At 62.9% G+C, this 54,315-nt stretch carries 59 protein-coding genes and 1 tRNA gene (2 of these 60 cut by a window edge); 34 read left to right on the top strand and 26 right to left on the bottom strand.

The features are described from left to right. The 9 genes from CEY08_RS18845 to dapC form a co-directional block, all read right to left on the bottom strand. Window positions 1-146, bottom strand: partial view of a cytochrome-c peroxidase gene (locus tag CEY08_RS18845; RefSeq protein WP_076814347.1) — the 5' portion only. 1,036 nt of this gene lie to the left of the window's left edge; 146 of the gene's 1,182 nt are visible here — the first part of the coding sequence; it begins with the start codon at window positions 144-146; its stop codon lies beyond the left edge, outside the window. Continuing rightward, window positions 119-2,749, bottom strand: a complete 2,631-nt coding sequence (locus CEY08_RS18840; RefSeq protein WP_076814344.1) for a TonB-dependent receptor — start codon at window positions 2,747-2,749, stop codon at window positions 119-121. Before CEY08_RS18840 ends, CEY08_RS18845 begins: the two co-directional genes overlap by 28 nt. A gap of 126 nt (window positions 2,750-2,875) precedes the next feature. Continuing rightward, window positions 2,876-3,799 carry a FecR family protein gene (locus tag CEY08_RS18835; protein WP_076814342.1) on the bottom strand — a complete coding sequence of 308 codons (924 nt, stop codon included), beginning with the start codon at window positions 3,797-3,799 and terminating at the stop codon, window positions 2,876-2,878. Between the two features lie 2 nt (window positions 3,800-3,801). Further along, window positions 3,802-4,290, bottom strand: coding sequence for an RNA polymerase sigma factor (locus CEY08_RS18830; protein ID WP_042794149.1), 489 nt, complete (start codon window positions 4,288-4,290; stop codon window positions 3,802-3,804). Window positions 4,291-4,410: 120 nt separating this feature from the next. Next, window positions 4,411-6,345 (bottom strand): ABC-F family ATP-binding cassette domain-containing protein, encoded by a 1,935-nt coding sequence (locus CEY08_RS18825; RefSeq protein ID WP_088607751.1) that lies wholly within the window; start codon window positions 6,343-6,345, stop codon window positions 4,411-4,413. Next, window positions 6,342-7,238 carry a 50S ribosomal protein L3 N(5)-glutamine methyltransferase gene (prmB, locus tag CEY08_RS18820; RefSeq protein WP_076814340.1) on the bottom strand — a complete coding sequence of 299 codons (897 nt, stop codon included), beginning with the start codon at window positions 7,236-7,238 and terminating at the stop codon, window positions 6,342-6,344. The genes CEY08_RS18825 and prmB overlap by 4 nt, the downstream gene beginning before the upstream one ends. 13 nt (window positions 7,239-7,251) lie before the next feature. Further along, window positions 7,252-8,394 (bottom strand): succinyl-diaminopimelate desuccinylase, encoded by a 1,143-nt coding sequence (gene dapE / locus CEY08_RS18815; protein WP_042794147.1) that lies wholly within the window; start codon window positions 8,392-8,394, stop codon window positions 7,252-7,254. Beyond that, on the bottom strand, window positions 8,394-9,215 hold the full coding sequence (gene dapD / locus CEY08_RS18810) for a 2,3,4,5-tetrahydropyridine-2,6-dicarboxylate N-succinyltransferase (RefSeq protein ID WP_042794146.1): 822 nt from the start codon (window positions 9,213-9,215) through the stop codon (window positions 8,394-8,396). Before dapD ends, dapE begins: the two co-directional genes overlap by 1 nt. 24 nt (window positions 9,216-9,239) lie before the next feature. Continuing rightward, window positions 9,240-10,436, bottom strand: a complete 1,197-nt coding sequence (gene dapC / locus CEY08_RS18805; protein ID WP_063959911.1) for a succinyldiaminopimelate transaminase — start codon at window positions 10,434-10,436, stop codon at window positions 9,240-9,242. 47 nt (window positions 10,437-10,483) lie between these two features. Here dapC and CEY08_RS18800 point away from each other — a divergent pair. The 3 genes from CEY08_RS18800 (at window position 10,484) to CEY08_RS18790 (ending at window position 12,294) form a co-directional block, all read left to right on the top strand. Continuing rightward, window positions 10,484-10,570: transfer RNA gene (locus tag CEY08_RS18800), tRNA-Leu, on the top strand. 140 nt (window positions 10,571-10,710) lie between these two features. Further along, complete coding sequence (locus tag CEY08_RS18795; RefSeq protein WP_076814338.1) at window positions 10,711-11,694, top strand: tyrosine-type recombinase/integrase; 984 nt, start codon at window positions 10,711-10,713, stop codon at window positions 11,692-11,694. Window positions 11,695-11,724: 30 nt separating this feature from the next. Beyond that, entirely contained in the window at window positions 11,725-12,294 is a 570-nt protein-coding gene (locus CEY08_RS18790) for a hypothetical protein (RefSeq protein WP_126389584.1), read from the top strand. Here the strand turns inward: CEY08_RS18790 and CEY08_RS18785 are convergent. The 5 genes from CEY08_RS18785 to CEY08_RS18760 form a co-directional block, all read right to left on the bottom strand. Next, window positions 12,254-12,484: a MerR family transcriptional regulator gene (locus tag CEY08_RS18785; protein ID WP_076814334.1), complete on the bottom strand. Its 231-nt coding sequence runs from the start codon at window positions 12,482-12,484 to the stop codon at window positions 12,254-12,256. The two genes, CEY08_RS18790 and CEY08_RS18785, sit on opposite strands and share 41 nt — an antisense overlap. A gap of 130 nt (window positions 12,485-12,614) precedes the next feature. Beyond that, complete coding sequence (locus CEY08_RS18780; RefSeq protein WP_088607749.1) at window positions 12,615-14,609, bottom strand: ParB/RepB/Spo0J family partition protein; 1,995 nt, start codon at window positions 14,607-14,609, stop codon at window positions 12,615-12,617. An 8-nt stretch (window positions 14,610-14,617) separates the two neighbouring features. After that, window positions 14,618-14,836, bottom strand: a complete 219-nt coding sequence (locus CEY08_RS18775; RefSeq protein WP_076814327.1) for a hypothetical protein — start codon at window positions 14,834-14,836, stop codon at window positions 14,618-14,620. After that, window positions 14,833-15,351, bottom strand: coding sequence for a hypothetical protein (locus tag CEY08_RS18770; protein ID WP_076814325.1), 519 nt, complete (start codon window positions 15,349-15,351; stop codon window positions 14,833-14,835). Before CEY08_RS18770 ends, CEY08_RS18775 begins: the two co-directional genes overlap by 4 nt. 238 nt (window positions 15,352-15,589) lie before the next feature. Then, window positions 15,590-15,892 (bottom strand): hypothetical protein, encoded by a 303-nt coding sequence (locus CEY08_RS18760; RefSeq protein ID WP_126389587.1) that lies wholly within the window; start codon window positions 15,890-15,892, stop codon window positions 15,590-15,592. Between the two features lie 448 nt (window positions 15,893-16,340). On the opposite strand from CEY08_RS18760, the gene CEY08_RS30380 reads away from it, so the two are divergent. From CEY08_RS30380 to CEY08_RS18730, 6 genes are all read left to right on the top strand, one after another. Beyond that, the gene (locus tag CEY08_RS30380) at window positions 16,341-16,817 is read left to right on the top strand and encodes a hypothetical protein (RefSeq protein WP_076814318.1); all 477 of its coding nucleotides are present in this window, start codon (window positions 16,341-16,343) and stop codon (window positions 16,815-16,817) included. Then, window positions 16,814-17,197, top strand: a complete 384-nt coding sequence (locus tag CEY08_RS18750) for a hypothetical protein (protein ID WP_076814316.1) — start codon at window positions 16,814-16,816, stop codon at window positions 17,195-17,197. Before CEY08_RS30380 ends, CEY08_RS18750 begins: the two co-directional genes overlap by 4 nt. A gap of 118 nt (window positions 17,198-17,315) precedes the next feature. Then, entirely contained in the window at window positions 17,316-17,738 is a 423-nt protein-coding gene (locus CEY08_RS30375; RefSeq protein WP_076814313.1) for an HNH endonuclease, read from the top strand. A 73-nt stretch (window positions 17,739-17,811) separates the two neighbouring features. Further along, entirely contained in the window at window positions 17,812-18,537 is a 726-nt protein-coding gene (locus CEY08_RS18740) for a hypothetical protein (protein WP_076814311.1), read from the top strand. An 800-nt stretch (window positions 18,538-19,337) separates the two neighbouring features. After that, window positions 19,338-19,823 (top strand): hypothetical protein, encoded by a 486-nt coding sequence (locus CEY08_RS30190; protein WP_076814307.1) that lies wholly within the window; start codon window positions 19,338-19,340, stop codon window positions 19,821-19,823. A 50-nt stretch (window positions 19,824-19,873) separates the two neighbouring features. Further along, complete coding sequence (locus CEY08_RS18730) at window positions 19,874-21,124, top strand: terminase large subunit domain-containing protein (RefSeq protein ID WP_232033839.1); 1,251 nt, start codon at window positions 19,874-19,876, stop codon at window positions 21,122-21,124. Here CEY08_RS18730 and CEY08_RS18725 read toward each other — a convergent pair. After that, complete coding sequence (locus tag CEY08_RS18725; RefSeq protein ID WP_076814305.1) at window positions 21,068-22,624, bottom strand: AAA family ATPase; 1,557 nt, start codon at window positions 22,622-22,624, stop codon at window positions 21,068-21,070. The two genes, CEY08_RS18730 and CEY08_RS18725, sit on opposite strands and share 57 nt — an antisense overlap. A 600-nt stretch (window positions 22,625-23,224) precedes the next feature. Here CEY08_RS18725 and CEY08_RS18720 point away from each other — a divergent pair. The 8 genes from CEY08_RS18720 (at window position 23,225) to CEY08_RS18685 (ending at window position 28,145) form a co-directional block, all read left to right on the top strand. Next, window positions 23,225-23,452 carry a cupin domain-containing protein gene (locus CEY08_RS18720; RefSeq protein WP_223306494.1) on the top strand — a complete coding sequence of 76 codons (228 nt, stop codon included), beginning with the start codon at window positions 23,225-23,227 and terminating at the stop codon, window positions 23,450-23,452. Between the two features lie 42 nt (window positions 23,453-23,494). Continuing rightward, window positions 23,495-23,824, top strand: coding sequence for a hypothetical protein (locus tag CEY08_RS18715; RefSeq protein WP_042794110.1), 330 nt, complete (start codon window positions 23,495-23,497; stop codon window positions 23,822-23,824). A 111-nt stretch (window positions 23,825-23,935) separates the two neighbouring features. Then, window positions 23,936-24,328, top strand: coding sequence for a VOC family protein (locus tag CEY08_RS18710; RefSeq protein WP_076814303.1), 393 nt, complete (start codon window positions 23,936-23,938; stop codon window positions 24,326-24,328). Between the two features lie 232 nt (window positions 24,329-24,560). Continuing rightward, a complete protein-coding gene (aqpZ, locus tag CEY08_RS18705; protein ID WP_042794107.1) occupies window positions 24,561-25,274 on the top strand; it encodes an aquaporin Z in 714 nt (237 codons plus the stop codon). 215 nt (window positions 25,275-25,489) lie between these two features. Further along, a complete protein-coding gene (locus tag CEY08_RS18700) occupies window positions 25,490-26,179 on the top strand; it encodes an MgtC/SapB family protein (RefSeq protein ID WP_042794105.1) in 690 nt (229 codons plus the stop codon). A gap of 77 nt (window positions 26,180-26,256) precedes the next feature. Next, on the top strand, window positions 26,257-26,820 hold the full coding sequence (locus tag CEY08_RS18695) for a cytochrome b (protein WP_084738566.1): 564 nt from the start codon (window positions 26,257-26,259) through the stop codon (window positions 26,818-26,820). 92 nt (window positions 26,821-26,912) lie between these two features. Next, window positions 26,913-27,770, top strand: coding sequence for a 3-deoxy-8-phosphooctulonate synthase (gene kdsA, locus CEY08_RS18690; protein ID WP_042794104.1), 858 nt, complete (start codon window positions 26,913-26,915; stop codon window positions 27,768-27,770). Between the two features lie 66 nt (window positions 27,771-27,836). Continuing rightward, window positions 27,837-28,145: a hypothetical protein gene (locus CEY08_RS18685; RefSeq protein WP_042794103.1), complete on the top strand. Its 309-nt coding sequence runs from the start codon at window positions 27,837-27,839 to the stop codon at window positions 28,143-28,145. Window positions 28,146-28,169: 24 nt separating this feature from the next. Here the strand turns inward: CEY08_RS18685 and CEY08_RS18680 are convergent, their stop codons facing one another. Continuing rightward, window positions 28,170-28,655 carry a GNAT family N-acetyltransferase gene (locus CEY08_RS18680; protein ID WP_042794102.1) on the bottom strand — a complete coding sequence of 162 codons (486 nt, stop codon included), beginning with the start codon at window positions 28,653-28,655 and terminating at the stop codon, window positions 28,170-28,172. Window positions 28,656-28,825: 170 nt separating this feature from the next. Between CEY08_RS18680 and CEY08_RS18675 the strand changes: the two genes are divergently transcribed. Continuing rightward, entirely contained in the window at window positions 28,826-30,472 is a 1,647-nt protein-coding gene (locus tag CEY08_RS18675; RefSeq protein WP_076814301.1) for a PqiB family protein, read from the top strand. Between the two features lie 19 nt (window positions 30,473-30,491). On the opposite strand, the gene CEY08_RS18670 is transcribed toward CEY08_RS18675, so the two are convergent. The 3 genes from CEY08_RS18670 to CEY08_RS18660 form a co-directional block, all read right to left on the bottom strand. After that, complete coding sequence (locus CEY08_RS18670; RefSeq protein ID WP_076817772.1) at window positions 30,492-30,800, bottom strand: hypothetical protein; 309 nt, start codon at window positions 30,798-30,800, stop codon at window positions 30,492-30,494. Between the two features lie 94 nt (window positions 30,801-30,894). Continuing rightward, window positions 30,895-32,337 carry an MFS transporter gene (locus tag CEY08_RS18665; RefSeq protein ID WP_084738565.1) on the bottom strand — a complete coding sequence of 481 codons (1,443 nt, stop codon included), beginning with the start codon at window positions 32,335-32,337 and terminating at the stop codon, window positions 30,895-30,897. Between the two features lie 118 nt (window positions 32,338-32,455). After that, the gene (locus CEY08_RS18660; protein WP_076814297.1) at window positions 32,456-33,040 is read right to left on the bottom strand and encodes a TetR/AcrR family transcriptional regulator; all 585 of its coding nucleotides are present in this window, start codon (window positions 33,038-33,040) and stop codon (window positions 32,456-32,458) included. Window positions 33,041-33,133: 93 nt separating this feature from the next. Between CEY08_RS18660 and CEY08_RS18655 the strand changes: the two genes are divergently transcribed. Both CEY08_RS18655 and CEY08_RS18650 read left to right on the top strand, forming a co-directional pair. Continuing rightward, window positions 33,134-34,324 (top strand): MFS transporter, encoded by a 1,191-nt coding sequence (locus CEY08_RS18655; protein WP_076814294.1) that lies wholly within the window; start codon window positions 33,134-33,136, stop codon window positions 34,322-34,324. An 88-nt stretch (window positions 34,325-34,412) separates the two neighbouring features. Beyond that, complete coding sequence (locus CEY08_RS18650) at window positions 34,413-34,811, top strand: RidA family protein (protein WP_042794098.1); 399 nt, start codon at window positions 34,413-34,415, stop codon at window positions 34,809-34,811. Window positions 34,812-34,817: 6 nt separating this feature from the next. Here CEY08_RS18650 and CEY08_RS18645 read toward each other — a convergent pair whose 3' ends face one another. Beyond that, window positions 34,818-35,723: a LysR family transcriptional regulator gene (locus CEY08_RS18645; protein WP_076814291.1), complete on the bottom strand. Its 906-nt coding sequence runs from the start codon at window positions 35,721-35,723 to the stop codon at window positions 34,818-34,820. A 98-nt stretch (window positions 35,724-35,821) separates the two neighbouring features. On the opposite strand from CEY08_RS18645, the gene CEY08_RS18640 reads away from it, so the two are divergent. From CEY08_RS18640 to CEY08_RS18630, 3 genes are all read left to right on the top strand, one after another. Continuing rightward, window positions 35,822-36,979, top strand: coding sequence for a DSD1 family PLP-dependent enzyme (locus CEY08_RS18640; protein WP_076814289.1), 1,158 nt, complete (start codon window positions 35,822-35,824; stop codon window positions 36,977-36,979). Between the two features lie 24 nt (window positions 36,980-37,003). Continuing rightward, entirely contained in the window at window positions 37,004-37,390 is a 387-nt protein-coding gene (locus tag CEY08_RS18635; protein ID WP_076814287.1) for a RidA family protein, read from the top strand. 99 nt (window positions 37,391-37,489) lie between these two features. Beyond that, window positions 37,490-37,762 (top strand): hypothetical protein, encoded by a 273-nt coding sequence (locus CEY08_RS18630; RefSeq protein ID WP_076814284.1) that lies wholly within the window; start codon window positions 37,490-37,492, stop codon window positions 37,760-37,762. Between the two features lie 20 nt (window positions 37,763-37,782). Here CEY08_RS18630 and CEY08_RS18625 read toward each other — a convergent pair whose 3' ends face one another. After that, window positions 37,783-38,082 (bottom strand): DUF2513 domain-containing protein, encoded by a 300-nt coding sequence (locus CEY08_RS18625; RefSeq protein ID WP_042797148.1) that lies wholly within the window; start codon window positions 38,080-38,082, stop codon window positions 37,783-37,785. A 125-nt stretch (window positions 38,083-38,207) separates the two neighbouring features. Between CEY08_RS18625 and CEY08_RS18620 the strand changes: the two genes are divergently transcribed. From CEY08_RS18620 to CEY08_RS18600, 5 genes are all read left to right on the top strand, one after another. After that, on the top strand, window positions 38,208-38,606 hold the full coding sequence (locus CEY08_RS18620) for a hypothetical protein (protein ID WP_076814282.1): 399 nt from the start codon (window positions 38,208-38,210) through the stop codon (window positions 38,604-38,606). A gap of 93 nt (window positions 38,607-38,699) precedes the next feature. After that, window positions 38,700-39,020, top strand: coding sequence for a hypothetical protein (locus CEY08_RS18615; RefSeq protein ID WP_042794092.1), 321 nt, complete (start codon window positions 38,700-38,702; stop codon window positions 39,018-39,020). Between the two features lie 375 nt (window positions 39,021-39,395). Then, a complete protein-coding gene (locus tag CEY08_RS18610) occupies window positions 39,396-39,599 on the top strand; it encodes a cold-shock protein (RefSeq protein WP_006220190.1) in 204 nt (67 codons plus the stop codon). 231 nt (window positions 39,600-39,830) lie between these two features. Further along, the gene (locus CEY08_RS18605; RefSeq protein WP_076814280.1) at window positions 39,831-40,394 is read left to right on the top strand and encodes a DUF924 family protein; all 564 of its coding nucleotides are present in this window, start codon (window positions 39,831-39,833) and stop codon (window positions 40,392-40,394) included. A gap of 329 nt (window positions 40,395-40,723) precedes the next feature. After that, window positions 40,724-40,930, top strand: a complete 207-nt coding sequence (locus CEY08_RS18600) for a cold-shock protein (RefSeq protein ID WP_042794090.1) — start codon at window positions 40,724-40,726, stop codon at window positions 40,928-40,930. Between the two features lie 119 nt (window positions 40,931-41,049). On the opposite strand, the gene CEY08_RS18595 is transcribed toward CEY08_RS18600, so the two are convergent. Further along, complete coding sequence (locus CEY08_RS18595; RefSeq protein WP_076814278.1) at window positions 41,050-41,598, bottom strand: TIGR00645 family protein; 549 nt, start codon at window positions 41,596-41,598, stop codon at window positions 41,050-41,052. A 262-nt stretch (window positions 41,599-41,860) separates the two neighbouring features. Between CEY08_RS18595 and loiP the strand changes: the two genes are divergently transcribed. The 5 genes from loiP to lon all read left to right on the top strand — a co-directional run bounded on the left by loiP (window position 41,861) and on the right by lon (window position 48,863). Continuing rightward, the gene (gene loiP, locus CEY08_RS18590; RefSeq protein WP_042794089.1) at window positions 41,861-42,616 is read left to right on the top strand and encodes a metalloprotease LoiP; all 756 of its coding nucleotides are present in this window, start codon (window positions 41,861-41,863) and stop codon (window positions 42,614-42,616) included. A gap of 169 nt (window positions 42,617-42,785) precedes the next feature. Further along, window positions 42,786-44,096 carry a trigger factor gene (gene tig, locus CEY08_RS18585; RefSeq protein WP_076814274.1) on the top strand — a complete coding sequence of 437 codons (1,311 nt, stop codon included), beginning with the start codon at window positions 42,786-42,788 and terminating at the stop codon, window positions 44,094-44,096. Window positions 44,097-44,100: 4 nt separating this feature from the next. Beyond that, entirely contained in the window at window positions 44,101-44,754 is a 654-nt protein-coding gene (gene clpP, locus CEY08_RS18580; protein WP_042794086.1) for an ATP-dependent Clp endopeptidase proteolytic subunit ClpP, read from the top strand. Window positions 44,755-44,855: 101 nt separating this feature from the next. Next, complete coding sequence (clpX, locus tag CEY08_RS18575) at window positions 44,856-46,154, top strand: ATP-dependent Clp protease ATP-binding subunit ClpX (protein WP_042794085.1); 1,299 nt, start codon at window positions 44,856-44,858, stop codon at window positions 46,152-46,154. 258 nt (window positions 46,155-46,412) lie between these two features. Beyond that, window positions 46,413-48,863, top strand: a complete 2,451-nt coding sequence (lon, locus tag CEY08_RS18570; protein ID WP_042794084.1) for an endopeptidase La — start codon at window positions 46,413-46,415, stop codon at window positions 48,861-48,863. Window positions 48,864-48,994: 131 nt separating this feature from the next. Here lon and lexA read toward each other — a convergent pair whose 3' ends face one another. The 4 genes from lexA to CEY08_RS18550 form a co-directional block, all read right to left on the bottom strand. Further along, the gene (gene lexA / locus CEY08_RS18565) at window positions 48,995-49,645 is read right to left on the bottom strand and encodes a transcriptional repressor LexA (protein WP_042794083.1); all 651 of its coding nucleotides are present in this window, start codon (window positions 49,643-49,645) and stop codon (window positions 48,995-48,997) included. A gap of 222 nt (window positions 49,646-49,867) precedes the next feature. Then, window positions 49,868-50,833 carry a Bug family tripartite tricarboxylate transporter substrate binding protein gene (locus tag CEY08_RS18560; RefSeq protein WP_076814272.1) on the bottom strand — a complete coding sequence of 322 codons (966 nt, stop codon included), beginning with the start codon at window positions 50,831-50,833 and terminating at the stop codon, window positions 49,868-49,870. Continuing rightward, window positions 50,830-52,359: a class I adenylate-forming enzyme family protein gene (locus tag CEY08_RS18555; protein WP_170211497.1), complete on the bottom strand. Its 1,530-nt coding sequence runs from the start codon at window positions 52,357-52,359 to the stop codon at window positions 50,830-50,832. Before CEY08_RS18555 ends, CEY08_RS18560 begins: the two co-directional genes overlap by 4 nt. Window position 52,360: 1 nt before the next feature. Beyond that, complete coding sequence (locus tag CEY08_RS18550; protein WP_076814270.1) at window positions 52,361-53,608, bottom strand: thiolase family protein; 1,248 nt, start codon at window positions 53,606-53,608, stop codon at window positions 52,361-52,363. Between the two features lie 138 nt (window positions 53,609-53,746). Here CEY08_RS18550 and CEY08_RS18545 point away from each other — a divergent pair, with 138 nt between their 5' ends. Beyond that, a protein-coding gene (locus tag CEY08_RS18545) for an IclR family transcriptional regulator (protein WP_076814268.1) crosses the window boundary here: on the top strand, window positions 53,747-54,315 show its 5' portion. The gene runs 178 nt beyond the window's last position; 569 of the gene's 747 nt are visible here — the first part of the coding sequence; the start codon lies at window positions 53,747-53,749; its stop codon lies off the right edge, out of view.

Below are 54,315 nucleotides of genomic sequence, written 5' to 3'. Positions count from 1 at the left end.
TGCCGCCGCAGGCACGCGGCATCCCAACCGGCCGAGTTCTTGCAGACCGGCAGGCCCGTGATGGGTTCCGGATCCGCACGGGGTGCGGAACTCGCCAGCGTCAGCGCGGCGCCCAGGATCAGAATCGATAACCGACTTGCAGCCATAGCTCGCGTCCCGTTTGGTAAGTGCTGCGGTTGGTCCTGAGATTTGGGTTGCTGGCCGTCAGGGCAGGCCGGCGGTCCAGCACATTCAGCACCTCGACCGTGAACTCCAGGCTGCGCGCGAACGCCGGGTTCCAGGCGAGCTTGGTGTCCCAGGTCCAGTAGGACGGAATCTCGCCGGACTCGAAGCGGTCCAGGTAATCCGGGCGCGGTCCCAATCCCACGTAGATGGTGGCATCGCGCTTGCTGCGCCAGTTCACCATGTTGCTCCAGGTCAGGCCGGCGCGCGGCCATGCGCCAACCAGGCTCAGCGTGGCGACTTGCGGCTGGTAGAAGGAGGAGGGGGGCAAGTCGATGGCGCGCATGCGCGAGCCGTTGTAGATCACGTATTCGTCGGGATCGCGGGCATCGCCGGTATAGCCTTCGACCAGGTCCGCGTTGGTTTTGCGCTTCTGCCAGCTCCAGCTCGCCTGCATGTTCCAGCGCGTTTCACCCAGGCGCCAGGGCTCCAGCGTGCGGACCGAGAGGCTGACACCGTCGGTCGTGGACAAGCCGGCATTGGTATAGCGGTAGCCGTCCTTTTCGTTGCCGGTCTTGGTCCACTGATCGCGGCCGTTGCGGCGCACATAGCTCAGCACGCCTTCCATGCCCGCCATGCGCTGGCGCAGCGATACCGCCCACTCGTCGTCATACGGCATGCGCAGGCCCTTGTACTGGACGTAATATTCCTTGCTGCCATCCGCCACGGGATTTCCGTTCCTGTCCAGAACCTGCCGCCGCAAGCGGCTTCTTTCTTCTTCGAGCGCTGTCTCCAGCACGCCGGAACCGTAGTAGCGCGACCAGCCTGCACTGAGCAACGTGTCGCCCGAACCGGTCACATCCCAGTCCAGCCGCGTGCGTGGCGACACATTGCCGCTCTGCAGGAACGTCTCGCGGTCATAGCGCAGGCCGGCGTCCAGGGCCAGCCGTTCCCATTCGATGCGATCCGACAAGTACAGGCTCGCCATGTTGTAGTTCACGTCCACGGTTCCGGGCAGGTAGCGGACCTTGCTGAAATCCCGGTAGCTGCCGTCGCGGTTGTAGGCGCGTTGATACGAGTGGCTTTCCTGGAAGCGTTCGAAGTTCGCCTGTACCCGGTTCAGTTCGATGCCCGCATAGGGGATGTGCGTGAATACGCCCGTGCGCATCGGATCCAGGTCGATCCGGCCTTTCAGTGTCCAGGTGTCCTGGCGCGTTTGTTCCTTGCCGAAGCCGCCGGCGGTGTACAGCGGCAGCCCATAGGGGCGAAACGTCACCAGCTCGTCGCCGACGGACTCCCGGTTGCTGAGCGAACGATCCCAGCCCGCCTGCAGCGCCAGCCGTCCTCCCTGGAAATAGTGGTCCACATTCGCGCCTATGCCGCGCGCGGCATGGTTGTTGTCCCAACGCGTATGCCGGAACAGGTCGCTGGCCAGCGTTTCGCTGCGGTCGCTGTACTTCAGGGTCAGGTCGGCGGTGGTGTCGACGCTGGCGCGCACGCTGAACTTGCCCAGGAAATTGTCGATCCGGTCGCTGTAGGTGTCCTGTCCCGGGGCTGGCTGCCCCTTTGCGTCCACACCCATGTTCCAGCGCGTGATGTCCGATTCGCGCCGCGACATGGCCAGTACGGCTCCCGATTTTTCATTGAAGGCGAGGTCGCCCACGGCGGAATAGAAGCGCTTTTTCCATTCCGGCGAGTAGCCCGGCTTGCCCTGGGCCCAACTGTTCTGCTCGCCTTCGGCCACCTCCTGCCGCGTCATCTTGGATGTGTTCCAGCGATAGTCGAGGTTGAGCCGATTCTCGCCGGAGAACCGGCGCAATCTTGCATCCACGACGCCACCCGTGAAGCGGCCGTACTCCACTGGCACGAAGCTGTCGTGCACGCGCACTTCATCCAGCAGACTGGTGTCGACGAAGTACGACTGAGGGTTGCTGGGTACGTTGCCGACCTGCAGGTTCAGGTTCTTGCTGGCCGGGTCCACGCGATTGGTCGCGTCCATGCCGTCCAGCTGGAACAGGTTCTGATAGGGGCTGGAACCGTGGAACGAAATGTCTTCCACGTTCAGCGAGCCGCGGTTTTGCGAGCCGGCGGCGCCCGGATTGGTGCGCACGGCCGGATGCGTTGCCACCAGTGTGCTGAGGTCGCGATTGGAGCTGGGGGTTTCGGCGATGTCCTCGCGGGTGTAGATGCGTTCGCCGATCTGCTCTCCGTAGACACGCACGGCGTCCAGGCGCAAGGCGGAAAACTGAGTGGTCTTGTCCACGTACACGATGTAGCGGCCGGGGCCGTCTGCCCGTAACGACAGCCCGGAGCCCGCCAGCAGATGATTCAGGGCGAGCAGCGGCGAATACTCCCCCTGCAGCGGGGGCGAGACCTTGCCTGCCACTGCCGCAGGCGGGAACGATATCTCCAGGCTGGCTTGCCGGCCCAGTGCGAGCAGCGCGTCCCCCAGCGGCTGCGCCGGCAGGTTATAGGCGGTGGGGGCGGCAGGCTGGGCAGCAGCCGGAGAAATCGTGATCAAGGAGGCGATGAGCAGCGCCGTAGCGCCAGCCCGGCGAGCGCGCCGGTCAATAGGGTGAAGCGACATAAATGCGTCCAAGCGGGTGTTGATGTCAGCCGTAGGACGTGTCCAGGCGCGGTTTACCTCAGTGGATTGCTCATGAATAATTTATATCGATTCTCATTTACCGATTGCTAATTGGCTCAATCGGTTTCAGCGCACGATCAGCAGGCCGGGCAGGTCGGTGATGTCCACCTTCGACTGCGCCAACAGCAACGCCAGGGCGCGCTTGGGATCGCCGATGCTGGCGGTGCCCGACACGCGCAAGCTGCGCGCGGCTTCGCCCACCACCAGGATGTGCTTGCCGCCATACCGGGAAAGCCTGGCGGCGGCTTCGGGCAAGGCGATATCGTTGAAGGCCAGCAATCCCTGGCTCCAGTCAGGCCCGCGTTCCTGCGGGGCCGCGGCGAGCCGGGTGATGCCCGCCGCCGACACGGTGGCGCCGTCGCCGGCGTCCAGCACCAGGCTCTGCCTGTCCTGGCAGCGCTTGCACTGGACCGCGACGCGATGTTCGTACACGACGACGCGCGTGCCGCCGGCATCGTGCGCAACGGCATAGCGGGTGCCGAGAGCGGCGGCGGAGGCCTCCGGCGTGACCACCACGAAGTCCGGGCCTCCCGGGGCACGTGGGGCGGCGGAAAACAGGGCTTGTCCCGCCAGGAGCGTTACTTCGCGCTTGCCCTTGGTGAAGTCGATGGCGATGGCGGAATCGGCATCCAGCGTGGCGCTGGACCCGTCAGGCAGCATCACGCGCCGCACTTCGGCGCCGGTGGAGTAATCGGCCCCGAGGTGGGTTGTGCGCAGCAGGTGCCAGGCTGGCCAGGCGGCCAGAATGGCGAGGGCCGCCACGCCGCGTTTGCGCGCACGCCGAGGCGCAAGCTTGCCGCGCTCTATTTCGCCCATCCGTCGCCATAGGCGCGACAGGCGCTCATAGGCGGCGGCGTGGCTGGCGTCGGCGCGGTACCAGGCTTCGAACTCCGCCTGTGCCTGCGCGTCCATGCCTTGGCCGCTGTGGCGTACCACCCAGCGCGATGCTTCCTCTTGAGTACTCCGGGACCGGGGGGCGGCAGGCGCCATGATCAGGAGGCCAGCGCCTGGTCGCAGGCCAGCAGGATGCGCATCATGTGCTTTTCCACCGCACTGACGGAAATCGCCAAGCGTTGGGCGATGGCGCGATAGCTCAAGCCTTCATGCCGGTGCAACACAAAGACATCCAGGCTGCGGCGCGGCTGCGCCAGCAGGGCCTTCTCCAGCCGCCGCAGCATCTGGCGCGCGGCGGCCACGTCGAGGGTGTCGGGTTCATGCAGGGCGGGCCGGGAGGCCGCGAAGTCGGCGGTGGCCGCCAGTTCGCGGCTGCGGCGCCTGTGCCAGTCCGTGGCGATGTTGGCGGCCACGCGGAATACGTAGGCGCGGTCGTTGTCAGGGCGCGTCCTGTCCTTGAATTCCGCCAGCTTGATCCAGGTGTCCTGCGCGCAGTCCTGCGCAACGTCGCGCGAGCCGGTGCGCAAAGAGAGAAAACCCAATACCTCTCGGTAATGGCGGAGGAATACATCCGTGAGCGAAGACATGTCGCCGGCGCCGGGCGCCAGATAGAGTCAAATTCGCGGCAGAGTATAAATGATAACGATTTCTATTTCTAGACGAATCGGGATCGGAGCGGCGGCGGGCGAGGTGCCCGCCGCGGGGAATCAGGCTTCAGATTGCTCGATTTCCTCGAGCGAACCCTGGATTTCCAACCACTGCTCTTCGAGTTCGCCCATGCGTTTGCCGTGCTCGCCGTGTTCCGCCATGACCTTCTGGCGTTCGGCGCGGCGCGCATCCGAATACAGCTCGGGGTCGGCGATAACGGCGTCCAGCGCGTGCAGCTTGGCGCGCAGCTTGTCCATTTCGGCCTCGACCTTGGCGAGCTTGGATTCCAGCGGTTTGCGCAAGGCGGAAAGGCGCTGGCGCTGCTCGGCTTCGGCCCGGCGCTGGGCTTTGCGGTCGACGACCGGTTCGTTGCCTTCGGCGTTTTCGCGTGCCGCCTCGGCCCGTTCGCCAGCGTTGCGGGCGGCAAGCCAGTCCCGGTAGTCTTCCAGATCGCCGTCGAACTCGCGCACGGCGCCGTCGGCCACGATCCAGAAGCTGTCCACGGTGGTGCGCAGCAGGTGGCGGTCGTGGGATACGAGCAGCATGCTGCCGCCGAAATCCGCCAGCGCGGCGGCCAGGGCTTCGCGCGTTTCCACGTCCAGGTGGTTGCTGGGTTCGTCCAGCAGCAGCAGATTGGGCTTTTGCCAGACGATCAGGGACAGGGCCAGGCGAGCCTTTTCACCGCCGGACATGGGGCCGACCTTGCTGGTCACCGTGTCGCCGGAAAAACCGAAGCCGCCCAGGTAATTCCGCAACTCCTGCTCGCGGGTTTCCGGGGCCAGTCGCGCCAAGTGAGCGATGGGCGTGCTGTCCACGTCCAGCATGTCCAATTGATGCTGATGGAAATAGCCGATCGCCAGCCCGCGCGATGCGCGGCGCGTACCGGCCTGCACCGGCAGTTCTTCGGCCAGGGTCTTGATCAGCGTGCTCTTGCCGGCGCCATTGGCGCCCAGCACGCCCACGCGGCTGCCGGCCCGCACCATCAGCGTGACGTCACGCAGGATGGGCACGGCGTTGCCGTCCGCGTCGGTGTAGCCAGCCGACAGGTGTTCCAGGGTCAGCAGCGGATCCGGCACCTGCTCGGGCGAGGGTATGCGGATGTCGATGCCCGCTTCGGCGTGCAAGGGCGCCAGCACCTGCATGCGCGCCAGCGCCTTGACGCGACTCTGTGCCTGCTTGGCCTTGGAGGCCTTGGCCTTGAAGCGGTCGATAAAGCCTTGCAGACGCGCTGCCTCGCGGGTCTGGCGTTCGTACGCGATATTGCTCTGGCGCAGGCGTTCGGCGCGCTGCGTCAGGAAGTCGCCATACCCGCCGCGATAGCGGATCAGTTTGGCATGATCGAAATGCAGAATGGATTTGGCGACCGCGTCCAGGAACTCGGTGTCGTGGGAGATCAGCATGACGGTGCCCGGATAGGCAGACAGCCATTTCTCCAGCCAGAGCATGGCGTCGAGATCCAGGTGGTTGGTGGGTTCATCCAGCAGCAGCAATTCGGACGGCGCCATCAGCGCACGGGCCAAGGCCAGGCGCATGCGCCAGCCACCGGAAAAGCTCGCGACCGGTTGCATCCATTCGGCCGGCTTGAAGCCCAGGCCAGCCAGCAATTGCTCGGCGCGCGAGGCCGCGCTCCAGGCGCCGGCTTCCACCAGGGCCGCTTCCACTTCCGCGATCTGGGTGCCTTGCTCGTCCGTCAATTCGGCGCGGCGCGCCTGCAACTCGCGCAGATGGGTGTCGCCGTCGATGACGAACTCGCGCGCCGGGCGCTCGTCCGCTTCGATTTCCTGTTTCACGCTGGCGATGCGCCAGCCGGCGGGCAGGGCCAGGTTGCCAGCGTCCAGGTCCAGTGCGCCGGTCAGCAGCGCGAACAGCGAGGACTTGCCCGCACCGTTCTTGCCCACGATGCCGACGCGTTCCCCGGGATGCACAACGAATTCGGCGCCGTCCAGCAGCACCTTGGTGCCACGGCGCAGGGTCAATCCAGTGGCGCGTATCACAGGCTCAGTTGCTCGCGGGTAAGCAGCAAAAGCTGGTCGGAGGCTTGTTCCGTGTCCAGCCAGACGGGCGACAACTGCGGGAACGCTGCTTCGAAGAAGTCGCGCTCGTGGCCGATCTCCAGCACCAGCACGCCTTCAGGCCTGAGGAAGCGCGGCGCCGCTTCCAGGATGCGGCGCACCAGGTCCATGCCATCGTCGCCGCCGGCCAGGGCCAACTGCGGTTCGTGGCGGTATTCCTGGGGCAGGGCGTCCATGGAGCCGCTATTTACGTAGGGCGGATTGCAGATGATCACGTCATACTGGCACGGCGGCACGCTGTCGAACAGATTGCTTTCGTGCAGGTCCAGACGGTCTGCCAGACCATAGTCGTCGACGTTGCGGCGCGCCACTTCCAGCGCGTCCGGCGACACATCCACGGCATCCACGTGGGCATAGGGGAAAGCCAGCGCGGACAGGATGGCCAGGCAGCCGGATCCCGTGCACATGTCCAGCACGTTCTCGACAGCCAGCGCATCCTGAACCCAGGGCGCCAGGCCCTCGTCCAGCAATTCCGCGATGGGCGAGCGCGGCACGATGACGCGCTGGTCCACGTAGAAGCGATGGCCGCGCAGCCATGCCTCGTTGGTGAGGTAGGCGGCGGGCAGGTGCTCCGTCACGCGGCGGTCGATCAGTTCAAGCACGCGATTGCGTTCTTCGCTGAGCACGCGGGCGTCCAGAAAGGGCTCAAGCGTGTCCAGGGGCAGATGCAAGGCGTGCAGGGTCAGATAGACTGCCTCGTCCCAGGCGTTGTCGCTGCCGTGTCCGAGCGCGACCTGGGCGCCGTTCAGGCGCGATACGCCGTAACGGATCAGGTCGCGCAGGGTCAGCAGTTCTTGGCGAGCGGATTGATACATAGGGGAGTTCTTTCTAGGCGAGCAGGAGGTTTTCCAGCGTCCGCCGATAAATATTCTTCAACGGATCCAGCGAGGCCACTTCGATGCGTTCGTTGACCTTGTGGATCGTGGCATTGCAGGGACCGAACTCAATGACCTGCGGACATATCTTGGCGATGAAACGGCCGTCGGACGTGCCTCCCGTTGTGGAGAGCTCGGCCGTCACGCCGGTTTCGTCGCGGATGGCCGAGACCAGCGCGTCCGTCAGCGAACCCCGCGGCGTCAGGAAGGGCTCGCCACCCAGTTCCCAATCCAGCGTGTATTCCAGGCCATGGCGGTCCAGGACTTCGTGCACCCGCGCCTGCAGGCCTTCCGGCGTGCTGGCGGTCGAGAAGCGGAAGTTGAACAATGCCACCGCCTCGCCGGGCACCACGTTGGTGGCGCCCGTGCCCGAGTTCAAGTTCGACACCTGGAACGTGGTGGGCGGGAAGTACTCGTTGCCCTGGTCCCATTCGATACCGACGATCTCGGCCAGCGCGGGCGCCAACTGGTGCACGGGATTGCGCGCCAGATGAGGGTAGGCCACGTGGCCCTGGATGCCCTTGACCGTGAGCTTGCCCGACAGCGAGCCGCGGCGACCATTCTTGCAGGTGTCGCCCAGCACGTCGCCGGAGGTAGGCTCGCCGACGATGCAATAGTCCATCTGTTCGCCGCGCGCCTTCAGCGCGTCGCAGACGATGGCCGTGCCGTCGATGGAAGGGCCTTCCTCATCGGAAGTGATCAGCAGGGCGATCGAGCCGCCATGCTGGGGGTGAGCCGCCACGAATTCCTCGGCCGCCACCACGAAGGCGGCGATCGAGCTCTTCATGTCGGCCGCTCCGCGGCCGTACAGGTAGCCATCGCGTTCGGTCGGAACGAAAGGATCGCTCTCCCACTTTTCGCGCGGCCCCGGAGGCACCACGTCAGTGTGACCCGCGAACACGGTCACCGGTGCCGCGCTGCCGCGCCGCGCCCACAGGTTGGTGACCCCGCCCTGCGCGATGGTCTCGCAGGTGAAGCCGATGCGTTCCAGGCGCGCTGCCAGAGTCGCCTGGCAGTCTTCATCGGCCGGCGTGACCGATGGCCGGGCAATCAGGTCCTTGACCAGAGCCAATACGGCGGACGAGGTCGTGCTCATTACGCCCTCAGCAGATCATTGATGCTGGTCTTGGCGCGGGTCTGCGCGTCGACGCGCTTGACGATGACCGCGCAGGCCAGGCTGTGCGAACCGTCGGCCGAAGGCAGCGAGCCCGGAACCACGACCGAACCCGACGGCACGCGGCCATAGGTGATCTTGCCGGTGGCGCGGTCGTAGATCTTGGTGCTTTGCGACAGGAACACGCCCATGGCCAGCACCGAGTTCTCTTCGACGATCACGCCCTCCACGACTTCCGAGCGGGCGCCGATGAAGCAGTTGTCTTCGATGATGGTCGGATTGGCTTGCAGGGGCTCGAGCACGCCGCCGATGCCTACGCCGCCCGACAGGTGGACGTTCTTGCCGATCTGGGCGCACGATCCCACGGTGGCCCAGGTGTCGACCATGGTGCCTTCGTCGACGTAGGCGCCGATGTTCACGTAGGAGGGCATCAGCACCACGTTGCGGGCGATGTATGCGCCGCGGCGGGCCACGGCCGGCGGCACCACGCGGTAGCCGCCTTGCTTGAAGGCGTTGTCGCCGTATTCCGAGAACTTGAGCGGCACCTTGTCGTAGAACTGCAGCGGAGCCTGGCCCATGATGGCGTTGTCGTTCAGGCGGAAGGACAGCAGCACGGCCTTCTTGATCCACTGGTGCACGACCCAGTCGTCGTTGATTTTCTCGGCCACGCGCAAGCGGCCCAGATCCAGGCCGTCGATGGTGTGCTCGACCGCTTCGCGCACTTCGGCGCTGGCGTCGGTGGGCGACAGGTTGGCCCGGTCGTCCCAGGCTTGTTCGATGGTGGTCTGCAGGTCGAGAGTCATAGCGGCTCAGCTTTTAAAGGTTGATCAAACGGAAGTATGCACAAAATGGGCGATGCGTTCGGCTGCCTGCACGCAGTCAGCCAAGGGCGCCACCAAAGCAATGCGGATGCGGCCCTCGCCGGGGTTCACGCCATGCGCCTCGCGCGCGAGGAAACTGCCCGGCAGCACGGTAACACCAGTGCGGCCAAAAAGGTCGCGCGCGAATGCCGTGTCCGATCCCGGCGTCGCCGCCCACAGGTAGAACGAGGCTTGCGGGCGGGAGACGTCCAGGACCTTCTGCAGGATGGGCACCACGGCGTCGAATTTTTCGCGGTACAGGCGCCGGTTGTCCTTCACGTGCGCCTCGTCCGTCCAGGCGGCAATGCTGGCCGCGGATACGATCGGGCTCATGGCGCTGCCATGATACGTGCGATACAGCAGGAATCGGCCGATCAGCGCCGCGTCGCCGGCCACGAAGCCCGAGCGCAGGCCAGGCACGTTGGAACGCTTGGACAGGCTGGAGAACGCCACCAGGTTGCGGTAGGAGTCGCGGCCCAGGCGGCGGGCCGCCTGCAGGCCGCCCAGCGGCGGGTTGCCTTCGTCCAGATAGATTTCGGAGTAGCACTCGTCCGAGACGATCACGAAGCCGTGGCGGTCGGAGAGTTCGAACAGCGTTTTCCATTCGTCCAGCGACATGACGTTGCCGGCCGGATTGCCCGGCGAACAAACAAACACCATGCGCGTCTTCTTCCAGATTTCGTCAGGCACCTGGTTCCAGTCGCTGGCGAAATTGCGCACGGGGTCGGCGTTGACGAAGTACGGCATGGCGCCGGCCAGCAGGGCCGCGCCTTCGTAGATCTGATAGAACGGATTGGGGCAGATCACTACCGAGCCGGCGGACGGATCGATAACGGTCTGGGTGAACGCGAACAGCGCCTCGCGCGAGCCCAGCGCCGGCAACACTTGTGTTTCCGGATCGGGAGCAGGGATGCTGTAGCGGCGCGCCAGCCATTCCGAGATCGCCCGGCGCAACGCCGGATCGCCTTTGGTGGACGGATAGACGGACAGCCCCGCAAGACTGTCGCGGATGGCCTGCTCGACGCGCGCGGGCGCGGCGTGTTTGGGCTCGCCGATAGACAGATTGATGGGCGTCAGGCCGTCCGGCTGCTGGCTGGCAGAGGCCAGTAAAGCCCGCAGTTTTTCGAACGGGTAGGGGTGTAGAGCATCGAGGCGCGGATTCATGACGCAAGATTTTAACAAGCAAGCTACAATAGCGGGCTTGGCCTATAGCGAAGGTGGCGAAATTGGTAGACGCACCAGGTTTAGGTCCTGACGCCGTAACAGGTGTAGGGGTTCGAGTCCCCTCCTTCGCACCAAGACTATTCAAACCGTTGATCGGCTATGATCAATTTCTTTCAAATCAACGGTTTAGCAGGGTGGGTGGGTGATCGGTTGACTGCCAAAAAGCAAGAATTCGCAGTCTCCGGCCCCATCTGAGCCCCGCTCTCGGCCCCACATGGCAAGCATCCAGAAGACCGCAAAAGGGTATCGGGCACAAATAAAATTGCTTGGCGTCCGTGACAGCCAAGTATTCCCCACGCGGCGCGAGGCCGTCGAGTGGGCGGCAAAACGCGAATCCCATGTCCGGGATCACGCTACAAAGCCGGCCGGCGACCTGCATACGCTGCGTCAAGCGTTGCGAAAATACAGCGATGAAGTGTCCCCGCAACGGAAAGGTGAGCGGTGGGAGCAGGTGCGCCTGGCTGCCTTTGAAAGCTACGTGCTGCCGCTGGACCTGCCAATGTCCAAGGTGACCGCCCAGCATGTCGGGGCCTTTCGGGATGACCGCGCCAAGAAGATCGGCCCGTCGTCCGTGCTGCGCGAGCTGAGCCTGTTGGCGTCGGTGTTCGAAGCGGCGCGGTTGGAATGGGAGTGGGTGGACCTGAACCCCGTCCGTGGGATCCGTAAGCCCGCCAAGGGCAAGCACCGCGACCGAACAATCAGCATGTCCGAGGTGCGCAAGATGCTGCGCGAGATGGGCTACCAGCGCTCCGGGCGCATCGGAAGCACGGCAGAGGCGGTGGCCAATTGCATGCTGCTGGCGCTGCGCACGGGCATGCGCGCTGGGGAGCTGTGCGGGCTGACGTGGGCGAACGTGCACGACCTGCATGCGCATCTGCCCAACACGAAGAGCGACCGGCCGCGCGACGTGCCGTTGTCGACGCGTGCGCGGGCCATCCTGAAACGCATGAAAGGTTGGGACGAAAACCTCGTCTTCGGCATTCGGTCGGCATCGCTGGACGCGCTGTTCCGGAAGTACCGCGAGCGCGCCGGGTTGTCCGGCTTCACGTTTCACGACAGCCGACACACCGCGGCGACGATGATCGCCAAGAAGATCGACGTGCTGGACCTGTGCAAGATGTTCGGCTGGACCGATCCGAAGATGGCCATGGTTTATTACAACCCGCATGGATCAAGCATCGCCGCCCGATTGGGGTAGACTCGTCGTCTCCATTTGTCGAGCATGCTTATGAATTCCGAATTGGATCTTAGAAAGCTTGATGTGCAATACAACGTATTCCTGCGCGCGGCTGAGACCGATGATGAACTCGGAACCGTACTGCGGTTGCATCTGCTCGCGGAGGCGTATCTCGAGGTCGCGCGCGATTTACTGTTGGCTTCGGATGTGAAGCTGTTCGTGCCCAATCTGCGCAACTTTGCAGATAAGCTGGGTTACGCCTCAGTGGCAGGTTTGCCCGTGCCGTTGGCGGCCGTGATGAAGCACGTCAATACGATGCGCAATAAGCTGGCGCACCGGGACGAGCGAGGCATCGATGCTGGCGATATTGGACAGCTCGCCCGCTTCGTTAACGCGCTGCGTCCTCTTTCCTCTGCTCCGGAGCTATGGAAAGAGGTCGAGCGCGGCTTTCTGGAACTACCTAACAAGTACCCTGGAATGCGCTGGACCTTTGGTGGCGGAAACCTTCGAGCGGACTTTCTGATCTGTTTCGCAAGGTTCTGGTCCATTGCTCTCAATTGGCTTTTCACGCAGGATGCGGCTAACAAGGCGAAAGGTACCGCCGGATCTCCGCACCCGTGATCCGTCCATCCACGCAGTGGATTTTGCCCTGGTCAATCCGTTTTTTCAGAGTGTTGTAGCTGATGCCGAGGCGGGCGCAGGCGTCCTGTAGGTGATAGCAGACCATGTCCTCGATGGCATGGTTGGCGCCCAGGCGCGCCGCTTCGACCAGCAGGCGCTGCAGCTCGTGCTGCTCGATGGTGAGGGCCATTACAGCTCCTTGATGATCTTGTGTGGGCACCGCGTGCAGGCGTGGTGGAGGTACATACCTCGGTCGTCGACTACGATGCGCAGACGATGGCCGAACAGACGGCCGAGCAGGCCTTTGCATTTGTCAGCCATTACTGCTCCTTGTTGTCGGTGGTGTCCTGGGGTGGTTCCTCGGTCGCGGAGCTAATGGGTGTCGCTGCTTTGTTCTCCGCCCGGCTGCGGGCTGGTTTGGGGCTCACCGGCACCTTGCCTTCCTGGGCGTCTTGCGCCGCGTCGCTCGCCGCAGGCGGTGCTGTGGTGGCCTTGCTTGTGCGCTTAGTCGGCTTCTTGGGAAGTTTGGCTGCTTGCTGACTCACGGCGGCGGCAGTGGCGGCGCTGGTGTCCGCCTGTCCGTCGATCTGCTGTGTGGAGGTGTCCGCTGTTGCCGGCGCCGCCGTGGCCTTTTTCGGCCGCGAGGCCGTCTTTTTGGCGGCGTCCTTGTCGGCCTTCTGCACCTTGGGCTTGGCCTTCTCCCGGCCTTCCGCGCGGAGCGCCTTCTTGGTGGCGCTGGGGTCGACGCCATAACGCTCGGCCGTGGCGGCGAGATACGTCGGCTCATTGGTTGAGTAGGAATTGACGGCCAGCTCGGGTGCGATTGCGATCTCCATGAGCAGCAGGGCCAACTGGCCGGCGGAGAGTCCGTCGACGCCGGCGCGGACCTCGTCGTGGTTCTTGTGGTCCCAGCCCCAAAGGCGGCACACAGTCGGCCTGTGATCGTTCCACAACCGCGCCATAGAGGCCTGCGCGATCATCAGCAGATCCTCATGCTTGAGGGTCTCGCCGTCGTTGATGCGCTGGGATACTGCCTCGTGGATGCTCTCGAGGGTTCCTCGGCGCGAGTCGCGCTCGAGTTTGGTCTTAGCTTCCTCCTTCTTTACTCGTTCCCGGTGCTCGTCCTGGCTCGACTTGATGCCCTTGTCCGCCAATGCCTTAAATACATCCTTCTCGGGAACCAAGGCGACCAGTTCGCCACTGTGCGGATTCTCGATCATGATCGCCAGCGGCATGTCGTCGCCGAGGATTTCCGCATACGTCTTTCCGTCGGTGTGGTGCTGCCAAGGGGTCGCGTCGGGTTTGACGTAGCCTCGCGGATACGAGTGCTCGTGGGGGAAGATCTTTTCGGCCTTCTCGCCGCGTATGACCTTTTGGCCCGTCTGCTCAGCGACCTCCGCAAGCTTGGCGAGGTGCGCTTGCTTCTTTTGATCGAAGCAGGTGGGATCGGTGCAGACGTCTGCACTCTCAACGTCAGAGAACAGCTCGGGTTGTGCGCCCGTTCGCTTAATGCAGCTAGTGCAGGGGCCGGCCGAGGCCGTTAGGTCGGCCTGCGCGATGGGAAAAACCGCGCGCTTTAGCTCGAGCATATAGTTTTCCTGGATATGCTCAGCAGCCCGGCGAGCTGTCATGGGGCCTTCGTCATCGGAGTAGTACTCCTCCGTCTCGCCGGTGGTCACTTCGTGAAGTGCTTTCAGCTGCAGCTCGCGCACCGGGATCCGCGCCACCAGAAGCGCGACGGATGCGGTCAACTTGTCTTCGAAGAACGCCGTACGTGCCTCGGGCTGCAGGTCGCACAGCTTCAGGCGGGCGTAAATATAGGCGCGGGACTTCTTGAGGATCGTCGCCATTTCATTGACGCCGTACTCGGGGTCACCCTTGTGGGCGGCGAGCAGCGCTTCGTAGCTCTCTGCCTCCTCGATGGGGTGCAGATCCTGGCGCTGCAGATTCTCGATGATCTGCAGCTCGAGCATTTCGAGGTCGTCTACGACGATGATGCGCACGGGGACATGCGCCAGCTTGGCAATGCCGGCAGCGCGCCACCGACGCTCCCCGGCGATGAGCTCGAGCTTGCCGGATTCGGTCGGGTGCTCGCGGCATAGGATCGGCTGCAGGATGCCGTGCTTACGGAGACTGCCGGCGAGCTCCTGCAGGGTTTCCTGGTCGAACCGCTTGCGAGGGTTGGTCTTGGACGGGATGACGTCGTTGCGGGAGTAAATGCCCTCGCGATACTCGCGAGGGGTTTCCTCGGTAACTTCCCAATCGGCGGGCTGCGGCGCGTCGGCGGCGAGGGCGATCGTGGTTTCGGCGGTCATGGCGTGTCCTACGCTTGCGAGTTGGCCGGCGTGGTGCCGGCGTAGACGATGCGGGCGAGGCCTTCGGTTTCGGCCTCGAGGCGCTGCAGTTGCTGGGCGAGCTCGTCGCGATCATGGGCGGCGGTGCCGGAGCGCAGCGCGAGCGTCTGCAGCGATGCGAGAAAGGAGCGGGCAGCGGAGATTTGCCGCTTGGCCTGGCCCCGCAGTTCGTTCGGGCGGGCGGTCATTGGAATGCCCCTGCGGCAGGCGTGTTGAGCTGCGCGCGCATGGCCGGCACGTTCTCGGCGGGGATCTTGATCATGTGCCCCTCGAACATGATCAGAAACTCGCGGGTGTTCAACAAGCCGAATGCCGGCCCCGACTGCTCGACCTGGCGCAGCGAATCTCGCTTCGCGCGTGAGTACATATCCCAGGCGGCGGACGATTGGGGCTCAGTTCCCGACGGTCTGACCGGGCGCAACTGGGCGTCGGCGAGGTCATCCAAGCTGCTCGGCGCGGTTGGGCTCAGTTCGACGCGCGGAGCCTTGACTGGAACGAGTGAACGCCCAAGATCGGTGAGGCTGTATGCCGCCAGCCCGTCAATCTGGCCGTCCGTTTTAACCTTCTTGTTCGTGCGCATGAAGCTCACCAGCTGCGTCGTTTTCTTCGAGTCGTGGCTGATCTTGTTCGCCAACTGCTGGCAGTTGAGGCGGCCGTGCTTCGCGAGCGCCTGCAGGATTTGATCGGAATAGCTGGTTGTCATGGTTCGATCCTGGTCTAGTCGTCATTGGCGGCGATGGAGCGCCAGTCGGCCCTGCCGAGATAGCGCTTGAGCTGGTCCCTGATCGGGGCTGCTCTGCGGCGGGCCAACGCCTCCGCCGTGTTAGTTAGGGCGATCGCGAGGGCGGGGATAGACATGGCTGTATCGAGGTCGTACGCGCACCGTGTTTTGCGAAGTGCGAGCAACAGGTCATCCCGGCTGGGTTGCGATCGCATTGGAATCACCTGCGGGCTGCTACGAGCTGGTTGCCGCCGGCTGGCTCCCACGCGTCCAGGTAGGGCGCGTCTGGTATGGCCTGCACGATCGCCTCGCCGTCCGGATTCGTATAGATGCACGCATACGTGCCGGTGCTGGGCTCGCGCCAGAGCTTGCCGCGTGGGGTGCAAGCGCGCGCGATCATGCGTTCGCGACGCTCGTCGTCGGCGGCAAGCAGACGTTGGTCGTTCGTGATGGTCAGGCGTGCATCGACACGCCCGACCACGACGTCATCGCTGTGTTGGAGACCGTCGACGGGCGTTCGCATGCGTACTTGGTCGCGCTGCCACGAAACCATCCATCAAGGTTCGACGCCGCTGGGCGTCGGGATCCTTCACTCGCGCCTTTCTGGCGTCACGGAGAAGTTATGCACATCAAGAAGCAGAGTCAGCCGCCGTAAGCGCACGAGGCTCAGGGACGAAGAGGCTAGATACGCGGTTATCCCTGGGTGCAATGCCCCAAACCGAACCCGAGGGGCAGCGTGGGTGCGAAAGACTAGAGCGCGGGTAGGAGTGCCGGTACGGGTGCTGACAGTCTGGTCGAGTCCTGGGGCGTACATCCGCCAGGACGCCCTGATGCATACCGTCGGCTCCGGCGAGGCAATGCAAGGGTGGGCATTGCTCCCGTTATCCACAACGGGCTAGGGGGAGCTCTGCCCATCGCACCCATCTCACCAACGAAGCAAGGCCGTAACTCCACATGTGCATAGGTGTTTCATGACAGAGCTAATTCTGAGCATGCAAGAAAATTTCGCGCACGGCGCGTCCCCAAAAGGCCACGTTGGACCAGACTTTTCCACATTTTGGGCACAGTGGCCCCGCAGGACCGCAAAGAAGGCCGCTGAGCGGGCGTGGGCGAAATTACGAGCGGCGGATCGGCGAGCGGTGCTGCATGTCTTGCCCAATCACCTCGCCTACTGGAAGGCAGCGCGCACCGCCACGGAATTTATTCCGCATCCGGCAACCTGGATCAACGGGGAGCGCTGGAAAGATGACGTGATTATCCCGGCGCCGCGTCCCGAGCGACAGGCTCCGACGGAGCCCGTCTGGTGGACGTCCCATGTGATGATGGATCAAAAGGGCCGTGAGGTCGGGGTGGGCTCCGCTCGCCCCGGCGAAACTTCTGAGCAGTACCGGGCGCGGATACAGCAAGCGATCGCGGAGAGGGATCGTTTCGGAGGGGCGCAAAGATGAGCGAGATTCAGCGCATTCCATGGGTCCGGGAGCGCCTCGACCAATGGGGCCGTTGGGTGCTATTGGGCACTGCTCGGCTCGGCGGCTCTGTGTTGGCCCAACTTGCGGACGCGGTGGGGGGAGGTGCTAAGCGCAGCTATGTGCCGGTGGATAGTCTGGAGTGCGAGATCACAGATAGGGCTGTGGCTGGCCTGCCGAAGGAGCTTAAGGACGCTGTTCTCGTTTGGCACACGTCCGAGGGCACGATGGAGGGCATTGCGCAAGAGATAGGCATATCGAAGATAACGTTGCAGAGGCGGCTGGCCCATGCCGACAAGCGCATTGACGAGTGGTTTAGTAGGCGCCGCGATCTGGCCCGGCGTGCTTCGGTAACACTTTGAATTAGATGAGGTAGCCTGAGCCCCCCTAGAATTCGCTACATTCCTGCGGAGCTTGCGACATAAGCGCTCCACCATCAAGGCCCGGCCCTCACGCCGGGCCTTTTCTATTGGTGCTTCCATGCCTGTAGCTCGTCCTCGTCCTTGCCTGCATCCGGGGTGTGCAGCGCTCGTGCGCGGCGGCGGCTATTGCGAGCGGCATGCGCCAGCCCAGCAGGAGGCCGCCCGCGAAAAAGATCGCGAGCGCGGAAGTGCCGCCAGCCGGGGGTACGGTCATCGCTGGGCGAAGACCAGCCAGGGCTTTCTGCGAAACAACCCGTTGTGTTGTGCATGCTCCGCACGGGGCCGGGTGACTGCCGCAGAGGTTACTGACCACATCGTGCCACACCGGCTGGCGGAGGCGCTGGCCTCGGGAGATGCGGACCGCATAGCTGCGGCCCGCGCCCTGTTCTGGGATCGCGCCAACTGGCAGCCGCTGTGCTGGCGCTGCCACTCGCGCAAGACGGCGCGGGACGATGGCGCGTTCGGCAATCGACGGCGGTGAGGATCGTCGAAACCGACATGCAAGGGAAGGCAGAGATCTAGCTAAAATCGCGTCTCTTGCGGTTGGAGACCCTATGGATTATCTGAAGGCGGAGTTCACAGTCTGGCTTGCGCAGGCAACTAGCCATCTTGCGCTATGGAAGAATTTTCTTGAAGCTATTTACTTTATAGCGGCGGGACCACTGTTACTTGCTGGGGCGGTCTACGCGTTACGGCAGGTGCATATTGCGCAGGATAGCTTGCGCTTGACCAGAGAAATTGAACGACGCCGGCTCGAAGTTCAGAAGGTCCAAATTAGGTTCGCGCTGGTCAATGACTTCATTTCCCGCGTACTGCCCAACGCTCGGGAAGCAAGTGAAAAGGTCTACGACGCTCTCGGTGGCGAAATTTTTGAATATTCGAAAAGTGGTTCGATTCTCAGCGTAAGTTTTCCTCTCGATCTTGATGAGTCGATCGAGAGGAAAAAATCAGATCCGATTTATATGGCGTTCGTAGCGGTCACAGCAGCGATGAATGAGCTGGAAATGTTCGCCCTAGGTGTGGAAAGCCTGGAACAGGGAGAAGAAGAAAAAGTATTTGCGATTTGTGGTGAGGCATTCGTAAACATCGCCGAGCTGCTGCTTTGCGTGGCGCTTGCAATGGGTAGGATGCATCGAGTCGACCTTTTGATTCCCCTTACCCTTCGTTGGAGCAAACGAGTCGACAGCGCTCCAAGAGCCAATGTAGTGACCCCGACTGTCGTGGATACTGAGAAAGGGCAGACGTATCACTACAGGTGCGATTTGGCGGAGATCGCCTAAAAGTTGGAATTAAATGACGCGAAGCTATTAGCGCATAGTTCGCCACATTCCTGCGGAGCTTGCGGCAAAGCGCTCTGAAACCAAAGGCCCGGTCCACATGCTGGGCTTTTTCTTTTGGTGCATTCATGCCTGTAGCCCATCAAACGGCGGGGCGGCCCGGGATGGGTCGTCGAACGTCAGGCATTAGGAGATCGATCGTCATGGTAAGCAAAACGGAGCGTGTGCCGTTGTCAACGTCCGAGCTGGCCGCGGGGCTGAACAGCCGGCACGCAGCCCAGTCCGATCTTGGTGCTATCGACGCAAGAAAAGAACTCTATGGGGTTGCAGTTATGGGAGGCTGGCTAGGTAATCCGCCGTGCTGGCAGCATGCATTTCAAAGCTCTTGCCAACCGACTACGGTGCCGGCGACGCGAGGGGCATAGTGCGTGCGGCTTCAAGCTCTTCGTTAAGGCAATGACGTACAGCCTCTCTTCCTTCGGGAGGCAGGGCGCGAACGATTGCGGAGGTCAGACACTGCAAGTTGAGCAGTTGTCCCTTCTGTTCGTTGATGACGTCGATTACGTCGCGGGCCATGCGGTTCTCCTCTGTCAAAAAAAGGTCGTTGTAACAGATTGGACCGGTTTGCAGGGGGGGCAGGGGGGGGCAAAAGTCACGGCGAAACGCGTCGGGACCGAGCGCCCAGCTGAATTTTTATGGGAAAGGTTCGGAAAAGGGGGGGAGGGGTGAAATAGAAGCCCCTCTGACGCATCGAAATCGCAGCACTCGACTCGCGTGGCCCCTCATTCATTTTTGGAGTCACGATGGACCAGAGAAAGCCTCCGTTGGGGGTCATCCAAGGCGGGGGAGGCGCTGCCCCTTGGCGGTCGGCAAAGTTCGGGATTGATCTGCCGATGCCGCCGCCGTCGATCAAGGTCGATGATGAATGGCGTCGCATCTACATCTGGTTGTGCGATCAGCTGATTGGCAGCAAGCGGGATATCACCGCTGCGGCCATGCAGTTGACGCTGCTTGTCGATTGCATCCGAGCTTGGGCACAGGACCGCGCCCTATGCGAAACCGTGGGGCGCTATGCGACCTCCAAGGAGGGCAACCGATACGAGCTGCCGCATAGCTACAACGAGCGCAAGGGCGCCGAGCAACTCAAACGGGATCTGCCTGAAGCATGTATGACGGTAATGTCTCAAGTCGAGGCGCGGCTCAAGGAGAGCAAGATCGGGGAGGGCGGCCAGGACGACCTGTTCGGCGATCTCGTCGCACACGGCCGAAGCCGCCCAAGCGCCGCCTAAAGCTCATCCCGCCAGAGGATGCGTGGGAGGTTTGGGATCGAGAGTATGGCGTGCCCGTCCTGCGCGGCGAGTTGGTGGTTGGTGAACTCGTGATGCTTGCCGTCGAGCGGCATTACCGTGATTTGCAGACGTCTGCAAAGCGAAATCTGTACTTCAGTCCGTCTCACGCCTGGCACATGATCGAGTACATCGAAAAGTACTTCGTGCATGTGAAGGGGCGACTCGCCGGTCAGCCGATTCTGTTGGACCCATGGCAAAAGTTCTGGACCGCAGTGCTGTACGGTTGGCGCCGGGCTGGCACCGGACTTCGGCGGTTTACTCGTGCGTATGAGGAGGTCGCGCGGAAGAACGGCAAGTCAACGTGGAAGGCTCCCCAGGGTGCGTACCTGTTCATGATGGATGGGGAGCCCGGCGCGGAAGTCTATGCCGTCGCAACCACGCGCGAGCAGGCTATGACGGTCTTTCGGCCAGCGTTCGAGAACTTCCGGCGTTGGGCGAGGAAGTCGGCGGGCGTGAAACGCTCATTCCGGATCTTCGAGGGGCAAAACCAAGAGCGCATCGAAGCGGGCGCGTCCGTGTTCAAGCCAATAGCCAGCAACGCGGACGCCCAGGACGGCTTTAACCCTTCAGCCGTGCTGTACGACGAGCTGCACGCGCAGCGATCGCGGGAGCAGTGGGACGTGCTCGAGTCGGGATTTGGCGCGCGCGAGCAGCCATTGTTGTCGGCGATCACGACGGCGGGCTTTATCCTCGACGGCATTTGCACAGAGGTGCGTTCGTACCTTATCTCGGTACTTCGAGGCGAGCGGGAGGATGACAGCTTCTTCGGCTACGTCTATACGCTCGACTCCGGTGATGACCCTTTTGATGAGGAGGTGTGGGTAAAGGCGAATCCTGGCCTGGGTCGGTCAAAGACGATTGACTATAGCCTTTGTGCATGTCATAGGCGTATGGTCGCTCGGGCGCATGCGCGCCGAACCGCTTCAGCAGCTTTTCGGCATCCTTCAAGGTCTGATAGTGGCTGCACATTAGGCGCTCCCGCATACCTTTGCAGTATATGGCTGTGCGGTCAGCGTCGTGTCCGTTACCTTTGTGCAGACGCATGCACTCTCCTGTTCGGGGCTCAGATCAGGCCCCGTCAAAGCGCAACGCGCAGGCCCCAAAATGGCCCCAAAAATCTCCAAGGACGGCTTAAACACTTGCGGTACGTTTCCCGCCGTCAGCAACGCGAACTGCGCGTCAAGCTACTTCAAGAAGCGCTGGATACCTGTCATCAAATTTGCAAATTCAGCGTGCGCTAGCTGACTTACCTTCGAACTCACGATAGAGAGTAGATTGGACCTGTCGTTAAAGCCGAGGCTTTCGGAGAGCGAATAGAATTCATTGTGTTTGCCGGCCTGCTGTGCTTCCTCAATCGCGTCCACCAACGCTCCCTGGTCTACCTTGAGCTCGCCTGCAAGCACCTCGACGTTTTCCCGCATCTTTTGGACCAACCAAGCCTCAGGCCAAGTGTCTCCGGGCAAGTAGCAGGAATGTTCTGCAAACCACTCCGCGAACGCTGGATCCTCAGTCTCCAAGAGCTTTGCGGCGGTTTTTGCGTTCTTGCTGGCGAGGTTGCGTTGCTCCCCGTCAAAAACAACGAGGATGGGGATCTTCTCTTTGCGCAGATAAGTCGCAGCCAACTGTCTAGTCAGAACCCCGGCAGAGCCGATCTGCGTGACCTTTACCCTTGTGCGGAGTTCAGCGTCTAGCGCATTGAGCACAATCGTTTTGGCTACGTTATCTTCGACCATGATCTCGAGCTCGTGGGCTTCCTTGCCTCCCATCTTTGCGAATGCATACTGAGATGTGACGCCCGGCTGGATGATCGTCGATCCGTTTCGTGATTCGAGTAGCACGCGCGCATCGTCCGGGAGACTGTCAAAAATCTCCTTGGAATGCGTGGTGCATACGATCTGGCATCCCAGGGCAACGCACGCACGTTTAAGCTCCTCAATTAGGCGGCGTTGCGCCGCGACGTGCAATCCGAGTTCGATCTCGTCAATGACGATGAGGGCATTCGCCCCACATCGATAGATCGTCGAGAAAATGTCGAACAGTGCATTTTCCCCGGCGCCCATGTTGAACCCGGAATAGGTTGTCTTTCCTACAGAGACAATCGGTAAGGTGTACCGTTGATGGCTCAATGTGCCGAAGCTCACGTAGGTGCGATTGAGCACGAAACTAACCGAGCGCCTTGCTTGGTCTTCCCAGCTCTGGGTGGCACCCGCCTTGAACCGTTGTCGATAGGATCTCGATTGACTGCGTTCGATGTGTGGAACAACGCGCTCGATCCCGAGAAACACGACATTTCGTTCTATGCGGCGGTCATAGTCGTTCCACTTGCCGCCTTTTTTCTTCCACCGGCGTTGGTCGCCGAGGCCGTTGCCATCCGGTCGCTCGTCATCGGGCGCCCAATCGTTGTGAGCTATGGTGTAAAAGATTTCGGTGTCGGCCGCTTCGCCTTCTTCGTTGCGCTGCATGAAAAAGTCTGAGAAGCGGTAGTAGGGCTTTGACCGCCGTGCCAATTTGAATCCGCCAGGACTGCTATGGAAGGCGCAGCAGACCATAGCGAGGAGCGTAGACTTGCCCGAGCCATTTTTCCCGGCAATCGCGGTGATCGGGAAGTTAAGCTCCAGCCGAAAGGGTTTCAGACCACGCAAGCGTCCCTCAATAAGCTTAACCGCGCGCAGCATTTGGTTGTAGTTACTATCGAAACGCTCGCGACATCTACGATCAAGGTTGGACTCGCGGTACGACATCGTTGCCTCAGGTGTGCTGGTGAATGCACAAATACTACAGAATGCGACAACATCCGGCAAAAGGCCTAGATACGTGGAAGCTAGCGGTCCCACTATTACCTAAATCTTTTTTGGCCCCAAATGGGCCCCAATTTTCTCGCGAAGACCCGTCGTTGTTAGTTATTCGAGTCCCCTCCTACGCACCACCCAATTCGGGCAATGTTTGACCACTGTGTTGGCTCTTAACATTGTCCTGCAAGCCCCTCGGCATTCGTGTCGGGGGGCTTTTCTTTTACCCCGCCGATCTTGCACCCTAGGGATAACCTCCCGTGCCGAAAGCATATTTTTGATATATCTTCGCGCTCTTCGGTGGAGGCTTGCCGGTAGATGGGGGTGAAACCGCCGCGTGATCACTCACCCAAACACCCTCCCAATCACCCGCCAAATCAGCCGCTCACCGCGCCTCAAGCAGCACCCTGATCAGCACCACAAATAACAGCACCTTAGGGAGAGCCCTTCATGGCACTCAAGCACGCTGCTTTTCTGGATGTTATCGACCTTCGTACCCTCCACTGTGAACACGGGGAGGCCGTCAGCGTCAGTTTGATGAAGACGGCGCACATGCAATTGCTGCAACTGGTGCTGCCCGCGGGCAGGGGGCTGCCGCAACACGCCGTGGCAGGCGAAATCACTATCCATTGCCTCACCGGCGAGGTGGAGGTGACCTCGCCTGCGGGGATCCATCAACTGCGCGAGAACCAGCTCATGGCGCTGGCTGCCCACGAGCCGCACGCATTGCAGGGCGTGCGCGATGCCACCGTGCTGGTGACCGTGTTGCACGCCGCCTAGCCACTCCTTCCACCCCCATCCGTGTTCCCTGCGAGGTGAGCCGTGCATGAGTTGCTGGCCGACTGGTGCGAAATCCTGAACAGGTTGCTGCGTGACGTGGCCAACACACAGGCCACGGCGCAGGCGCGCGACACCGCGCTGCGGCATGCCCACCGCCATTCCTGCCAGGCGCCGATCTGTTTTCGGATGTCGGGCACGACGGTGAGTCATCTGGCCGAAACGCTGGACTGCGCGATCCGCGCGTCATGCGCGCGCTCGGACAGCACGACCTGGGTGCTGGCGCTGGACGTGGCGTACACCAAATTCGTGCTGTATCTGATCCGGGATGTGGACCGGTGGTCCAGCAGCGGCCTGGAAGAACAGATGGCGTAAAGGCGGACACACCAGGGCTGTGCTTTGAAATCCAAATACTGTATAAATAAACAGTAAACTGATGCACCCCAGCCTTGCCCATTCCCCTTCGTTCATCTCTCAGGACGCGCCATGAAATTCGGATACACCATCATCTACGTCCCCGACGTCGCCGCATCGCTGTCGTTTTTCGAACAGGCATTCGGTTTCGTCAGGCGTTTTCTGCATGAATCCCAGACCTACGGCGAACTGGAAACCGGCCAGACCACGCTGTCTTTCGCCGCGCATGAGCTGGCCGGGACGAATTTCCCCGGCGGCCATGTGGCGGCCTCCGCGTCGGCCGAGCCCCTGGGCATGGAAGTGGCTTTCGTGACCGATGACGTTGCTGCCGCGCATGCCAGGGCGCTGGCCGCAGGCGCAACGGAAATGAGCGCCCCGGCGGCCAAGCCCTGGGGACAGGTCGTGTCCTACGTGCGGTGCCCGGACGGCACGCTCGTGGAGCTTTGCACGCCCGTGCACGGTTGAGCCTCGGCGCCGCTGCGCGTGGTGCGGCAGGGCGTCAGGCGCGACGTCATCGACTGCGTCTTTCCGTCTAGCCAGTCCGGACGATCCCCGCGTTCGCCCGGCAACGTTACCGTGGTTGGGGCAGGGGTGCCCGCGTCCGGCTGCGCACAAGAATTGTCAATATTTGCATTGCTTTAAAGTAGCCATTGCCGTCCCGCGATACCGTGGCATTTTCGTTTTTCGGGGAGTCGAAATGTATTCGCTTGCTAAGCGTTGCGGCGCGGAGTTCTTTGGCACGTTCTGGCTGGTATTGGGGGGCTGCGGCGCCGCGGTGCTGGCCGCTGGTTTTCCCGAGCTGGGCATCGGATTCGCGGGCGTGGCCCTGGCCTTCGGCCTGACCGTGCTGACGATGGCATTCGCCGTGGGCCATATTTCGGGTGGTCACTTCAATCCCGCGGTCACGGTCGGTCTGGTGGCGGGCGGCCGGTTTCCCGCAAAGGAAATCCTGCCCTACGTCATCGCCCAGGTCCTGGGCGCCATCGTGGCGGCGGCGGTGCTGGCCTGCATCGCGAGCGGCAAACTGGGCTTCGATCTCAAGGGCAGCCACTTCGCCGCCAATGGCTACGGCGCCTATTCGCCCGGCAAGTACTCGATGGTGTCCGCCCTCGTGACGGAAGTCGTGCTGACCGCCGGCTTCATCTTCGTGATCCTGGGCGCCACCAGCAAGCGCGCGCCCGCCGGTTTCGCGGGGATCCCGATCGGGCTGGCGTTGACGCTCATCCACCTGATCAGCATCCCGGTCACCAACACCTCGGTCAATCCTGCCCGCTCCACCGGCCCCGCGCTGTTTGTGGGCGGTTGGGCCCTGGAGCAACTGTGGCTGTTCTGGGTTGCGCCCATTGTGGGCGCGATTGTCGGCGCCATTGCCTACCGGCTGGTCAGTGATCCGGCGCTGGAACGCGCCTGAGTCCAGCGTGTCATCGGGCCGTGCCGGGGATCGCATCCCCGGCACGGCCCGATCGTTTTGCGGCGGCGCCTGGCCGCATAACGCGCCCGCGCGAGCGCGCGTCGCATTGACGCACCCGTGCTCGCGCCCAGGCGATAATGGGACCGAGTTCCCTGTCCCTGTTCCCGGCGTATCGCCGGGCCGGGCTCAGAAAAATAAAAAGCCCGATCCGTCCCATGAGCGAATTCTCGATTGCCATCAACCTTGTACAGGCCATGCTGCTGGGCGCCGCCGTCGGCGTCGAGCGTCAATGGCGGCAGAACTACGCCGGCGTGGTCACGCATGCGCTGGTCTCGCTGGGCGCGGCCGCGTATACCGCTTTGCCGGCGCTGCTGGACGCCAGCAACGACATGCGCCTGGGCAGCCAGGTCGTGACGGGCATCGGCTTCCTCGGCGCGGGACTGATCATGCGGGACGGCCTGACCATACGCGGGCTGAGCGCCGCCGCCACCATCTGGGCGACCGGCGCCGTGGGCGTGCTTGCCGGCTATGGTTTCCTGGCCGAAGCCAGCGCGGTGACGGGGCTGATCCTGGTGACCAACGTGCTGTTGCGACGCGGCGCCAGGCTGGTGGACCGTTACGTGCCTGAAGCGGAAACCGAAGAGCGCTACTACAACATCGCCCTGACCTGCGCTTCTACGGACGAGGCCCTGGTGCGCGCAGAGCTGCTCAACGCCCTGGGCAAGCACAGCTTGCGGCTGCGCGGCGTGGAAAGCCAGCAGCGCGACGGCGGCCGCTCCGAGGTGACTGCGGTGGTCTATTCCATGCGCCAGGAGGACGAGCGGGTGGAACAGTTAGTGGGCAGCCTCAGTCTGCTGCCGCAGACGTATTCAGCCCGATGGACCTCGGACACGGGCAATGCCTGATGTCCGTCCGAATCAGGACGCCGTAAGTCCGATGTCAATACGCTTGCACACCTGCTTTCAGATGACGAGCGTATGCCGTGACGACACCGATTCCTTCCGCCGCGCCCCCCGGCCTCGCGCACTATGACCGGGCCACCATCGCATTTCATTGGCTGACGGCGGTGCTGGTGGTGGGCCTGTTTGCGCTGGCCGAAATCTGGGGATTTCTGCCGCGCGGCACGCCCACTCGGCGGCTGCTACAGCATTTGCACATTTCCTTCGGCCTGTTGTTCGCCGCGGTTTTTGTGCTGCGAGTCATTTGGCGGCTGGGCGCGGGGCGGCGCCTGCCTGCGGCTGCGACGGGCTGGCTGCGCGCGGCTAGTACGGGCGTACATGGATTGCTGTACCTGTTGATGGCGGCCCAGATCGTACTGGGCTTCCTGTTTCGCTGGGCGCAGGGCGAGCCGTTCGCGTTCTTCGGCCTGTTCGACGTGCCCACGCTGATTGCCATCGACCACGAGCAGCGCCGCTTTATCGGCGGGCTGCACAACACCGTGGCGTGGTGCATCATCGTCCTGGCGCTGCTGCATGCGCTGGCCGCACTCGTTCACCATTACTTCCTGCGCGACGGCGTGCTGCGCCGCATGCTCTCCAGCCGTTGAGGCGCGCGCAGCGAGCGGGGAGGTGAAAGCCGGGCCGGGCAGGTTGTACATTACGCACTATCACCGCCTTACTTCCACAGGATGTACCCATCATGACCGCCCCTGAAGTGCTTATTTCCTCCTCGATCACCTGCGCGAACGATCGCCCCTTCGTGCTGTTTGGCGGCATCAATGTGCTGGAGTCCAAAGACCTGGCGTTGCGCGCCTGCGAGGAATACCAGCGTGTCACCAGCAAGCTGGGCATCCCGTACGTATTCAAGGCCTCTTTCGACAAGGCCAACCGTTCGTCCATCCATTCCTATCGCGGTCCGGGGCTGGAAGAGGGCATGAAGATCTTCGAAGCGGTCAAGAAGGAGTTCGGCGTGCCCGTCATCACCGACGTGCATGAACCGTGGCAGGCCGCTCCGGTGGCCGAGGTCGTCGACATCCTGCAGCTCCCGGCCTTTCTTGCCCGGCAGACGGACCTGGTGGTGGCGCTGGCCAAGACCCAGCGCGTCATCAATATCAAGAAGCCGCAGTTTCTCAGCCCGACCCAGATGCTGAACATCGTCGAGAAATTCACCGAGGCCGGCAATGACAAGCTGATCCTGTGCGATCGCGGCACCAGCTTTGGCTATGACAATCTGGTTGTAGACATGCTAGGGTTTGGCGTGATGAAGAAAGTGTCCGGCAATCGGCCGCTGATATTCGACGTCACGCATGCGCTGCAGCAGCGCTCGGCGCTGGATGCCGCGTCGGGCGGCCGTCGCGAGCAGGTGGCCGAGCTGGCGCGCGCAGGCATGGCCGTGGGGTTGGCCGGCCTGTTCCTGGAAGCCCACCCCGATCCCAAGAACGCGAAGTGCGACGGTCCCAGCGCCTTGCCGCTGGACAAGCTGGAGCCCTTCCTGACCCAGCTGAAAATGCTGGACGACCTGGTGAAGTCCTTTGCCCCTATCGACATCGAACCCTGACGCCGGCGGTAATAACGGCTGCGCAAAGTTGTTATACGATCCAGGCCAAACATTGGGGAGGCCTGGATGTCTTTGTATGTGATCGTCGCCGTTCGCAAAGAGCCCGTCAGCGGGCATGTGGCCTATGTGCGCTGGGGCCAGGCCGAACGCGGCGTTCCGGGCTGGGTCACCGAACCCGTGACCGCGGCGGCATCAGAGGTCATCGAGGCCATCAAGGACGGCGCAGACGTCGAAACCGCCATCAGCCAGGACGGCATGAGCGTGGCGTCGCGGCCGGTGCGCGTATTGGTGGATGACGACGGACGCGAACATCTCGCGTCCGCGCCGGTTCCCAGTTCGACCCTCTACACGCTTTTCGACCTGCCGGAATTCTGATCCGGGCAGATCAGCGGATGGCGCCTAACGCCGGCCCTCGGCGAAATTGACCAAGGCGTCGCCGGCCATCCGGTAGCGCACCCATTCGTCCTGCGGCAGGGCGCCAATGGATTTGTAGAAATCAATGGCGGGAGTGTTCCAGTCCAGCACGCTCCATTCCAGCCGGCCGCAACCATTGGCCACCGCTTCTTGCGCCAGGCGACGCAGCAGGTCGCGGCCCGCGCCGATTCCACGCTGCTCCGGCGTGATGTACAGGTCTTCCAGATAAATCCCGTTCTTGCCCAGCCAAGTCGAGTAGCTATAGAAATAAACGGCATAGCCGATGGCCTTGCCGTCCAGCAGGCACATCAGGGCCTTGGCCGGGGAGTCCTTGGCGAACAAGGTGCGCTCGACGTCCTCGGCGCTGGCGATCACTTCATGGGCGGCGCGCTCATAGACGGCCAGCTCGGTGATGAATGCATGGATCTGGGCCGCATCCGAGGGGACGGCCGGACGAATTTCGATAGTCACGGGTGCTTCCTGCTTTAGGGGGGCCTTATCCTACCCGTGAATCCGGCAAAGCGCATTTGGGCGGCTGCGCCAATTCCGGGAATACCCTTACTTGCGCGCCGAGCGCCCGGGGGCGATTCTTGAAAGCGTTCTGCCCTCGAGTCCGACGCGTACAACAGGGGACATCTCCCATGCCTGAGCCTGGCACCGCTGCCGGCACGCCCGCCGCCAACCGCAAAAGGCGGCGCCTGTCCTGGATTTGGCTGGTACCCATCATCGCAGCCTTGGGCGGGCTGGTGCTGGTGGTCCGCGTCTGGATGGAAGCCGGGCCTGTCGCAACCATCAGCTTTCAGACCGCCGAAGGGCTGGAAGCCGGCAAGACTCAGGTCCGCTATAAGGAAGTCAATGTCGGCGTGGTCGAACGCGTGGCCTTGAATGAAAACCGCTCGGGCATCATCGCAACCGTGCGAATCAATAAGGATGCCGCCAGCCTGCTCCAGGAAGGGACGGTATTCTGGGTCGTTCGCCCGCGCTTGACCCTAAGCGGCGTGTCCGGCCTGAGCACTCTGTTTTCCGGCGCCTATATTGGAGTCGACCCGTCGGACGGGTTCCGCAAGGAAGGAGAGACCCGGGCCTCCAAGTCCAGCTTCGTCGGTCTGGAGACGCCGCCTGAAGTGGCTCAGGACCGCGCTGGCAAGCGGTTCACGCTCAAGGCTCGCGACCTGGGGTCGCTGGACATCGGTTCCCCCGTGTATTTCCGGCGCATTCAGGTGGGGCAAGTGGTGGCCTACCAACTGGACCGCAGCGGCGACGGCGTCGACGTGCAGGTGTTCATCGACGCGCCTAATGACGACTACGTCAATAGCGCCACGCGCTTCTGGAACGCCAGCGGCGTGGATTTCAGCGTCGATGCGCGCGGCTTGCAGGTGCGATCGCAGTCCTTGCTGTCGGTCATCGTGGGCGGCGTTGCGTTCGACACCATAGAGCAGCATGCGCACGTGGCGGCCAAGCCGGACGCCGAGTTCACCATTTTTTCATCCGAAAGCGCGGCCCGCGCGCAGCCCGACGGCGCGCCCCTGCATATCCGCATGCGGTTCGACCAGTCGGTCCGAGGGCTCGTGGTCGGCGCTCCCATCGATGCCTATGGAGCGGCCATCGGCCAGGTGGATTCCATCCGCCTGGAGTTCGATCCGGCGATCAAGCAGTTCTATGCGCTGGTCGGAGCCACGGTCTATCCCGAACGCCTGGGCGCCCAGACGGTCGAGGAAATCCAGGAGTACTCCGGCTCTTCGCTGGAGCATCCCAACGGCAAGCTGCTGGCCGCGTTGATCCAACAGGGCCTGCGAGCGCAGTTGCGCATTGGCAACCTGTTGACCGGCCAGTTGTACGTGGCCTTGGCAGTGTTTCCGGATGCCAAGCCGGTATCGTTCAAGATGGAAGTAGACCCCTTCATTCCCACCGTCCCAAATAACCTGGATCAGTTGCAGCAACAGGTCAACAGCATCCTGACCAAGCTGGACCGGGTGCCGTTCGAGGGGCTGGGCGCGGATCTGAGCCAGCTGCTGCGGGCCACGTCCAGCCTGATGAAGCGGCTGGATACCCGCTTGGCTCCCGAAGCGCAAGCCATGCTGCGCCAAGCCAGCAAATCACTGGCTGCGGTTGGAGGCGTGTTGAGTCCTGACGCCGGCCTGCCGGTCAATGCCAACGCGGTCCTGCAGGAACTGTCGCGAACCGCCCGGTCCTTGCGTGAATTGGCGGACTATCTGCAAGCGCATCCGGAATCGCTGTTGCGTGGCCGCGCGCCAGATGCGCAGTACCAACGCCGGCCGGCGCGATAGCGCCGGCGAGCGGGCTGGATCAGAACAGGCATTGCCGCAAGGCAAACTTGCGGCCGAAAGCGCGGACTTCGTCGCCGTTTACGGAGGCCGCCAGGTCCCAACGGTCGCCGCGCGTCACCAGGAAGGATCGGCCGGTGCATGCATGGCGCAAGGCGAACTGCCAGAAGGCCGCCTCGGAGCCCATCGGTTCGAGATCATGCGGCCCGATCACGAGTCGCGATGGGCGGGGCGTTGCGCCCAGCGTCCAACGCAGGGCGATACCCAGGAACGCAAAACGCGCCGACAGCGACGAAGGCTGGATGGTCAGCACGCGGATTCTGTTGATCATGGCGAGGACCCCTTGCAGATGGAGTCCAGCGTAGCAAAAGCCGCTCGGGCCTTCCATACCGCCTTTGGCGGAAATCGAGGCCTCCGGTCGATTGCTATTTCCGGGCGGTGTCCGGCCTGCGCTCGCGAGTGATCCGGCCCAGCAGCAGCAGGGCCGCGGCCGGCGCCAGCGCGAACGCTGCAAACAGCCAATGCGCCGCATGCTGCGCGCCGGCCACGCCGCCTGGGTCCGCCAGGCCCGCGCTGTTAGTGATGACGCCGGCAAGCGCCGCCGTCAATGCCGTCGCGTAAAGCTGCACCGTGGTGATGGATGATGAGGTCAGGGTTTCTTCGCCGGCGGGCGCTGCCGTGAAAATGCGCGTCAGCAGGTGCGGCCAACTCAGGCCGATGCCGAACCCCACGCCGGCCAGCGCGAGCACGTAGACGGCCAAGCCCGCGTACGACTGCAATTGCGCCGGGCGCGGCGTCATATAGGCAAGTCCAGCCAGCGCGGCCAGGATCACCACCGGGCTCAGGCGCATCAGGAGGTTGGCCGCCGGGCCGCTGCGCGTGGCGCTCGGCATGGCGGCCAAGGTCCAGCCCGCTGCCATGGCCGCGGTCATGTAACCGGCGGCCAGGGGTGTCATTCCATGGATCACTTGCAGGAAGTAGGGCACGAAGATCTCGGTGGTGATGGCAGCCACCACCAGGCACATGACGGCGTACAGCGAGCCCAGCGGCGTGGCGATGGAGTAGGCGCCGGTGGGCAGCAACCGTTTTACGGCGCGCTTGTCCACCGCGGCGATCAGCGCGGCAATCGCCAGCCCCGCGGCGATGCCCGCCAGATTCCAGCGCAAGTCCTTTGACAGGCTGGCCAGTGTGATTGCCAGCACACTGGCTACCAACAGGCACAGGGTGGTCAGGGGCAGCGGACTTGGCCGGGCAGGGGGAACTGTATCCTTGCCCCCGACCTTGAGCGCGACGATCGCGGCCAGGCCGGCGGCAACCGGCAGCAGGGCCCAGAATGCCAGCCGCCAGTGCCCGGTCTGGGCGAAGACGCCGCCGATGGCCGGGCCGCACAGCGTGGCGACGCCCCACATGCCCGACACCAGGGCCATGGCGCGCGACCAGAGCGGCGCGGCGAACACCAGGCGGATCAACGCATAGCTGAGCGCAAACAGGATGCCGCCGCCCAGGCCCTGGATACTGCGTCCGGCCAGCAGCACCGGCATACTTGGCGCCAGCGCGCACACCACGGATCCGACGGTGAACACCGCCACGGCAAGCAGGTAGGCTGCGCGGGGGCCCAGTGTTTCGATAAGCCTCGCGGACAGCGCCGATCCGACAATTGAGGTCACGACGAACAGCGTGGTGTTCCAGGCGTAGTACTCCAGCCCGCCGATGTCCTTGATGACGCTGGGCAGGATGGTCGTGACGATGTAGACGTTGATGGCGTGCAAGGCCACCCCGCCTGCCAGCGCGATGGAGCGCAAGGCATTGGTCCCATGCAGCAGATCTGCCCAGGACGCGCTTGATACATGGGTGGTGCCGGTGCTCATGCGGTCATCCGTCTTCGAGAGAATTATTTAAACAAGATTTTCGTTGGATAATACGCATGCCGCGGGACAATCGCAAACGCAGCGCGGGGGCGGCTGCGCGGATCCCGTGCAGCGGAATTCAGGGCCGGCGCAGGCCGCGCATCAGCAAATCCAGGGCCTGCAGGGCCTGATTCAGCCGGGGACCGTTCTCGGGTTCCTGCGCGATCCAGAAGGCGCTTTCGACCAGGCTGCCATTGATCAGTCGGGCGAGTGCCTGCGGCGCCGCTGTTTCGATGACGCCCTGGTCCATCATTGTTTGCAGCAGCGCGCTCAGGGACGCGATGCACTGCTGCTGCGAGCTGTCGGTTGCTGAGCCCAGCACGGCTCGCGCGTCCTGCAGCACAATGCGCCGGATCTCAGGCTCCGCGGCCATTTCCAGATAGGCGCGGCAACGGCCGCGCAGGGCCGTCCAAGCATCGGGCGCCTGCGCGGCAATGGTGGCCAGGCGCTGATCCATTTCGCCGTCGATCTGTTCGACCACCGCCGCGAGCAAGCCTTTCTTGTCCCCAAAATGGTGATACAGCGCGCCGCGGGTAAGTCCCGCAGCCGCCGTGAAATCATCCATGGACGTGGCCGCATAGCCTGCCTCGCGGAAGGCTCGCCGGGCGGTGGCCAGCAGTTTTGCACGGGTGGCTTCTATCATCTCGGCGCGGGAACGCGTCATGCTCCTCTCCAGAAACATACGGCACGTATGTAAATTGACATACGCATCGTATGTGAATACGATGCCGCTGTCCATTTCCTTCAAAGGTTTCCGGTGCCGAATCCGTATCGCGAGTTGTTCAAGGCGCCCGGCGCCCTGGGTTTTGTATTGGCCGGCGCCATCGCGCGCTTGCCCTTGCCCATGATCGGCATAGGCATCATTACCATGCTGTCCGAGGTGCGTGGCGCCTACGCGCTGGCGGGCGCGGTCGCCGCCACTTTCGCCTTGGCCACGGCCTTGCTGGCTCCCCGGATTTCCCGTCTGGTAGACCGCCACGGCCAGGGCAGGGTGCTGCCCGTCGCGGCGGGGCTCAGCATCGCAGGGTTGATCGGCCTTGCGGCTTGCGTGCAATGGAATTCGCCCGATTGGACCCTGTTCCTCTTTGCCGCGCTGGCGGGCGCCTTGCCCAGCATGCCCGCGATGATACGCGCGCGCTGGACCGAGATTTTCAGGGACCGCCCGCAGTTGCGCACCGCCTATGCGCTGGAGTCCGTCGCCGATGAACTGAGCTTTATCGTTGGCCCGCCATTGGCGGTAGGGCTAAGCGTTCTGTTTTTTCCGCAGGCCGGTCCGCTGGTTGCCGCGTTGCTGCTCGCCGTGGGCGTCACGGCTTTCGTCCTGCAGCGCGCCACCGCGCCGGCGGTGCGGTTCAGGCAGGAAGGACGCCAGGAGTCGGTGCTGCGCATGCCGCCAATGCGCTTGCTTCTGGCGATGATGGCCGCAATGGGCGTCATCGTGGGTACCATCGACGTCCTGAGCGTCGCTTTCGCCCGCCAGCAAGGCGTGCCCGCCGGCGCCAGCCTGGTGCTATCCGCCTACGCCCTGGGCTCCTGCGTGGCGGGTTTGATATTCGGCGTCCTGAAATTCCAGATGCCGCTTGCCCGGCTGTTGGCGGTGGCGGCTGCGGTGACGGCATTTACGACGGTTCCGCTGCTGCTGGTGAACGACCTGCTCACGCTGGCGCTGGGAGTGTTGCTGGCCGGCCTGTCATTCGCGCCAACCATGATCATCGCGATGGCGCTGGTGGAGAGCAGCGTACCCGGCCATCGGCTGACCGAGGGCCTCACCTGGTTGGTAACGGGCCTGGGCGCAGGCGTGGCGGCGGGGGCCGCGCTGGCTGGCTGGGTGGTTGACCATCACGGTGTGGGGGCGGGATTCTGGACCGCGGTATGCGCGGGCGCTATCGTGCTGCTGGCGGCCTTGCCGGTCAGGCGCGCGTCCGTAGCGGTGCGCGCCCGCGCCTGATCTGGCGGGTCGATACAGGCCGGTCGATACAGGCCGGTCGATAGAATGGCGGCTTCGGCAGCCGTTCGCGCGCCCCCAGGAGAAGCCCATGTCCAGAACCGTCGTCAATCCCGATACCGTGCCTAATACCGTTCAATACGGTTTCAGCCAGGCCGTCATCGTTACGGGACAGCGCCGTATGTTGCTGTCCGGCCAGGTCGGCGTCGATGTCCATGAACGCACGGTGGGGCCCGGGCTGCAGGAGCAGACCATCGCTGCGCTGGATAACGTCGAGCGTGTGCTTGCCGCGGCCGGGGGAACCCTGGCGCAAGTGATCATGTTGCGCATCTACATCTGCGAAACGGCAAGGGAAGACCAGGAGGTCATCGCGCAGGCGTTGCGCGACCGCTTCAAGAAGGATCCCCCGCCTTCGTCTTGGGTCATCGTCAGCGGTCTGTCTCTGCCGGAATGGCTGATCGAGATCGAGGCAGAGGCAATGCTTGATTGATGGCAGCTAGCCGCGCCACGGCGCCTGGGCAAAGGCGGTGCGCAGGTGAGCCAGGAAACCCGCCGTCCGCGCCGCAAGCTCCTGGCGCGACTTGACCAGGGCCACCACATCCGCCGACGGCAGGTTCCAGCCAGGCAGAAGGGGAATCAGCGCGCGCGTCTGCAGATGCGCCGCTACGTCCCATTCCGACCGCACAATGATGCCGTGTCCGGCCAGGGCCCATTCCACGGCGGTCTCGCCCGCGTTGCTCGACAGCACCGGTGCGACCCGTACCCCCACGGCCGGGCCGCGCCCGTGCTTGAAACGCCACAAGGTCACGTCTTCATCGTTTTCCCGCAGGGCAATGCAGTCGTGTGCGCGCAGGTCCTCGGGCTTGGCGGGCGCGCCGTGGCGCGCCAGGTAGGCGGGCGACGCGCACAGGATCCGGCGATTGGGCGCCAGCGGGTAGGCGACCAGCGTCGAGTCGCGCAGTTCGCCGATATGGATCATGACGTCCCAGTCGTCGGAGGCGAGCCGCGGCGGCCCGTCGGACAGCGTCAGGCTGGCTGTGACGTCCGTGCTTTGCGCGCGGAATTCGGCGACGAGCCCGGCGATGTAGCGTTGCCCGAAGCCCAGGGGAGCGACCACGCGCAAATGGCCCGCGACTACGCCTCGCCGGCCTGCCAATTCGTCCGCCAGCTCGCCCAGTTCGCTGCAAATCTGTTCCGCGCGCAGCGCCAGCAACCGGCCTTCGTCAGTCAAGGCGGTGCCGCGGCCCGAGCGGTTGACCAACCTGACGCCCAGGCGTTTTTCAAGCGTGTGCAGCCGTTGCGTGACGGCCGGTGGGGTCACGTCCAGGGCTCGCGCGGCTTCGGCCAACGAACGGGTGGCCGCCAGACTCAGGAAAAAACGCAGGTCTTCGGTGGTAATCATGCAGGCACGGATTAATTGATGATTAAGTCCAGATTAAACACGCGGAACCGGCGCCGCGCCATACTTCAGCCATTCCAATTCGATCTTCCGAGACTGCCATGAGCCAGAGCGCCACGCCTTCCTCCCTCGATGCCCTTGATACACCGTGCCTGCTGCTGGATGAAACGCGCATGATGCGCAACATCCAGCGCCTGAACGCGCTGATGACCGGGCACGGGGTGCAACTGCGCCCGCACCTGAAGACCCCCAAGTCCATCGACGTGGCGCGCCGGCTCATGTCCTCGCCGCAGGGCCCCGCTGCAGTGTCCACGCTGCAGGAAGCCGAGCAGTTCGCGGCCGCCGGTGTTACCGATCTGCTGTACGCCGTGGGCGTGTCGCCAGCCAAGCTGGAGCGTGTGCTGGCGTTGCGGCGGCGCGGCGTGGATCTCACCGTGGTGGTGGACAGCCTGGAGGCGGCGCGCGCCGTCGCCAGGCGGGCGCGCGAGGCGCAGGACGCCATCCCCGCTTTGATCGAAATCGACTGCGACGGCCATCGCGCCGGAGTGCAGCCCGGCAACACAGCGCACCTGCTCGCGATTGCGCGGGTCCTGCACGAGGAGGGTGCTTGCCTGCGAGGCGTCATGACGCACGCCGGCGAGTCATACGGCTGCGATAGCGTCGAAGCGATTGCCGACATGGCCGAACAGGAGCGCCGTGCGGCCGTTGTTTGCGCCGAAGCGATCCGCCAGGCGGGCATGCCTTGCCCCGTCGTAAGCGTGGGATCCACGCCTACGGCGCATTTCGCCCGCAATCTCGATGGCGTGACTGAAGTCCGCGCCGGCGTATACGTGTTCTTCGATCTGGTGATGGCGGGACTGGGCGTGTGCTCGGTGGACGATATCGCCGCAACCGTGCTGACCACCGTCATCGGCCATCAGCCCGACAAGGGCTGGATTCTGGTCGACGCCGGCTGGATGGCCATGTCGCGCGACCGGGGCACAGCCAGGCAGCGGGTGGACCAGTTGTACGGCTTGGTGTGCGATGCGAGCGGCAGGGTCTATCCCGACGTGCTGCTTGCCGAAACCAACCAGGAGCAAGGCATCATCAAGGTTCGTCCCGGCAGCGGGGCGGTCTTGCCGGATCTGCCCTTGGGCACGAAGCTGCGCATCGTGCCCAACCACGCCTGCGCGACTTGCGCCCAGCACGACGCCTACCAGGTCGTGCGCCCGGATTCATCGGAAATCGTGGCGCAGTGGGAACGGTTTCGCGGTTGGTAGCCGCCTTTTTTCACGGAGGCACGCATGGAACTCATCCATACGCATCAGGCCACGCCGCCCGCCGGCCATTATGCGCAGGCCGTTCGCGCCAACGGCTTCATCTTCGTCTCGGGGCAGCTGGGTTTCCTGCCGCCGGCGGCGCCGGGCGAGCGGCCGGCGCTGGCCAGCGGCGCGGCCGCGCAGACGCGGGAGGCGCTGCGCAGCGTCCGCGCCATTCTTGAAGCGGCTGGCGCCTCTCTCGCTGCGGTCGCCAGTGTGACGGTGTACATCCCGGACGTGGCGCTCTGGGACGAAGTCAATCGCGTTTACGAGCAATGCTTGGGCGATCACCGGCCGGCTCGGGCTGTCGTGCCCACCCGCGAACTGCACTATGGGGCCCTGGTCGAGATCAGCGTGGTGGCGGTCGGCTAGGGCGGCTGGCGCCGCTTGTCCGGCAGGCTGCCGGGCGCGGAGGTGTCCGCATGGACGCCTATAATGCCTGCGCCTCAATACCTACGTGGGAGACCGCCCGTGCAGTACGAATACCTGTTCTGGTCGATGGCTGCGATGGTGGCGGCGGCTCTGGTTGGCGGTTCGTTTTGCGGCCGCCTGGGCTCCGTCAAGCGCGTGCTGCTGGGTGTCGCCGCACTGGCGGCTGTCGTGGGCGTGGCGGTGTTCCTGTTGTCCCGCCACGGCGGCTTCAGCGATCTGTCGGCGATGCTGTCGATCGCCGCCTTCATGTTCAGCCTGGTGATCGGCGCGGCCGCGTCGCTGCTCACGCGGCGCATCCTGATGCGCCGCTGAGCCCCGGGGCGCCGCGCGCCTTATTCTTCCGCGTCGTAGTCCTCGTCGTCCTCGTCTTCTTCATCCTGTTCCAGGGCGTCATAGCCCTTCCAGGTGATGCGCCAGCGCGTGGCGCCCGCGGTCGCCGCGGTTTCGCTGATCTGCTTGACCAGGCCCGCATCTTCCAGCAGGTCCAGGTGATGCGCGATCAGCTGCAGGCCTTGCTCTTCGGGGTGCGGGGCCAAGGCCACGTTCTTGATGTCGTGCGTGCTCAGGTTGGGGCCGGGGGCGTCGCGCAGGGCGCCGAGGATAGTGACGACAAGATCGAAATCGCGTTGCATGATGTCCACCATTCATTGGGGCTAAGGGATAGGGCGACGATAGCAGAGATCCATTGCGGCGACGCGACAGGGCGCGCCGCCGGGTTACAGTCCAGGGTTCTTGATAACCGATACATGCAGATCCCATGAAGAAACCCGCAGAGCGCGATTGCCTCGCGCTGATTCCCGGCTATTCGGGCCAGGCCGCCAAGCTCTTCCTCACGCGCAACGAAGACGGCAGCATCGAAGGCGTGACCGTGTTCGACCTGCTCGGCCACGTCAAGCTGCACGGCGATGCCGATGCGGCCGCGGCGTGGGTCGGCGACTGGCTTGCGCAGGAGTCCGGCAATCGCAAGGCCCGTCGCACGCAACTGCTGGCGCAGCTGTTCGTCTGCAAGCTGGTTGCGGACGAAAAGGACGCCTTCCTGGCGGCCCAGAAACCCCTGGCGCGCGCGCTGGCCGACGCCGGGGTGCGCATCCGCCCCGTTGCGGCGACGTCGGGCGCTGCCCGGCAGTCGCTTGGTCCTACTGTCAAGAAGCATTAGCGTAAGGCTGTTATAGTCGCGCCTGGGCGTGCGAGTGCACCTGCAAGGTGCGTGCCCAGGCGGGCTCTGCCCGCAAATCAAGGAAGATGGATCATGGAAATAGTAAGTCGGCAGGTTGCCGACGTAGCGGGCGGCGTCGAGCTGCACACCACGCTGGATGGCGAGAGCATCAGCGTCTACGTCTTAGTGGGCGTGACGGACCTCAATGCGATCGCAGACATCGTGCCGCGTGAAAAAGTCGAAGCCGGGGCGGACATACACGCCTCAACTGTCGACAATGTTGATAATGCGCAAGAACAGATCGACCAAGTCCTGGAAAATATGAATCCCGGCGACGTGGCGGTTTTCCTTTGCTCGGGCCCCGATGCTTTTGGCGCGGCGCTCGATCTGCTGGGTTTACCTATCGACGAGTAAGCCTGGCGGCAAACCAAAGTGCTAGCCCGAACGGCGTATGAAGAAATCCTCGTACGCGGGCAGGCGGCATTTATATAAGCCTTGATTGTTTTTTTATGATGCGTGGGTGTAAACACCTATGCAGGACTCCTTATTGCCTATGAAAATGTGTGGATTCCGCGTGCAGTTTCTCTTTGTTGCATTATTGGCACGCATTTTTTAGGATTATGTTGACTTGTGAGGGGAACCTAACGATAGTGTCGGCACACGATCACAAGCGTTGCGATTTTCGTTCAGTGCCGTGCCTTTTCCGGCTCAGCGTTATTGTTCTACTGTCCCCTCCTTGATTGATTCGTGACCTCCGGGCATTTGCCCATTATCTCTAGGAAATACAGTATGGAAACCGGCGTCGTTAAGTGGTTCAACTCGGAAAAGGGCTATGGCTTCATCACTCCGGAAGCGGGTGGTAAGGATCTGTTCGCTCACTTCTCCGAAATTCAGGGCTCGGGCTTCAAGTCTCTGGAAGAGAACCAGCGCGTCAGCTTTGTGACGGCCAATGGCCCCAAGGGCCCGCAAGCCACGAAGATCCAGGTCCTGTAAGGGTCTGAGTTTTCGGTAGAAGCCCCTTCGCGGGGCTTTTTTGTTTTCTGCGGCAATGCATCCTGAACATGGAAAGTATCTGCCCATTTGTAATACCAGGGTAATCCCTAGGATTTAGTATCTCTCGACGTCAAACTCGCATCGGATTCATTCTTCTGGTGTATGAGCCCTAAATCCGGCGCGCGTCTCTGTTATTGTCGGCCTTGCTTCGACTCCAGGATCCGCGCTCTCATGACTTCTCCTTCCACCACGCCGATTGTTCCGCAAGCCGCAGACGTGGTTGCATTCTGGCTCAACGCCGGCCCGCAACAGTGGTTCAGCAAGAGCGCGGAATTCGATGCCGCCTTTCGTGACCGCTTTGAAGCGAGCCACATGGCCGCCGCGGCGCGCCAGCTGGACGCGTGGCTGGATGACGCCACCGGTGCCTTGGCGTTGGTGATCCTGCTGGACCAGTTCCCCCGCAACGCCTATCGCAACACCGCGCATATGTTCGCGACCGACCCGCTGGCTCAGTATTTCGCGGATCACGCCATTGCGGCGGGCCATGACTTGGCGGTGGATCCGCAATTGCGCCAGTTTTTCTACCTGCCTTTCGAACACGCCGAAAATCTTGCGGCGCAGAACCGTGGCGTGGCCCTGATGGAGCCGCTGGACGCCGAGTCGTTGCGTTGGGCGGTTCTGCATCGCGACATCATCAAGCGCTTCGGACGCTTTCCCCACCGCAATGCTGCGCTGGGCAGGCAAACCACGCAGGCGGAGCAGGAGTTTCTCGATGCCGGCGGCTTCGCCGGATAGCATTCCACCCTCGGCAAAGGCGCTGGGGCGAGGTCTGCGGCAGCAAGTATCCGCATGTGTCCACGCGTGCCAAGTTGAAAATTCTGCGCCTTTTTTTGGACCCGAACCCTTGCCGGGCCTGGTTTTCCGTTGCTTCGGGTGCTGTGCGGAACTTGTAGATGTTTGACGTTTTTCGGGGTTCGCCAATACACTGGGTTTAGCGAGATTTTCAAGCGACGCGGTCTGCGTTTCACTTGTCGCCGTCAGTGGTACTGCGGTTGCTTCCTCTCCCATCCTTGATGATCTGGCGCCCCGCGAGCAATCGCTTTTTCTAGGTTCAAGGACATTCCATGGCAACCGGCATCGTTAAGTGGTTCAACGCCGAAAAGGGTTATGGTTTCATCATGCCCGATGATGGCAGCAAGGATCTTTTCGCTCACTACTCGGAGATCCGCAGCGAAGGCTACAAGTCGCTGCAGGAAAACCAGCGCGTCACCTTTGATGTCGGCACCGGCCCCAAAGGTCCCAGCGCGAAGAACATCAAGGTCGCGGCCTGACCTGAGCAGGGCAGCGCGCCGGCAGGCCCGGTGTTCCGCCCAGAAAAAAGCCCCCGCACGCAATGTGCGGGGGCTTTTTTGCTGCTTGCGCGGTATGCCGCGGGATGGCGGCGTGCAGCTCAGTGCTTGGCGTTGTGCGTCGGGGTGGCCAGCTTGTCCACCAGTGCAATTCCCAGTGCCGACAGGATGAACAGGGCGTGGATGATGGTCTGCCACATTACGCCGGCCTCTGAGAAGCGGGCGTTGGGCGTGCCCAGCGTGCCGGCTTCGATGAAGGTGCGCAGCAGGTGGATCGAAGAGATGCCAATGATGGCCATCGCCAGCTTCACCTTGAGCACGCTGGCGTTCACGTGGCTGAGCCATTCCGGCTGGTCGGGATGGTCTTGCAGGCGCAGGCGGGACACGAAGGTTTCGTAGCCGCCAACGATCACCATGACCAGAAGGTTCGAGATCATCACCACGTCGATCAGGCCCAGCACCAGCAGCATGATCTCCATCTCGCCGAAACTGGTGGCATGCGTCAGCAGATGCCATAGCTCCTTCAGGAACAGCATGACGTAGACGCCCTGCGCGACGATCAGGCCAAGGTACAGGGGCAGCTGCAGCCAGCGCGAGCTGAAGATGAGGCTGGGCAACAGGCCCAGGCGGGGAGGGGTATTCGGGATCATTTTGGGTGCGAGCCGTTTGGTGTATGCAGAAAAAGGCGGGCGCAATTCTATCAATGCGGCGCTGCCGTGTGGCTATCGATTTTTTATGAAGGATCCGGTTGTCCGGGGATGCCGGCTAGCATGATTGCGCCAACCCCGTTGGGGTTTTATGTAAGAAAAACTGGCATTTGCGAAACTGTGTGGCGAAACGCTTGGTGTGCATTGGTCGTATATAGAATTGCGGCCTCGTTCGCATAGAGCCCGTAAAGAGGAGTTTGTTCCCATGAAGATCCGCTACACCGTCGCCGCCCTGGGCGTTGCGCTTGCCCCTTTCTCGGCCTCCCAGGCCCTGGACATCGGCGGCCTGGTCGGCGCCGGCAGCAAGGTTGTTCAGGCTGCCACGCTGAGCGATGCCGAAATCAAGACCCTGTCGGATAAGGCCTGCGCGCAAAGCGATTCCCAGGAAAAGATCGCCGCTCCCGGCAGCAAGTACGACGCCCGCCTGCAGAAGATCGCCAAGCAGCTGGGCGGCACGGTCAACGGCCAGAAGGCCAGCTACAAGGTCTATGTCACCAAGGACGTCAACGCCTGGGCCATGGCCAACGGCTGCATCCGCGTCTACAGCGGCCTGATGGACATGATGACCGACGATGAGGTCCTGGGCGTGGTGGGTCACGAAATCGGCCACGTCGCGCTGGGCCATAGCAAGAAGGCGATGCAGACCGCCTACACCGTTTCCGCCGCGCGCGATGCCGCCAACGCCGCGGGTGGCGCCACGGTGGCCGCGCTGAGCTCGTCGCAACTGGGCGACCTGACCGAGAAGTTCATCAACGCGCAGTTCTCGCAATCGCAGGAAAGCGCCGCCGACGACTACTCCTTCGACCAGCTTCAGGCCAAGGGCCTGAATACCCGCGGCCTGGTGACCGCGTTCCAGAAGCTGGCAGAGCTGGACGGCGGCAAGAGCGATATGATGAGCTCCCACCCGTCCTCGGCCAAGCGCGCGCAGCACATCGAAGAGCGCATCGCCAAGGCCAAGTAAGCCATCCATACAGGCGTATATCCTCCCGTCCCGGGTGGAAAACGGGGCGCGAGTATCCGGACTTATCCGGGTGCTCGCGCCCCTTTGCGTCAGGGGACCGGAAGTTTCCGGTAAAATGCCCCGTTTATCCGCCCGTCATCTCTTTATCTCTCGGAAAATAGGTCTTTTAATGCAGCCTGTGGTTGAAACCCTCTCCGGCCTGGAGCGCCGTGTTGATCTGGCCGTCTCGGTGGCCGACGTCGAAAAGGAAGTCCAGGCGCAATTGAAGCGCGTGGCCCGGACCGCCAAGGTCCCCGGCTTCCGTCCGGGCAAGGCGCCGCTCGCCATGCTCGAGCGCAGCCATGGTCCCAGCATCCGCTACGACGTGATCAATAGCCAAGTTGGCCGTGCCTTTGAACAAGCTGTCGATGGCGCCAAGCTGCGCGTCGCCGGCGCCCCGAACCTCGAGCCCAAGACCGACGGCGTTGCCGACGACACGCTGGCGTTTACCGCCACGTTCGAGGTCTACCCCGAAGTCGCCGTGCCCGATCTGTCGGCCCTGGCCGTCACTCGCTACGAAACCGCCGTCACCGACGCCGAAGTACAGCAAACCCTGGACGTTCTGCGCAAGCAGCGCGCCACGTTCGAAGCCCGTGAAGGCCGCGCGTCGCAAGACGGCGACCGCGTCACGCTGGACTTCGCCGGCACCATCGACGGCGTGCCGTTCGAAGGCGGCAAGGCCGAAGCGTTCCCGTTCGTGCTGGGCCAAGGCCGCATGCTCCCGGAATTCGAAGAAGCCGCCCGCGGCCTGAAGGCTGGCGAAAGCAAGGTCTTCCCGCTCAAGTTCCCCGATGACTACCAAGGCAAGGAAGTCGCTGGCAAGACCGCCGAATTCACCATCACCGTCAAGGAAGTGGCTGAAGGCGTGCTGCCCGAACTGAACGCCGAATTCGCCAAGTCCCTCGGCCAGGCCGAAGGCGACGTCGAAAAGCTGAAGGCCGACATCCGTAGCAACATCGAGCGCGAAGTGAAGGTTCGTTCGGCTGGCCGCACCAAGTCCAGCGTCATGGACGCCCTGGTCGAAGCCGGCAAGTTCGATGTGCCGAAGGCCCTGGTCGACAACGACGTGCAAGGCCGTGTCGCCGCTGCTCGCGAAGAACTCAAGCAGCGTGGCATCCCGAACGCCGAATCCGTGCCGATCCCGGCCGAAGCCTTCGCCACGGAATCCGAGCGCCGCGTGCGCCTGGGCCTGCTGGTGTCGGAACTGGTCAAGCAAGCTCAGCTGCAAGCCAAGCCCGAGCAAGTTCGCGCGCGCATCGAAGAGTTCGCCGAGAACTACGAACAACCCGCCCAGGTTGTCAGCTATTACCTGGCCGACCGCCAGCGTCGTGCTGAAATCGAGGCTATCGTGCTTGAAGACAATGTCGTCGCGCACGTGCTGGAAAAGGCCAAGGTCACCGAAGAGAAGGTGCCTTTCGATCAGTTGATGGGGATGGCGTAACACTATGCAGAGATTCACCGATTTCTATGCGGCAATGAATGGCGGGTCTTCGGTGACCCCCACCGGCCTGGGCTACATTCCCATGGTGATCGAGCAGTCGGGGCGCGGCGAACGCGCCTACGACATCTATTCGCGTCTGCTCCGCGAGCGGCTCATTTTCCTGGTGGGTCCGGTCAATGACGCAACGGCCAACCTGGTCGTGGCGCAGTTGCTGTTCCTGGAATCGGAGAATCCTGACAAGGACATTTCCCTGTACATCAACTCGCCTGGCGGGTCGGTGTACGCGGGCATGGCCATTTATGACACCATGCAATTCGTCAAGCCGGACGTGTCCACCCTTTGCACCGGCCTGGCGGCCAGCATGGGCGCGTTCCTGCTGGCGGCAGGCAAGAAGGGCAAGCGTTTCACGCTGCCCAACTCGCGCATCATGATCCACCAGCCCTCGGGCGGCGCCCAAGGGCAGGCCTCGGATATCCAGATCCAGGCTCGCGAGATCCTGGACCTGCGCGAACGCCTGAACCGCATCCTGGCCGACAATACCGGCCAGACGATGGAGCGCATCGGGATAGACACGGAACGTGACAACTTCATGTCTGCCGAAGATGCGGTATCGTATGGACTGGTGGACAAGGTTATGACCTCCCGCTCGGAAGGCTGACTTCCAGGTTGACCCGAACCCGCTGCCACCACGTTTGAGTAAGCGCATGCGCTAGGCCTTTAACCGGCTTGGCGCATCTTTACCTGAGATACGAAACAAATATGCCTGAAAAAAAGGGATCGGCAGACGCAAAAGTGCTGCATTGCTCGTTTTGCAATAAAAGCCAGCATGAAGTCCGCAAGCTGATCGCGGGTCCGTCGGTATTCATCTGCGATGAATGCATAGATCTGTGCAACGACATCATCCGCGAGGAGGCGCAAGCCACGGCCCGCGCGGCGATTCGTTCCGAACTGCCCACTCCGGCTGAAATCAAGACTTTCCTGGACCAGTACGTCATTGGGCAGAACTCGCCCAAGCGCATGCTGGCCGTGGCCGTCTACAACCATTACAAGCGCATCCGCCACGGCGAGATCAAGGGCGACGAAGTCGAACTGTCCAAGAGCAACATCATGCTGATCGGCCCCACGGGGTCGGGCAAGACGCTCCTGGCCCAGACGCTGGCACGCATGCTGAACGTGCCCTTTGTCATGGCCGATGCGACCACGCTGACCGAAGCCGGTTACGTGGGTGAAGACGTCGAAAACATCATTCAGAAGTTGCTGCAGAACTGCAACTACGAAGTGGAAAAGGCGCAGCGCGCCATTATCTACATCGATGAAATCGACAAGATCTCCCGCAAGTCCGACAATCCGTCCATCACCCGCGACGTGTCGGGCGAGGGCGTGCAGCAGGCCTTGCTGAAATTGATCGAAGGCACGGTCGCTTCGGTGCCCCCGCAGGGCGGCCGCAAGCACCCCAACCAGGACTTCGTCCAGGTCGACACGACCAACATCCTGTTCATCGTGGGCGGCGCTTTCGATGGTTTGGAGAAGGTCATCCGCGACCGTACCGAGAAATCGGGCATCGGCTTTTCGGCCTCGGTGCGCGCCAAATCGGAACGCGGCGTGGGCGAGCTGTTCTCCGAGGTCGAACCCGAAGACCTGATCAAGTTCGGCCTGATTCCCGAACTGGTCGGCCGTCTGCCGGTGGTCGCCACCCTGGATGAGCTGGACGAAGCGGCCCTGGTGCAGATCCTGACCGAGCCCAAGAACGCCTTGCTCAAGCAGTTCCAGAAGCTGTTTGCCATGGAAGGCGCCGAGCTTGACGTCCGGCCTGCGGCCCTGAAGGCGATCGCTCGCAAGGCGCTCCGCCGCAAGACCGGCGCGCGCGGCTTGCGTTCCATCATCGAGGCGGCCCTGCTTGACACGATGTATGACCTGCCTTCCCAGGGCAACGTCAAACGTGTGGTGCTGGATGAAGGCGCCATCGAAGGCGAGGGCAAGCCATTGCTCATCTACGCCGACGAGGACGCGGCTTCAGACAAGCCGGAACGCGGTGAAGTCCGCGACGCAGCAGCCTGATATTTCAAAAAAGCCCGTTCCTGTAACGGGTTTTTTTGCCTAAGGCGCATTCCCGGGTACAAACACGCTTTTCCTGCAGGCGCGACGCTTGCATACTGAGGGTGCTGCCCGCGGTTTTTTTCAGCCTTTGGGTTATCCAGGCGCCGAGATCTTGAATTTTCGGCTATTGTTCCCATAACAGACGTAACTGACGCGGATTGACCGGGTATACCCGGACTTCCCGTCCCCAATACGCCGAGTCATACCGAGGAACCTCCTATGTCTGCCAGCCAGACCCTGCCTTCCGACCCGATCGACCTGCCCCTGCTCCCACTGCGCGACGTAGTGGTGTTCCCGCACATGGTCATCCCGCTGTTCGTCGGCCGTCCGCGCTCTATCCGCGCGCTCGAGGTTGCGATGGAAGCGGGCAAGAGCATCATGCTGGTGGCCCAGAAATCCGCCGGCAAGGATGATCCCACCCCCGAAGACGTCTACGAGATCGGCTGCGTTGCCGGCATCCTGCAGATGCTCAAGCTGCCCGACGGCACCGTCAAGGTGCTGGTCGAAGGCACCCAGCGCGCCCGCATCAACAGCATCGAAGACGCCGATTCGCACTTCACCTGCCAGGTGACGCCTATCGAACCGGACGCCATGCAAGGCTCCGAGACCGAAGCCCTGCGCCGCGCCATCGTGGCCCAGTTCGAGCAATACGTAAAACTGAACAAGAAGATCCCCCCGGAGATCCTGACCTCGCTGGCTGGCATCGATGATGCCGGGCGCCTGGCCGACACGATCGCCGCGCATCTTCCTCTCAAGCTCGAGCAGAAGCAAAAAATGCTCGAGATCGTTGGCACCTCCGAACGCCTCGAAGGCCTGCTCACGCAACTCGAAACCGAAATCGACATCCTCCAGGTCGAGAAGCGGATTCGCGGCCGCGTGAAGAAGCAGATGGAAAAGAGCCAGCGCGACTACTACCTGAATGAGCAGGTCAAGGCCATTCAGAAGGAGTTGGGCGAAGGCGAAGAGGGCGCGGACATCGAAGAGCTCGAAAAGAAGATCATCGCTGCCCACATGCCCAAAGAGGCGCGCAAGAAGGCCGATGCAGAGCTCAAGAAGCTCAAGCTCATGTCGCCCATGTCGGCCGAAGCCACCGTGGTGCGCAACTACATCGATACGCTCATCAACCTCCCCTGGAGGAAGAAGAGCAAGATCAACAATTCCATCAGCAACGCGGAAACGGTGCTGGACAACGATCACTACGGCCTGGAAAAGGTCAAGGAACGGATCCTGGAATATCTTGCCGTGCAACAGCGCGTGGACAAGGTGAAGGCGCCGATCCTGTGCCTGGTCGGCCCTCCTGGCGTGGGCAAGACCTCGCTCGGCCAATCCATTGCCAAGGCGACGAACCGCAAGTTCGTGCGCATGGCGTTGGGCGGCGTGCGCGACGAAGCCGAGATCCGTGGCCATCGCCGTACGTATATCGGTTCGATGCCGGGCAAGATCGTCCAGAACATGTCGAAGGTCGGCGTGCGCAATCCCCTGTTCCTGCTCGATGAAATCGACAAGCTGGGCATGGATTTCCGTGGCGATCCCTCGTCGGCGCTGCTCGAGGTACTGGATCCGGAACAGAACCACACGTTCCAGGACCACTACATCGAAGTCGACTTCGACCTGTCCGATGTCATGTTCGTTGCCACCAGCAACACGCTGAACATTCCTCCGGCGCTGCTCGATCGCATGGAAGTGATCCGCCTGTCCGGCTACACCGAGGAAGAAAAGATCCACATCGCCCGCGACCATCTGCTGCCCAAGCTGATGAAGAACAACGGCGTGAAGGATAGCGAGCTTACGGTCGACGACAGCGCGCTGCGCGACATCGTGCGCTACTACACCCGCGAAGCCGGTGTGCGTGCGCTCGAGCGCGAAGTGGGCAAGATCTGCCGCAAGGTCATCAAGCAATTGCTGACCCAGAATGATCGCGCCAAGGCTGAAGGCAAGGCCGTCGAGGTCAAGCCGGTCAACGTGACGGGCGACAACCTGAGCGATTATCTGGGCGTGCGCCGTTACGCCTTCGGCATGGCCGAAAAGGAGAACCAGATCGGTCAAGTGACGGGTCTGGCCTGGACGGAAGTCGGCGGCGATCTGTTGACGATCGAAGTGGCGGACATGCCGGGCAAGGGCGTTATCCAACGCACCGGTTCGCTGGGCGACGTGATGAAGGAGTCGGTCGAGGCTGCTCGTACGGTAGTGCGTTCCCGCGCCCGCCGCCTGGGCTTTGCCGACAGCGTCTTCGAGAAGCACGACATGCACGTGCACGTGCCGGAAGGCGCGACGCCCAAGGACGGTCCGTCCGCGGGTATCGCGATCACCACGGCCATGGTGTCGGCGTTGTCACGCATCCCGGTGCGCGCCGATGTCGCCATGACCGGCGAGATCACGCTGCGTGGCGAAGTCCTGCCTATCGGTGGCCTGAAGGAAAAGCTGCTCGCGGCCCATCGTGGCGGTATCAAGACGGTCTTGATTCCGGAAGAAAACGTCAAGGATTTGGCGGAGATCCCGGACAACGTCAAGAATCACCTTGAGATCGTGCCGGTACGCTGGATCGATAAGGTGTTGGAACTGGCCCTGGAGCGCCTGCCGGAGCCGCTGGCCGAGGAAGAAGCGGTCAAGGAACCCCTGGTGGCCAAGCCCGCTGAACCCGGCTCGACCGACCCGGTGCTCAAGCACTGATACGCCCCGGGGACGCCCGCCCTTAAGGGCGGGCGTTTCTCCGGTTCAGGTCTCGAACAAAAAACCCGCCAATTGCTTGGCGGGTTTTTTTTGCGGCGCGTATTGTCGGCCGCGGGAATGCGCGCGCGTTTTTAGTGGAGCGCGTGCGTGCGAATAAGACCCACGGCGATGCCTTCTAGCGCGAAATCCTGGCCAGCTTCCACGACGATGGGCTCGAAGTCGGGGTTTTCCGGCAAGAGTTCGATATGGCCGTTCTGCCGTTGCAGCCGCTTGACCGTGACGTCGTCACCCAGGCGGGCCACCACAATCTGGCCGTTGCGGGCTTCCGAGGCTTTCTTCACGGCGAGCAGGTCGCCTTCCAGGATGCCGGCATCACGCATGCTCATGCCGCGCACCTTGAGCAGGTAGTCGGGCGCCTGGGCGAACAGATTGGGGTCGACGCCGACCTCGCGTTCGACGTGTTCGGCAGCGAGAATGGGGCTGCCCGCAGCCACGCGGCCGACCAGCGGCAGCAGCAGCTGAGCCAGCCCCGGCATGGGCAGCGAGCTTTGTGTGGGGGCAGGGGAGTTGTCCTTCAGGCGGATGCCGCGGGAGGCGCCGGCCGTCAGTTCAATGGCGCCCTTGCGGGCCAATGCCTTGAGGTGATCTTCGGCCGCGTTGGGGGAACGGAAACCCAGGGCCAGGGCGATCTCGGCGCGGGTTGGCGGAAAGCCGGTGCGCGCGACCGTCTGCCTGATGAGATCCAGGATTTGTTGTTGGCGATCGGTGAGTTTGCTGGCCATGGCGATGATCCGGTGCTAACGGACTGTACATATATACAGCGCCATTCTGGGGGACGCAGCGCAAAAAAGCAAGCCCGGTCCGGCCGTTTCAAACTCCCATGACGGCAGGCCGGCCGGACTGACGCGTTGCATTGCGCGCGGCCTGCTGTGTCGTTCGCGCGCGGCCGCGGGAAAGTTGCCTTTCCGCACCCCGCCGCGCGGCGCCGGCCGCTACGGCGTGTGTTACTCCGGCTTGATGCCGGCCGCCTCGATGACGCCGCGCCATTTCCCAGTCTCGGATTCGATATACCCCAGCAGTTCCTCCGGCCGGGTGGCTTTGATCGTGATGGCCTTGTCTTCCAGCTTGCGGACGATGTCGGGTTTGGCCAGCACCTTCAGCAAGGCGGAACTCAACACCGACAGTCGGTCGGCCGGAATGCCGGCCGGGCCCATGACGCTGACCCAGGCGTCCACGCTCATGTTCTTCACGCCCAATTCCTCGGCGGTGGGCACTTGGGGTAGTTCCTTGATGCGCGTCGTGCTGGTGATGGCCAGCGCCCGCACTTTGCCCGACTGCACCAGGCTCAGGGCCGCGGGCAGGTTGTCGAATCCGAGGTCGACGTGCCCACCCATGAGGGCGGTCAATGCCGGGCCGCTGCCTGAGAAAGGAATGTGCTGAATCTTCGCGTCCGTCAGGATCTTGAAGTATTCCCCGGTCATATGGGGCGATGTACCGGCTCCGGGGCTGGCGTAGGAGAGCGGCCGCAGCTTTGCATCGGCGACCAGCGTACGCAGGTCTTGGTACTTCGAATCGGCTTTGACCAGCACCAGATTGGTGTAGAAGCCAACCTCGCCGATCATGGTGAAATCCTTGATGGGATCGAAATTCAGCTCCTTGCGCAGCAGCGGATTGATCACGTTGGTGGCTACGGTACCCAGGAAAATCGTGTAGCCGTCGGGTTTGGCGTGCGCGACCGACGAGGCGCCGATCGTGCCGCCCGCTCCCGCCTTGTTTTCGACGACCACGCTTTGTCCCAGTTCGCGCGACAGCCCTTCGGCCAGCACCCGCGCGACGATATCGGTGGAGCCTCCCGGCGGAAACCCGACCACGAAGCGTATAGGCTGGTCCGGAAACGCCGCGGCGGCGGAGCCGCACAGCGCAGAGGCCAACACGCAGGTCGTGGCGGCAATCCAGGTCTTGAATGTCATGATCGATGTTCCTCCTGCCGGTTCGCGTCGCGCAAGTCGTCAATAATTCGTCGCTTGTCGATTTTGCCCAGCGTGTTTTTTGGAAAAGACTGCACGATGTGGATGATTTTGGGCGTCCGCACGGAGCCCAATTGCTGTTTGCCGTAGTCGATCAGCGCCTCAACGCTGATCGAGCCTGGCCGAACCGGTACGACTGCCATTTCGACCCGCTCCCCCCAGTAGTCGTCGGCGACGCCGAACACCACGCTTTCTGCAACGCCTGGGTGTTGCGCATAGGCGTTCTCGACGTCAGAGGGATACACATTGAAGCCGCCGCTGATGATGATGTCTTTGGAGCGGCCCTTGATGAACAGGAAGCCGCGTTCGTCGAGGTAACCGAGGTCTCCAGTGTGGAACCAGCCATCTTTCAGGACGGCCGCGGTCTGTTCGGGCATGTTCAGGTAACCCGACATCAGCAAGTCGCCGCTGGCGATGATTTCGCCCAAGGTATGCGGGTTGGCGGTCGGGCGGCCGTCGGCGCCCACGACGGCCACCCGCGTCAGAGGTCCGATGCGGCCCGCGCTGCCGTGATTCTCGGCTTGGGAGCCAGTGACGCCGTCCATGGCCGCGATGATGACGGGTGCCTCCGTCAGGCCGTAGGTAACGCCGAGTACCGGGCCAAACGCTGCGATTGCCTGCGACAGCAGCGAGGTGGGGCAGGGCGCGCCGCCATACAGAAGGTTGCGCAGCGCCGCCAGAGGGCGTGGCGTGGCGCGCTGTGCTTGCACCAGCCGCTGGAGCAGGGTGGGAGGCACCCAAGTGGAAGTTACCTCATGCGCGTCCATCCAGGCATGCAGTTGCTCCGCGGTGGCCTTGCCGGCTATCACCAGGCAGCCCCCTGCATGCAGTACCGGCAGCACGAACGTGCCCGCGCCATGCGTCATCGGCGGCGCCAGCAGAAAGCGTTCTTCGCTGTCGAAGCCATACACCATGACCAACGACGCCACCATGGCGTTGATGCAGCGCAGCGACTGCAATACGGCCTTGGGTGCGCCGGATGATCCTCCCGTGAATTTGATGGCGGCGGTATCGCCCAGATCCGGGTTGGGGCGCGATGGTTTCTGGCCTGCGTATTCACGCAATAGCGCGTCGATATGGAGGTCATGGCCTTCGTCGTGACAGATGCGCAGGCCACGGTATGAAACCAGCAGCTCCTCGTATGCCGCGTCGTGCAGCACGATGTCGGGCGCGGCCGTAGCCAGCTGACGCGCGATGTCCTGTTCGACTACGGTCGGCGTCAGTGGCACCAGCACGCCGGCACAGGCGTAGGTGGCCAGTATGCCGAGCAACATTGCGTGCGAATTGCCGGCCAGTGTGGCGACCACCGGGCGAGGTTTGCCCGACAGGAATTGCAGCGCCGCCGCCAGCGCCAGTGCCTGGCCGCGCAGCTCCTCGTAGGTATGGGTGTGGCCGGTAGCGGCATCAAGGGTAGCCGTGCGATCCGGGTGCCGCATGGCTGCATGCAGGAAAAAATCAATGGGCTGCATGCTAGGCCCTGTTGCTGAGCACGGTGACCACGGCCGCGGCATCTTCGTAATGCAGGAAGCCGCCTCCGTTTTCGGCCACCGCGGTACGCGCATCCTGCACCTGGCGCGCTCCGGCCTCGTGGCGCAGTTGCGTAACCAGCTCATGGATCTGCACCAATCCCGTCGCCGCGATCGGGTGTCCCTTGGACACCAGGCCGCCGGATACATTGACGGGCGTGATCCCGCCAAGACTGGTTGCTCCGCTTTCGGTATAGGGGCCGCCTTGGCCGCGTTCGCAAAGGCCCAGGTTTTCGATCTGCAGCAGTTCGGCGAAACTGGAAGCATCATGCACTTCGGCCACGTCGATATCCCGCGGAGTGATCCCGGCCATCGTATAGGCGCGCTGGGCAGCCAAGCGCACACAGTGCTTGTCCATATCGGTGACGTCGCGTATTACCGTGCTGGCCGCGCCGATGCCCGTGATTCTGATGGCCCGTTGCCTGCGCGCGCTGGACAAGGCGCGACCGCTGGACAGCACGATGGCCGCGGCGCCGTCGGAAATGGGCGCGCACATGGCGCGCGTCAGCGGCCAGGCGATGTCGGGGCTGGCAAGCACTTCGTCCACCGACATGTCTTTCTGGTATTGCGCCAGTGGATTCATGGTCGAGTGCGCGTGGTTCTTGGCCGCCGCGCTGGCGATCTGCCGCTGCGTGGTCCCATACGCGCGCATGTGCTGGCGCGCCATGGCCGCGTAGATGTCCATGAAAAAACTCTGCGTATTCCAGGCGCCAGGAGAATTCAGCCGCCGTCGGATGTCGGGGTCGGTCTCCTGCTGACAAAAGAAATCCCAGGTCTGGCGCAGCAGATGTATGTCGGTGCCGCCGAAGAACGCGTTCATCATTTCGGTCTTCTTGTCCGGATAGAACATCTTCTCCGCGCCGACCACGAGTACGGTGTCGAACATGCCGGACTCGATCGCCATGCAGGCGTTGAACAACCCGGAGCTGCTGCTGGCGCAGGCATTTTCGACGTTGAAGACGGGGATGCCGTTCACCCCCATTGCATTCAGCGCGCATTGGCCGCGGATCGAATTCTGCTTTTCCATTTGGCCCTGGCGCACGTTGGAGAACCATGCGGCCTGCATGTCTTCCAGTTCATGTCCGCTGTCGGACAGCGCGCCATTGACGGCTTGTTCAGTCAATTGCTTGACCGAGAGATCCGGGTGGCGGCCGAGCGGAGTGTGGGCAATGCCGGTGATGTAGACGTTCATGATAGGTGTAGGCAGCTGGTCGATGAGTGGCTCTATTCTGCGTGGCGGGCTCTGCCGTATTAACCCCTGCTTACCCGTGAAAAAGGGGATAAAGTTCCGACATATGAAACTTTTCCGCTTGGGACGGACGCGGATGACATGACCCAATCCTCCAGCATCCAGAAAGCGCTGCGAGTGCTCAAAACTGTGCAGTGCCATCACGAAGAAGGCCTGCGGCTTACTGACGTATGTCGAGAGCAGGGATTGGAAAAGCCGACAGCGCTGCGCCTGTTGCGTGAGTTATCGGCGCAGGGGCTGGTGGTGCGCAACGTGCGCAGCAAGAAGTACCACCTTGGCGACTATTGCCGGAAACTCGGAGAATCGCTGGCCACGCAATCGTCGCTGTCCGTGCGTTATGGGCCTTTGCTGCGCCGTATCTCCGACCGCACCGAAGACGCCAGTTTCCTGGTGATCCTGCAAGACCTGGATACCCTCTGCATAGGCCGGGAAGTGGGGACCTACCCCATCCAGGCCCTGGCCATTCCGGTCGGCAACCGGCAACCCATCGGCGTGGGCGCGGGGGGACTGGCCATGCTGGCGAGCTTCGACGAAGACGTCACCGAGCAGTACCTCAAACTCAACAGGGCTCGCTTTCTCAAGTACAAATCGCTCACACTGGAGCAACTGCGCGTGCGCATTGCCCGCGCGCGCAAGCGCGGCTACGCCGT

This window comes from Achromobacter insolitus (assembly GCF_002209555.1).
Taxonomy (GTDB): Bacteria; Pseudomonadota; Gammaproteobacteria; order Burkholderiales; family Burkholderiaceae_B; genus Achromobacter; species Achromobacter insolitus.
The sequence above is the reverse complement of the archived record's forward strand: the minus strand, read 5'-3'. Positions and strand labels throughout refer to the sequence as shown.

Bases quoted from the DNA above. Each gene is read 5' to 3' on its own strand.
- CEY08_RS18840 (WP_076814344.1), bottom strand. From the start codon at position 2,749: ATGTCGCTTCACCCTATTGACCGGCGCGCTCGCCGGGCTGGCGCTACG.
- CEY08_RS18835 (WP_076814342.1), bottom strand. From the start codon at position 3,799: ATGGCGCCTGCCGCCCCCCGGTCCCGGAGTACTCAAGAGGAAGCATCG.
- CEY08_RS18830 (WP_042794149.1), bottom strand. From the start codon at position 4,290: ATGTCTTCGCTCACGGATGTATTCCTCCGCCATTACCGAGAGGTATTG.
- prmB (WP_076814340.1), bottom strand. From the start codon at position 7,238: ATGTATCAATCCGCTCGCCAAGAACTGCTGACCCTGCGCGACCTGATC.
- dapE (WP_042794147.1), bottom strand. From the start codon at position 8,394: ATGAGCACGACCTCGTCCGCCGTATTGGCTCTGGTCAAGGACCTGATT.
- dapD (WP_042794146.1), bottom strand. From the start codon at position 9,215: ATGACTCTCGACCTGCAGACCACCATCGAACAAGCCTGGGACGACCGG.
- dapC (WP_063959911.1), bottom strand. From the start codon at position 10,436: ATGAATCCGCGCCTCGATGCTCTACACCCCTACCCGTTCGAAAAACTG.
- CEY08_RS18795 (WP_076814338.1), top strand. From the start codon at position 10,711: ATGGCAAGCATCCAGAAGACCGCAAAAGGGTATCGGGCACAAATAAAA.
- CEY08_RS18790 (WP_126389584.1), top strand. From the start codon at position 11,725: ATGAATTCCGAATTGGATCTTAGAAAGCTTGATGTGCAATACAACGTA.
- CEY08_RS18785 (WP_076814334.1), bottom strand. From the start codon at position 12,484: ATGGCCCTCACCATCGAGCAGCACGAGCTGCAGCGCCTGCTGGTCGAA.
- CEY08_RS18780 (WP_088607749.1), bottom strand. From the start codon at position 14,609: ATGACCGCCGAAACCACGATCGCCCTCGCCGCCGACGCGCCGCAGCCC.
- CEY08_RS18775 (WP_076814327.1), bottom strand. From the start codon at position 14,836: ATGACCGCCCGCCCGAACGAACTGCGGGGCCAGGCCAAGCGGCAAATC.
- CEY08_RS18770 (WP_076814325.1), bottom strand. From the start codon at position 15,351: ATGACAACCAGCTATTCCGATCAAATCCTGCAGGCGCTCGCGAAGCAC.
- CEY08_RS18760 (WP_126389587.1), bottom strand. From the start codon at position 15,892: ATGCGAACGCCCGTCGACGGTCTCCAACACAGCGATGACGTCGTGGTC.
- CEY08_RS30380 (WP_076814318.1), top strand. From the start codon at position 16,341: ATGACAGAGCTAATTCTGAGCATGCAAGAAAATTTCGCGCACGGCGCG.
- CEY08_RS18750 (WP_076814316.1), top strand. From the start codon at position 16,814: ATGAGCGAGATTCAGCGCATTCCATGGGTCCGGGAGCGCCTCGACCAA.
- CEY08_RS30375 (WP_076814313.1), top strand. From the start codon at position 17,316: ATGCCTGTAGCTCGTCCTCGTCCTTGCCTGCATCCGGGGTGTGCAGCG.
- CEY08_RS18740 (WP_076814311.1), top strand. From the start codon at position 17,812: ATGGATTATCTGAAGGCGGAGTTCACAGTCTGGCTTGCGCAGGCAACT.
- CEY08_RS30190 (WP_076814307.1), top strand. From the start codon at position 19,338: ATGGACCAGAGAAAGCCTCCGTTGGGGGTCATCCAAGGCGGGGGAGGC.
- CEY08_RS18725 (WP_076814305.1), bottom strand. From the start codon at position 22,624: ATGTCGTACCGCGAGTCCAACCTTGATCGTAGATGTCGCGAGCGTTTC.
- CEY08_RS18720 (WP_223306494.1), top strand. From the start codon at position 23,225: ATGCAATTGCTGCAACTGGTGCTGCCCGCGGGCAGGGGGCTGCCGCAA.
- CEY08_RS18710 (WP_076814303.1), top strand. From the start codon at position 23,936: ATGAAATTCGGATACACCATCATCTACGTCCCCGACGTCGCCGCATCG.
- aqpZ (WP_042794107.1), top strand. From the start codon at position 24,561: ATGTATTCGCTTGCTAAGCGTTGCGGCGCGGAGTTCTTTGGCACGTTC.
- CEY08_RS18700 (WP_042794105.1), top strand. From the start codon at position 25,490: ATGAGCGAATTCTCGATTGCCATCAACCTTGTACAGGCCATGCTGCTG.
- kdsA (WP_042794104.1), top strand. From the start codon at position 26,913: ATGACCGCCCCTGAAGTGCTTATTTCCTCCTCGATCACCTGCGCGAAC.
- CEY08_RS18685 (WP_042794103.1), top strand. From the start codon at position 27,837: ATGTCTTTGTATGTGATCGTCGCCGTTCGCAAAGAGCCCGTCAGCGGG.
- CEY08_RS18675 (WP_076814301.1), top strand. From the start codon at position 28,826: ATGCCTGAGCCTGGCACCGCTGCCGGCACGCCCGCCGCCAACCGCAAA.
- CEY08_RS18670 (WP_076817772.1), bottom strand. From the start codon at position 30,800: ATGATCAACAGAATCCGCGTGCTGACCATCCAGCCTTCGTCGCTGTCG.
- CEY08_RS18665 (WP_084738565.1), bottom strand. From the start codon at position 32,337: ATGAGCACCGGCACCACCCATGTATCAAGCGCGTCCTGGGCAGATCTG.
- CEY08_RS18660 (WP_076814297.1), bottom strand. From the start codon at position 33,040: ATGACGCGTTCCCGCGCCGAGATGATAGAAGCCACCCGTGCAAAACTG.
- CEY08_RS18650 (WP_042794098.1), top strand. From the start codon at position 34,413: ATGTCCAGAACCGTCGTCAATCCCGATACCGTGCCTAATACCGTTCAA.
- CEY08_RS18645 (WP_076814291.1), bottom strand. From the start codon at position 35,723: ATGATTACCACCGAAGACCTGCGTTTTTTCCTGAGTCTGGCGGCCACC.
- CEY08_RS18640 (WP_076814289.1), top strand. From the start codon at position 35,822: ATGAGCCAGAGCGCCACGCCTTCCTCCCTCGATGCCCTTGATACACCG.
- CEY08_RS18635 (WP_076814287.1), top strand. From the start codon at position 37,004: ATGGAACTCATCCATACGCATCAGGCCACGCCGCCCGCCGGCCATTAT.
- CEY08_RS18625 (WP_042797148.1), bottom strand. From the start codon at position 38,082: ATGCAACGCGATTTCGATCTTGTCGTCACTATCCTCGGCGCCCTGCGC.
- CEY08_RS18620 (WP_076814282.1), top strand. From the start codon at position 38,208: ATGAAGAAACCCGCAGAGCGCGATTGCCTCGCGCTGATTCCCGGCTAT.
- CEY08_RS18615 (WP_042794092.1), top strand. From the start codon at position 38,700: ATGGAAATAGTAAGTCGGCAGGTTGCCGACGTAGCGGGCGGCGTCGAG.
- CEY08_RS18610 (WP_006220190.1), top strand. From the start codon at position 39,396: ATGGAAACCGGCGTCGTTAAGTGGTTCAACTCGGAAAAGGGCTATGGC.
- CEY08_RS18605 (WP_076814280.1), top strand. From the start codon at position 39,831: ATGACTTCTCCTTCCACCACGCCGATTGTTCCGCAAGCCGCAGACGTG.
- CEY08_RS18600 (WP_042794090.1), top strand. From the start codon at position 40,724: ATGGCAACCGGCATCGTTAAGTGGTTCAACGCCGAAAAGGGTTATGGT.
- CEY08_RS18595 (WP_076814278.1), bottom strand. From the start codon at position 41,598: ATGATCCCGAATACCCCTCCCCGCCTGGGCCTGTTGCCCAGCCTCATC.
- loiP (WP_042794089.1), top strand. From the start codon at position 41,861: ATGAAGATCCGCTACACCGTCGCCGCCCTGGGCGTTGCGCTTGCCCCT.
- tig (WP_076814274.1), top strand. From the start codon at position 42,786: ATGCAGCCTGTGGTTGAAACCCTCTCCGGCCTGGAGCGCCGTGTTGAT.
- clpP (WP_042794086.1), top strand. From the start codon at position 44,101: ATGCAGAGATTCACCGATTTCTATGCGGCAATGAATGGCGGGTCTTCG.
- clpX (WP_042794085.1), top strand. From the start codon at position 44,856: ATGCCTGAAAAAAAGGGATCGGCAGACGCAAAAGTGCTGCATTGCTCG.
- lon (WP_042794084.1), top strand. From the start codon at position 46,413: ATGTCTGCCAGCCAGACCCTGCCTTCCGACCCGATCGACCTGCCCCTG.
- lexA (WP_042794083.1), bottom strand. From the start codon at position 49,645: ATGGCCAGCAAACTCACCGATCGCCAACAACAAATCCTGGATCTCATC.
- CEY08_RS18560 (WP_076814272.1), bottom strand. From the start codon at position 50,833: ATGACATTCAAGACCTGGATTGCCGCCACGACCTGCGTGTTGGCCTCT.
- CEY08_RS18555 (WP_170211497.1), bottom strand. From the start codon at position 52,359: ATGCAGCCCATTGATTTTTTCCTGCATGCAGCCATGCGGCACCCGGAT.
- CEY08_RS18550 (WP_076814270.1), bottom strand. From the start codon at position 53,608: ATGAACGTCTACATCACCGGCATTGCCCACACTCCGCTCGGCCGCCAC.